This window comes from Acinetobacter sp. V89_7 (assembly GCF_029967895.1).
Classification (GTDB): Bacteria; Pseudomonadota; Gammaproteobacteria; order Pseudomonadales; family Moraxellaceae; genus Acinetobacter; species Acinetobacter soli.
On record NZ_JASCAJ010000032.1, the window covers coordinates 173,014 to 215,337 of the forward strand.

Sequence of the window (42,324 nt, forward strand, 5' to 3'; positions counted from 1 at the left end):
AAAGCCCTAAAGCCCAATGCAGCACCATTATTTGATATCAAAAATTTATCACATGATTCTCCAGTTAAACTTTTTCTCATGGGTTTTATTACCAACTTGCTCAACCCTAAAATTGCAATAATGTATCTCTCATTATTACCTCAATTTATTCATCCACAACATGGCAGTATCCTATTTCAATCTATTCAATTGGGTCTCATTCAGATTGTCGTGAGTGTTTCAGTCAATGCTGTTATTGTTTTTTCGGCAGGAACGATTGCACTTTTTTTACAGCAAAAACCCATTTGGGCACAGTTACAAAGATGGTTGATAGGAACAGTGTTAGCTGCACTGGCTGTACGCATTCTTTTTGAGCAACGCAAATAAATATCGCTATGTAAAAGGACAATGTAATTTATTTGAACTTAATGCATTTAGTTAAATGAGCAATAAATTATTAACTCATGCTTAATGAAAAAATAATAAAAAAACCAATTAGGATAAATTCTTAATAAAAACTTAAAAACACTAACAATAAAAATAAATTATTGTAAATATGGCATATTTATTGCTGATTTGTTGCCATAAATATATTTTATGGTAATCGGTATAATGATTAGACTCTCACTTCTTTCTGCATCACTTTTTTTGACGGTAATCAGTAGTAGTACAGTATATGCAGAGCAATCTTCAAGTAAGTATTGCAATACCGCATCAGCCTGCCTCAATCCCATGCTAAACAATGCGGCAGTTACTACCCCAAACTATTTAGCAACACAAGCAGCTGTCGAGACTTTACAAAAAGGCGGTAATGCCGTCGATGCTGCGATTTCTGCTGCTGCAACTTTAGCAGTCGTTTATCCACAGATGAATACAATTGGTGGGGATAACTTCTGGCTCATTTATAACGCCAAAACAAAGCAGGTACGTGCCTTAAATGCCAGCGGTCGTGCTGGAGAAAATGTCACTATCGATTTTTATAAATCCAAAGGTTATGACAAAATTCCAAGCCGTGGTTATTTAGCTGCTAACACCGTGCCTGGAATCGTCTCAGGATGGGATCAAGCCTATCAATATGCATCTAGCTCCATGACCAACAAAGGTTTGGCTTGGAAAGATTTATTTAATAAACCCATCATGTATGCATCTCAAGGCTTTGCAGTTACGCCCTCTTTAGCACGTTGGGAAGCCATCAATACAGATACGAAAGACACTGTTGCTCGTAATTTACAACGCTTCGATGAGTTTAAACGAGTTTATCTTAAACCTGATGGTTCACCTTATCAGGTAGGTGACGTATTTAAACAACCCGATTTAGCCAAAACACTGAATATTATTGCGACTAAAGGTGCAAAAGAGTTTTACCAAGGTTCAATTGCTAAAGCGATTGTGCAAGATTTACAGGCAAATGGTGGAGTCTTAACCTTAAATGACTTCAAGCAACATACTGCCGATTGGGTCGATCCATTATCAGTTAAATATCGTCAATATACCGCTTATAATTTACCACCCAATACACAAGGAATGGCCTCTTTAGAAATTTTGAATATTCTTAATAATTTTAATGTCAGTGCCATTCCTGAAGGTTCAGCAGATTATTATCATCTATTGGTTGAAGCCACCAAAGAAGCCTTTATTGATCGGGATAAATATTTAACCGATCCAAAATTTTCTCCAATTCCACTCAAATTTTTACTTTCAGAACAACATGGTAAAGATCAAGCTCAACGCATTGATATGAGCAAAGCCGCAGGCAAAAATCCACCGCTTGAACCCAAAGGTGATACAGTTTGGCTGGGTGTAATTGATAAAGATGGTAATGCTGTTTCTTTAATTCAGAGTATTTATCACGATTTTGGCTCTGCCGTTGTAGCGAAGGGTACAGGCGTACTCTTACAAAATCGGGGCAGCTTTTTCTCGCTTGATGCAAAGCATGTCAATCATTTAGAGCCCAAAAAGCGTACTTTTCATACCTTAAATGCAGCAATGATGCTCGATCAAAATAACCAGCCTGTTTTAATTTATGGCACAATGGGCGGTGAAGGACAGCCTCAAACTCAAGCTGCTATTGCCACGCGAGTCATTGATTATGGAATGAGTGTACAAGAGGCTGTAGCAGCACCACGCTGGTTATATGGACGAACTTGGGGTGCCGAATCTAATACCTTAAAACTTGAAGGACGTATTGCAAGCGATGTCGCTAAAACACTTAAAGATCGTGGGCAACCCGTTGAAATACTAGATGACTACACAGATACAATGGGACATGCAGGTGCAATTGCAATTAACCGAAAAACAGGTGTGATTAGTGCCGCAACAGATCCGCGTAGTGATGGACTTGCAGCAGGTTATTAAAATTATATAGATAACAAGACGGCCTATTTTGCAAAATAGGTCGTCTTTAGAATAAAGATGTGTTTAAAACAGTTTTCCCTACAAAAATTATCATTTTTAAAATTTAAGCTTCACGTCTTAAGGACAATTTTGAATACATCCAACTCTCAACTGTCAGTTAAAAATCACTTCATGTTACACTTCTCGTTCTTTTAAGCGACGACTTACTGTACACGTATGAGCCAATCATCCTCCTATACTCCCGGTCAATTTCAATGGTCTTTCTTATTGCCAAAGTATTGGGGTGTCTGGATCGGGATCGTATTTTTGATGCTGCTGGCAATTTTACCGTGGGCAGTTCAGTGGCGTCTGGCGCATGCACTGGGCAATCTTGCATTTAAATATCTCAAATCACGCCGTAAAACCACTGTTCGCAACCTTGAAGTCTGTTTTCCCGAGTGGTCTGAGGCCGAAGTACAACAGCAAGCACGACAGGTTTTTATCGATATGATGCTGGGGGTATTTGAAACCCTGAATGCATGGTACTGCCCCGGCTGGTTTATACAGCGCTGTAGCATTGAAGGACTCGAACACATTACCGACGCCCAAGCGAGAGGACAAGGCGTGTTGTTGATGGGAACACATAGTACGCTACTCGATGCGGGTGGATATCTGTGCGCACAGTATTTTGAACCTGATGTGGTCTATCGTCCGCAAAACAACCCCTTACTCGATATGCTGATTTATCGCTGCCGCGCAACCATTTATAAACATCAGATTGATCACGATGATATGCGTGGCCTCATTCGTAAACTTAAAGATGGCGATGCCATTTGGTATAGTCCAGATCAGGACTTTGGTCTGAAACAAGGCGTAATGGCACCTTTTTTTGGCGTGCCTGCTGCGACTGTTACGGCACATCGTCGTTTATTAAAAATAGCCAAAGCGGCGGCTGTGCCTTTGTATTTTTATCGTCACGGTGATATTCGAAATCCGAAATATCATGTTTTAATTGAACCTGCCATTGATCATCTTCCAAGTGAAGATGAAGTGGACGATGCAACGCGCGTAAACAAAATTATTGAAAATCAGCTACGTATTGCACCGACACAATATATGTGGTTCCATCGTCGCTTTAAAACACGTCCAGATGGATATGACAAAATCTACTAATTCCAATCGGCCAATGAGACCTTTTCATGAAAGTGATGCAACTTCTTCCAGAGCTCAATAGTGGTGGTGTAGAACGCGGCACACTTGAAATTGCCCGCGCACTGGTTAAGGAAGGGCATCAGTCCGTGGTGGTCTCTAATGGAGGACGGCTGGTGGCGCAGCTTGAAGCTGAAGGCTCAACGCATCTTACCCTGCCTATTCATAAAAAATCATTGTCCAGTCTTTGGCAAATTCATCCTTTACGTCGACTCATACAAACCGAGCAACCCGATATTGTACACGTCCGCTCACGGGTTCCGGCATGGCTGACCCATTTTGCACTTCGCGGCATACCAGCACATAGCCGCCCTCATCTGATGAGTACCGTGCATGGCTTCTATTCGATCAATCGCTACAGCGCCATCATGACGCAAGCCGAAAAAGTGATTGCAGTCTCCGACAGTGTGGTGGATTACATCACCACGCATTATCCGCAGTGTCCACCAGAGCGGATTGTGCGGATTTATCGTGGCATTGATCCAAAGGCATTTCCGCACGGCTATCAGCCATCGGCACAGTGGATAAATCAGATATACACCTTGTTTCCACAACTTGAAAACAAGTTTCTGATTTGTTTGCCGGGACGGATCACTCGGTTAAAAGGCCATGAAACCCTGATTGAATTGATGGAAAACCTACAAGCCGAGTATCCCGATGTACATGCCATTGTGGTCGGTGGTGCAGATCCAAAGAAAAAAGCCTATCTGGATGAACTCGAAGCCACCATTCGTGATCGAGGATTACGTGACAAGATCACCTTTGTCGGACATACCTCAGAAATTCGTGAGTGGCTTGCAATCAGCGATCTAGTGCTGTCTTTGTCTAATCAGGCCGAAACCTTTGGACGAACGGCTCTTGAAGCATTGTCTTTGGGTACGCCCGTTGTGGGATGGAAGCGAGGTGGTGTTGCTGAAATTTTATCGAGCCTATATCCGCAAGGCTTGATTGAAGTAGATGATCGGACTGCCCTGACAGACGCCATCAAACGACATCTGGATCAACCCCAAGTGATTGCACCTGTCGATCGTTTTCGTCTAGATGAAATGTGTGGTCAGACACTCGCGTTATATCGTGAATTGACACAAACCCAATAAAAAACAGGAAGCATCTGCTTCCTGTTTTTTTAAATGGAGGTCGATTAAGCCTTCGGCTGGTTCAACGTCGCTTCGTATTCTTTTGCTTTTTCAAAATCGTAGGCATTTTCCCACTTACTGATCACCAGTACAGCCAAGGCGTTACCCACGACATTAAGTGCCGTACGTGCCATGTCCATAATACGGTCAACACCTGCGATAAATGCCAAGCCTTCTAATGGAATACCGACACTACCCAGTGTTGCCAGTAACACCACAAACGATACGCCCGGAACACCTGCAATTCCTTTAGAGGTAATCATTAAGGTGATCACCAAAATAATTTGCTGCATCAACGACAACTCAATGCCATAAAGCTGCGCAATAAAGATCGCGGCAATACTTTGGTAAAGCGTAGAACCATCAAGGTTAAACGAATAGCCTGTTGGAATCACAAAACTACTGATCGCTTTTGGCGCGCCGTAAGCTTCCATTTTTTGCATGATACGCGGTAAAACGGTTTCAGAGCTGGCAGTAGAGTACGCCAAGATCAATTCATCTTTTAAGATACGCATCACGGTCAAGATATTGATTTTGAAGATACGTGCAGTAATGCCGAGCACCACAAAAGCAAAGAACAAGATTGCGGCATAAACCAAAACCACCAACTTACCGAGCGGGATCAGCGATGCAAAACCAAAGTTGGCAACGGTCACTGCAATCAAGCCAAACACACCAATTGGCGCATATTTCATGATGATGTGAGTCACGCGGAACATGGTTTCAGATACGGCATGAAACACATGCAATAACGGCTCTTTGGTGGTGGTTGGTAATGAAGATAAACCGATACCAAACAACACTGCAAAGAAAATCACCGGCAGCATTTCACCATGTGCCATAGAGTTGATGATATTGGTTGGAATCATCGACAAAATGGTCTGGATCAGGCCATGTGACTGAGATTGTACTTCTTGCGTGGTGTGCTGATATTGAGTGATATCCGCTTTCACCAAATGAGACATATCTACGCCAGCACCAGGCTGAAAAATATTGGCTGCAATCAATCCAACAACAATCGCGATTGTAGTAATGATTTCAAAATAAAGAATGGTTTTAAAACCCAGACGACCCAGACTTTTGGTCGATCCAACGCCTGCAATACCCAAAATCAGAGTAGAGAACACAATTGGAATTACAATCATCTTGATCAGGCTAATAAAGATCTGACCCAACGGTTTCAGAACGTTATTTACCATGAAATCTTTATATTCAGGCTGATTATGTAAAATAGCCCCAACAACAATCCCTAGGATCAACGCAATTAAAATTTGCCATGCGAGGCTAATTTTAAAATTTTTCATAAGATAATCCTTATGCGTGACAAGCACAAAATTAGAACGGGAGAAAACCATTTGCTCTACAAATAGTTCGTTCGTAAAACTCCTTTTTATGAGATCTTAGAAAAACTCAGCGATCATCATCATGGCATTTAGGCATATAAAGTCGTTTCTACGGACTGTGAGCGATAAAATGATCGCAACATTCTATTGAGATTTAATTATTAAACAAGGCTTAACTGATGAAAACAGGGTTTAAAATAATAAAAAAAGCAATTTATTTAATATTTTCAAAAACTTAAAAAGAAAACATATGATCATTTATCAATCAAAACCGGGCTAAAAATGCACCATATTGGGGATTTATGCAATTTTTTTATTCAAATTAAGTAGTTTTTTTAACCAAAATCAGTGTGTAAATTCGTCATCCATGTATCTAATTGCGCAAATTAAACACAAACCTATAAATTTTGGGATCATGAAAAAACAGCATGAACATTTGATAAATGTATTGCTTTTGTAACAAAAGGTAAAATTTAAGAATGTTTTTTTGATTAAAATATAGGATTGAAAAAGGATAATACAGATAAACACAACCCGAGTTATACATCCTGTAAAACTCGGGTTAATGAGGTTGTGCTTTCGAGACATTTCTTGTTTTGTGTTGCGTCCATCGCAGCATCAAGTCCGTGATGCATTCCAATCAGCGTCGTCTTCCTTAGTGGGATGATCCGTTCCCGTGTTCCGTGTGCCGATGAAGTTATAGTATCCCGATGTACGACAGCTGCCTATTGGCTACATTCGCCAATGAATGTAAGCATTTTCCTACAACAGGATCCAATTTACTAAGGTTTCAAGAGCTGATTGGCTTCTTGTGCACTGAGCTGTTCTCCTTCACGTGCCTTTTGAATCCCTTCCTGAATCGCCTCTTGCGCGTCTTGATGATCCTCTGAAGTTTCTTCAAGTTCATCTTGAAGCTGTTCAAAATGCCGATCAGTTTGTAAAACCACATACACAGGAAAATGATCCGAACCCACATGCGCTAAGCGCTGCATATTGACCAGTGCAAAATCATTGCTATGAAAAACATGATCGAGTGACCATCGTAACAGCGGATAGTCGGCATGAAAAGTATTGACAAAATGCCGCCCTACCCGTGGATCCAGTAATCCACTGATTCGCTGAAACAACCGAGTGGTTCGCGACCATGCCACATCATTTAAATCCCCCATGACAATACAGCTCTGATCTAGATCTTTAACCTGATCGCCCACAATCAACAGTTCGGCATCTCGCAAGGTCGAATCTTTGGCTTCGGTTGGACTTGGCGGTTTAGGGTGCAGACAGTACAGATCAATCGGAAGCCCTGAAGGCAGGCGCACCGTGGTATGAATCGATGGAATTTCTTTACTCAGAATAAATTTGACTTCGGTATGCTCTAACTTAAAACGGCTATACAAATGCATGCCATATAAATTATCGAGTGGAACAGCAACCCGGTACGGATAATCAGGTTCAATTACCGACAGTTCATTTTGCCAAGTCTGATCGGTTTCCAGCGTAAGCACCACATCTGGCCTAAGCTTACGAATCTGATCAATCAATAAATGATACTGACGGTTTGGAGTCAAAACATTACTAATTAATAGCGCAATCTGATGGCTCGGATTATGTAGCTCTGACGGTACCTGTAATACCTGCTTTTTCCATAAAAAAGTATACGGCAGTACCATTTTCAACTGATAGGCAATTGCAGCAATCAGAAGAATTAAAATGAGTTCACGTGGCAGCGTCCAGGGTGCATCCCAGAGCGCATAAGCCAATAAAACCACAGCACCTAGTGCCAAAATTTGCAGACGTGGAAAGTCGGCGCCTCGAATCCACCACTCATCTCGTGGGATCAATGACCAAAACGTTAGCCAGATCACCAGCACCGCACAAACTTCCAAAAAAAGCATCACGTTTTGTTCCACCTTGTCATTTTGAATTTATTTTTATCTCGCGTCTCTCTATGTAGCACATTCATAAATTTATTCACAATAAAGGGTATGTTTTAATTGGATAATACTTGCAGTTGTGGTCGCTTTTGATACACTCAAGCCCCTCTTTTACATTTTTTAACGCACCGAGGCAAAGTGACATGAAAGTAGGTCTGGTCGGTTGGCGCGGGATGGTTGGTTCCGTCCTTATGCAACGTATGGTTGAAGAAAATGATTTTGCTCATTTTGAGCCATTTTACTTTTCTACCAGTAATGCAGGTGGTGAAGCTCCTTCATTTGGTGGTAAAACTGCCCCAGCACTTATGGATGCGACAGACATTATTAGTCTGAAGCAAATGGATGTCATTATTACCTGCCAAGGGGGCGATTACACCTCTGAGGTTTTTCCAAAGCTGAAGGCTGAAGGCTGGAACGGTTACTGGATCGATGCAGCATCTACCTTACGTATGGCAGATGACGCCATCATCGTACTTGATCCGGTGAATGCCAATGTGATCAAAGACGGCTTGAGTAAAGGCACCAAAACCTTTGTGGGTGGTAACTGTACCGTCTCTCTCATGTTGATGGGTCTGGGTTCATTGTTCCAGCACAATTTAGTGGAATGGATGAGCGCGATGACCTATCAGGCTGCATCTGGTGCGGGCGCACAGAATATGCGTGAACTGTTGACGGGTATGGGTTATCTGTACAACAGCACCAAAGATTTACTGGACGACCCACGCTCTGCGATTTTAGACATCGACAGCCGTGTTGCACAGTTACAGCGTGGTGATGACTTCCCGAAAGCCAACTTTGGGGTGCCACTGGCAGGCTCTTTGATTCCGTATATCGACAAACAGCTCGATAACGGTCAGTCTAAAGAAGAGTGGAAAGGCCAAGCTGAAACCAACAAAATTTTAGGAAATGCACAAATCGTTCCGATTGACGGTCACTGTGTTCGTATTGGTGCCATGCGTTGCCACTCGCAAGCATTGACCATCAAGCTCAGAAAAGATGTGCCGCTTGATGAAATCGAAGATATGATTCGTCAATCTAACCCATGGGCAAAAGTAGTGCCAAACACACGTGAAGCGTCAATGACTGACCTGACACCAGTGGCAGTGACAGGTACGCTGACTGTTCCAGTGGGTCGTTTACGTAAACTTAATATGGGCAAAGAGTATCTCGGTGCTTTCACTGTGGGCGATCAGTTGCTTTGGGGTGCTGCCGAGCCGCTACGCCGCATGTTGCGTATTTTAATTGAATACAAAGCTGCTTGATTGCAGCATTGATCAAAAGGCCGGTCATTTGACCGGCTTTTTTATTTGGTCGAACCCAAATACAGCGCAGGCTCTACCTAAATTACCTGCTGCACAGAAAAGGGTATGACATTCCTCACAAAAAACGCTAAATTAGCTCTCAACTAAACATTAAAAAATTTATGCTGGATCAAGGTCGAATATCCTCAGCCAGTATCACGCGTGCTTCAGGGGAAAACTGTGTTATACGTGATTGCATTTATCATTTTGCTGGTCGTCGCGATCATCTTAAAAAAACGACAAGATCAAAAAAAAGCGTCGCATTCATCAAAGCTGCAAGCCCCTATTGCTCAAGGTCATGAACACGTTCATTACGCGCCGTTTGCAGTGGCTGAGAGTCTTGTTCCCGCCACGATTGACCCCAATATTCAGGATCGTATTGAGCAGTTGATTGAGATTGGCCATCTTTCGGCTGCCGAGGCACTGATCAATCAGACGCTCAATCGTGACCCTTCACGTCATCATTTCTATTTTTACTTACTGGATTTGCATCTGCGTCAGCAGGATGAGCTTGGGGTGAAGCAGCTCCTTCAAAATCTTGAGCAGCGTCAGTTACACGAGGTACTTGCAGAAGTTCAAGCGCGCTATCAAGCTGCACAAAAGAACCCTGCTCCAACGAAAATCCCATCTACTGACATAGTCACTCCGTCAAATCAGACACCTATTCCAGATGTAGTCGTTGAGCATAAAGTCGATACGACGATTTCACCTACACAACAACACACCCCTGAGCCTCAGCCAATTCTGGAGGCCAATCAGGCGCTAGAATTCAAACTGAATACGCCTGTGCCACCAACGCTAGTTCAGGTCAATGTAGAACCTGCATCAGTGCCAAAAATATCAACGCCTGAAGCTGAGCAGCCTGCAAAACAAACACAACAGCAGACAGCGCCTGCTGCTGTAGAACTCACGAATACCGCCTCGACACTGACACTGGCTCCAATGGATGACGCAGCCGCAACTGCTCAAGCATCATCGTCATCTTCTACCTCTCCCGCCTCTTCTACCCCTCAAGTGATTTTTGCTGAGCTTGATGGAGCCGAAGCTGAAAACGAAGCACTATCTCCTGCGACCACAATAGTGACGCCAGTCACCATAAAGCCTCAAGATCCTTTGGTTAAGGCTTTTCCGGAACTGGCAGATATCGATGAAGTTCAACTCGATCTAGATCTGGCTCAGCAATATATCGAGCTGGGTGCTTTTGAATCGGCCTGCATTTTACTCGAGAAAAATGATGCACGATTTAATCAAGAGCAGCGTGATCTTTCAAAAAAACTGTTAAATCGAATAGCATCTTCAAGTTGATCGCTCTAACATAAGCAGTCTGTCGGGACTGCTGGTTTGAACATGAATAAAATTGCCTTAATTTATATGGGTGGAACGTTTGGTTGTATTGGTGAACCGCTTGCACCAATGCCCTATGATGCCTTTCAACCCCAATTAGAACGCATTCTTCCACCGCAATACGCAGTCGATTGTTTTAAAGCCCCTTCAATTAAAGATAGTAGCGCCTGTACCGCCGCAGACTGGCTGTTACTGGTACAACAGATTCAGGGGTTGCAGCTTGAGGGCTATACACACTTTGTGGTGATTCACGGTACCGATACCATGAGTTACGCGTCTGCAACTTTGGCACGCTTTTTGGGACAAACCTGTCACGTGGTGATCACGGGTAGTCAGTATCCGCTGCTTAACACTGCGGGCGACGATACACGTGAATTTACCGATGCGATCGAGAATTTATATTTAGCATTAGAGAGCGTTCAACGTTTAGCAAGCGGTACCTATCAGGCTTTTCATCATCAAATTTTTCACGGTCAAACCGTTCTTAAAACCCATACAACTGAGCTGGATGCATTTTCCGGTGTCTCGGCCGATGCACCTTGTGATACGGTCACAAATGCGATGGCTGTAGATGCTGCCATGATTGCACGTGCCGATGAACTGGCCATTGTGAATCTGATGCATCAACCTGTGCGTCCAGCGCACTTGGCACAACAACTTGAAAATATTGCACAGCGACCACCGCACTTTTTAATTTTACAAGGATTCGGAACCGGTAATATTGCGGTCAATGACGCCATTCTGGCGCAGTTTCAACAATTACGTTCGCAAGGCTGTCTGGTGGTGTTAACCACACAAGTCACCTTCGGCAAAATTGATCAGCGCTATGCCATTAGTGACTGGGTACATTGTGCAGGCATTGCCACCAATACCACGCATGGTCATGCCGATCTGTATGCCAAGCTGCTACAACTTTACTTACAGTATGATGATGCTGAAGATTGGTATCGACACTGGGATACCACCACAAAGGCTGAGGATTAATCATGCAACGTTTTGCTATCGGCATTGAATTTTGTGGAATGCATTATCGTGGCTGGCAAACCCAACAAGCTGGTGTATCCAGTCTTCAAGAAACGCTTGAAACGGTACTGAGTAAAATTGCCAACGAGCCAATTCTATTGCATGGCGCAGGGCGAACCGATGCCGGCGTACATGCCACCAATATGGTGGCTCATTTTGATACGAATGCCATTCGACCTGAACAAGGTTGGTTGAGGGGAGCCAACAGCCAGTTGCCCAAAGACATCTCGATCCAGTGGATCAAGGAGGTCGGTACAGACTTTCATGCACGCTTTAAAGCGCAGGCACGCCGCTACCGTTATGTGGTTTACAATACACCGAACCGTCCTGCGCTGTTACACAAACAAGTTACGCATGTGCATCAGCAGCTAGATGTCGAAAAAATGATGGTGGCGGCGCGTAAGTTTGAAGGCACGCATAACTTTGAGAGCTTCCGTGCAGCCGCTTGCCAGTCCAAGCAACCCGTTCGCCATTTGAGTCATTGCCGCTTGATCCGCCATGGCCGTTATTTGGTGTTAGATATTCAAGCCGATGGATTTTTACATCATATGGTGCGCAACATCATGGGCTGTTTACTGGAAATTGGTCAAGGCTGCTACGAGATCGACCATATCGATACCATGTTTGCCGCACAAGACCGTAAGGCAGCAGGTGTAACCGCACCAGCCGATGGACTGTACTTCATTCAGGCTTATTACCCTGAACAATTTGATTTACCAAATCCTCCATTAGGCCCCCACTGGCTCAACTTACCCGATGAAATGGCCGATCTTTAATCAAGCATCTTCTTGAGCTTAAAAAAATGCATCCTTGGATGCATTTTTTTATGGGTCGCTTAACGTTGTTTACGCTTGCGGTACTCTACTGGTGTTTCGTTGGTCCAGCGTTTAAATGCACGATAAAAAGTACTTGGCTCAGAAAAGCCAGTCAGGTAGACAATACGCTCAACGCTTTCGCCTGTATTGGCCAATAGCCGTTTGGCAAGTCTACAGCGGTAATCCGACAGAATTTGCTGAAAGCTGGTATTGGCTTCGCTGAGCTGGGTTCTTAACCGCCGTGGTGTGATATTGAGTTGCGCAGCCACTGTTTCTAGTGTGGTTTCACCGCTTTCTAAGGTTGAACCAATGGCACGGCGCACCTCGCCAACCAGATCATAACGTGCCAGTTCTTGTAGCTTCTCAATGGCAAGCTGCTCATGAAGCTGCAACAGTTCTGGTTCGGCTTGCCATAATGGATAGTTTAAAATATCGGCATCGAAGTAAAGTCGGGTTTCTTTCTGCCCCAAACTGACCGGGCAGCCGTAAACTCGGAAGTACTCGTCTTCTGGCGCGCCTTCACTAAAATTAAAATCGATAAAAATCGGGTGAAAGGCACCTTCGGTAATAAATTTAAAAAATCGTAAAACGCCCGAAATTGCACATTCAGAAAAATGACGGTTGACGATTGAGTCGGCAAATTTTTGCTCGCCGTTGGTCAGATAGCAGCGCCCATCTTCAACCACCAGCTTGGCATGAAATACATCACTAATCAGACGCTGATAGGCTAAAGCGCGTTTGAGCCCTTCACCAAAGGTTTCACTACTAATAAACAAGTGCTCAATGACTTGCCCACGGTACAGCGGCAAATGCTCGCCTAAGTGCAAACCGATATCTGGATCTTTACTGACTTCTTCTGCCGCAACCCAAAATGCGTACTGGGCACTGACTGGCGTTCTCGAATTGGCATCGACCTGATTCAGTGCCACACCCGCTTTTGTTAAAATTTCTTCGGTTGGCAATCCAGCACGACGAATCGCTTGATAGCCAAACCGTAATACAACCGATGCATCTGTTAGCTGACCCACGCGGCGCCCTTCCTTGTATGTTCTTCATTTATACTTAAAACTCTCAATTTAGATTAGCGTCGATTGACCAAAGTGACAACTCAATTCAGGTCATTTTTGTAGATTTTTTTTGTTTCAAATGACCTGTATTCCCAATTGGAACGCCGATTAGATCACCGCCTATGGCTTGTTTTTTCGAAAAAAATTGCCTATAATTTGCGCCTTTCCAATTTGATCATCAGGTAGGCTATGGCCAATAAAGAGGAACTCATTGAGTTCGAAGGCGTTGTCACCGAAACGCTTCCTAATACGATGTTCCGTGTACGTTTAGAAAACGGTCACGAAGTAATTGCGCACATTTCTGGTAAAATGCGTAAGCACTATATCCGTATCTTGACGGGTGATAACGTTAAAGTTGAAATGACACCTTATGATTTAAGTAAAGGTCGTATCACGTACCGCGCACGTTAAACACGTTTAGCGAATGCACTAAAGCCACTCTCTACCGTCAGTGGCTTTTTTTATAACAGTTTTGCTTTTAATCACTTAAAGCAGATGTTTTACAACCAATCGTTTTACATTCACGCAAGCGTTCACGAATCCAAGAGTTACGTTCTTGCGTTTTAGACAGCTGGCAGTTGGTATAAATGACGGTCCCGACGTCTGAATCACCAGAGCAACTTTGATCTCGTTCTTTAATCCAAGCCAATTGAGAACGTTTTAAAATCGTTTTCTGCTGGGTATTTAATTTGCTACGCAGTAGTTGATAATTTTGATTTAATTCCCGATCTGCATTTACGTACACCTTATTGGCACAGTGAACTGCATCATAGCTATTGCGTGTATTGTCACAGTTGTCTGCGTACGATGTAGCTGATACCGCTAAAAATACGGCAGCAGATAAAAGTTTTAAATTGAATTTCATAGTCAAAGCCTCATTCCTTTTTGTCATTTATTCTACGAGTACTGTACTTATAAAAAGTGATCTCAGCATCTTATCGACTTTTTTAAGACGCATTTTTTATTTAAGTTAGCACACTATTTTATTTTCATTGTACTCAAAAATAAAAAAAGTAGATGCCTTGATCAAGACATCTACCTTCAGATTTTATTTGAGCCTAATTATTTTAAGCTAAAGCAGCAACCACGGCCTGCCCCATCTCAACTGTACCCACTTTCTGCATACCTTCAGACATAATGTCAGCCGTACGTAAGCCTTGATCAAGCACTTGTCCTACAGCATCTTCAATGGCTTTTGCAGCAGCTTCTTCACGGAAAGTATAACGGAGCATCATAGCTACGGATAAAATCGTGGCCAATGGGTTCGCCACATTTTGCCCTGCGATATCCGGTGCAGAACCATGACATGGCTCATACATGCCTTTGCCCTGCTCATCTAAAGATGCAGATGGCAACATGCCGATTGAACCGGTCAACATGGCCGCCTCATCCGACAAAATATCACCAAACAAGTTACCGGTTACAATCACATCAAACTGCTTTGGTGCGCGTACCAGTTGCATTGCTGCATTGTCGACATACATATGGGACAACTGAATGTTTGGATACTGCGCTTGCTGAAGGTCGCTTACGGTTTGTTTCCAAAGCTCCGTTACCTCAAGTACATTGGCTTTGTCGACCGAGCACACTTTGCTACCACGCAGTGCAGCAAGCTCAAAAGCCACTTTTGCAATGCGCTTAATTTCAGATTCGCTGTAGACATCGGTGTTAAAGCCTTGCTTTTCGCCGTTTTCAAGTTCGCGAATACCGCGCGGCTGACCAAAGTAGATCCCGCCAGTTAATTCACGCACAATCAGAATGTCTAACCCAGATACGATTTCAGGCTTTAAACTAGAGGCATCTGCAAGCTGCGGATACAAAATGGCAGGACGCAAATTAGCAAATAAATTCAGTTCACTACGGATTTTTAACAGACCACGTTCTGGACGGATAGAGCGTTCAATGCTATCCCACTTCGGTCCGCCTACCGCACCAAGTAAAATGGCATCTGCTTGTTTTGCTTGCTCGCTGGTCACGGCAGGATACGGTTCGCCATGCGCATCAATGGCGGCACCGCCAAGTAGACCATGCTCCCAGTTTAAACCAAGATTGAATTTTTGATTGACTGCGCTCAGCACTTGCTCGGCAGCCCCTACAATTTCAGGGCCAATACCGTCACCGGCTAAAATTAAAATTTGCTTCGACATGAACGTTTCCATTTCTAAATATCAGCCGATTGACTGATTGAACATTAAATTCGTTGTTCTATAAACTCACCCAACCCCGTGATGGCATCAAAAGGACGACAAAAACGGCGGATTGGACGATTTTCTTGCTCAAGTTCAACACATAATGGCTCAGGCGCAGAAACATTGAGTAAACTGCCGCCTGAGTGCTTGGAACGATCACGGTACATTTTAAAGGTATAGCGCTGATTGGCTTTAAACTGATGAATGACATGAAATGTTTCTGCCCGATCTCGAGAGATGGGATAAAAACGAATCACCAGCTCATACTGCTGCGGTGGCACAGACAAATACATCGAATTGACTGGACTAAATACTGAACCCTCAAGTCTGACAATACCTTGATGCAAGGCTTGTTCACTGACACGATGTTTTTGCGCATCGACAATGGGGGTCGTATTTAAACGCTCAAATTCACACAGTTGTGCGCCCGAACAATAAATCGTTGCGTTACTGTTCAGACCTGATTCGGCCTGTTTAATACGCAATGTATCAACCACATGATTGGTACTTTGACAACCTGCGATTAACGCCAAGGATACTGTCAGTACCACACTACGGCCAAATGTCCTGATCATTGTTGGAGCCCAACCCTATTTCGAGCAAAGTTTTCAGCAATTTATGCTCATGCATGTTAACAAGAGTTGGGCATCTACGCTATTGCTATCTTTAAAATCTCCCGTATAGATCAAGCTTTTAGGTCTTGAAATACCCAAGGACGTGCAACTTTGGCTTGGCGTTCAAACTCATGAATCGCGTCTGCATTTTGTAGCGTTAAACCAATATCATCTAAGCCATTTAACAAACAGTGTTTGCGAAATGGATCGATGTCAAAAGCAAAAGCTTGTCCAGATGGTGTTTTCACTTCTTGTGCAGCCAAATCTACCGTTAAGGTATAGCCTTCGTTTTCTGCGCACTCTTGAAATAATTGCTCTACAATTTCTTCAGACAAGATTACAGGTAACATACCGTTTTTAAAACAGTTATTAAAGAAAATATCGGCAAAACTTGGCGCAATCACGGTACGAAAACCATATTCGTTCAATGCCCATGGCGCATGCTCACGGCTTGATCCACATCCGAAATTCTTACGCGCAATCAAGATATTGGCAGATTGATAACGTGGCTGATTCAAGACAAAATCGGGATTAAGCGGACGTTTAGAATTATCTTGCCCCGGATAACCTTCATCTAAATAGCGCAATTCATCAAATAAGTTGTCACCAAACCCTGTGCGTTTGATCGACTTCAAAAACTGTTTCGGGATAATTAAATCGGTATCCACATTGGCACGATCTAATGGTGCCACAATGCCTTGTTCTACGGTGTATGCTTTCATAATCAAAACCTTTTATGCTTAAACCTGACCACACTCTAAACGAGGCACAATCAACGTGTCTTGTTCAGCATCTTTAATCCATTCTAAAAAAGCAGAGTCATTATAAAATGTTTCCATGTAGGCTCGCATCGACGGTGTTAGGTTAACAGCGTATGCATTTAAGCGAATCACGACTGGAGCAAACATGGCATCTGCGATAGTAAACTTTCCAAACAACCAAGGTCCTTGTAACTGATATTGTTGACGTAGATCTTTCCATATTTGGTCGATACGAACTAGATCATGTTGAGCCGCATCGCTAAGTACTAATGCTCTTTGCTTTGCTCTAACGTTCATGGGCATTTCGTTGCGTAAAGCAACAAAACCACTGTGCATTTCTGCACTAATCGATCGAGCAATTGCTCTTGAATATTGATCTGAAGGCCATAGATGAGGAGCAATTTCTGCTAAGTACTCACAAATGGCCAATGAATCCCAAATTTTTACATCTACATCAACTAAAACAGGCACTTTACCTGAAGGACTGATGGCATAAATGCGAGACGTTGTATCGGGTTGATCAAAATCGATAATAACTTCTTTAAAACGGATTCCAGCATGTTTAGCTGCGAGCCAAGGCCTTAGCGACCAAGAAGAATAATTTTTTGTTCCCAAATACAAAGTCAAAGACATCAGAAATTTCTCACATCAACAAAGTGTCCCGCAATTGCAGCGGCAGCAGCCATGGCTGGACTGACCAAATGGGTTCGTCCACCATTGCCCTGACGCCCTTCAAAATTACGGTTTGAGGTCGAGGCACAATGTTCGCCCGGTTGCAATTTATCGGCATTCATCGCCAAGCACATTGAGCATCCCGGTTCACGCCACTCAAAACCAGCCTCAAGAAAAATCTGATCCAATCCTTCTTGCTCTGCTTGTTGCTTAACTAAACCAGAACCCGGTACCACCATCGCTTGTTTGATGCTGTTCGCCACTTTACGGCCTTTAACCACTTCGGCTGCTGCACGGATATCTTCAATCCGTGAATTGGTGCATGATCCAATAAATACACGATCCAACTGAATATCAGCCAACGCCTGACCGGCATTTAAGCCCATATACTGGTAAGCACGTGTCCAGTCATTGCGTTGTACATCATCTTTGGCCTGTTCTAAGGTTGGAACCGCTTGAGACACTGGAATCACCATTTCGGGTGAGGTTCCCCAAGAAACTTGCGGCTCAATTTCTGCGCCGTTCAAAACCACTACTTCATCAAATACTGCATCGTCATCTGAATGTAAGGTATTCCAGTACGCAACAGCCTGATCCCACTGCTCACCTTTTGGTGCATAGTGGCGCGACTGGACATACTCGATGGTTTTATCATCGACAGCAACCATACCCACACGAGCACCTGCTTCAATGGCCATGTTACACACCGTCATTCGGCCTTCGATCGACATATCACGGAACACCTGCCCACCAAACTCAATGGCATAACCTGTTCCGCCTGCTGTACCAATTTGACCGATAATTGCCAAAACTACATCTTTTGGCGTTACACCTTTACCTAAAGTGCCATCCACGCGAACCAACATGTTCTTTGATTTTTTCTGAACTAAACACTGCGTCGCAAGCACGTGTTCCACTTCAGATGTACCAATTCCATGTGCCAAGCAACCAAATGCCCCATGCGTTGCCGTATGCGAATCGCCGCACACGACGGTCATACCCGGTAAAGTCAAACCTTGCTCTGGCCCCACCACATGCACAATGCCCTGACGGACATCATTGATCCCGAACTCAACGATATTAAAGGTTTTACAGTTATCGTCTAAGGTTTGAACCTGAATGCGTGATGTCTCATCTTCAATTCCGGCAATGCCTTGTTCACGTTCTTTTTTTGAAGTTGGTACGTTGTGGTCTGGTGTTGCAACGTTTGCATTGAGACGCCACGGCTGACGACCTGCAAGTTGAAGACCTTCAAATGCCTGCGGACTGGTGACTTCATGCAATAAATGACGATCGATGTAAATCAAGCATGATCCGTCGTCTCGCTGTGAAACCAAGTGGTCATTCCACAATTTGTCATATAATGTCTTGCCTGCCATGTCGTCGTGCTCCATTGGACTGGGTATATGGTCTCTATTAAATGATTATAGCGCTGCTTTTACATAAATCTAATTTATCATTTTTATAAATTAACAAACTTTTTAGAATATATAAAATGTGCAATTCAGGTCTAATCATCTCACAGTTTACAGCATCGGATTTAATAATAATTCTCATTTATACATTCCATTTCACAATCCGATGTACGCTTTTTATACTGAATACTTCTTCAAGATATTTAGTGCAAGGTAATGGTTATGACGACTCTAACTCGTTTTGTACATCACAATCAGCGTATGCTCAAAAAGACTTTAAGCTATTACATTATGCATATTACGGTGGCTATGCTGGTGGCTTACGTGGTGACCGGAAACCTCTGGGTCGCCTTAACTTTAAGTATGCTTGAGCCGACTGTACAGGCGTTTGCCTTTTTTATTCACGAAAAAGTATGGGCAGTAAAAGAACAGCCTGCTCAGCAAGATTCTGGCGCAGGCTATTAATGATTGCGCATTTGGGAATTTGACCACTACAATAGCCTGACGCTGTGATTTTTTTAACACGGCATGATTATGGGAAATTTAAGGTCATTGTATGAATCTTGCTGCATTTGAAGCCTTTGTGAAAGTGATGGAAACCGGCTCTATTTCGCTCGCAGCGGATCAACTCTTTATCACCCAGCCCGCAGTGACCAAGCGCATTCATAGTCTTGAAGATTATTTTGGCGTGAAACTATTTGAATCTGCCGGACGCGGCATTCAAGCCACACATGCAGCACATTCGTTGTTGCCCAAAGTCAAAAACTGGCTCAATGAGCTAGGCGAAATTCATCATACCTTAAGCCATGAACACGACCAGGTACAGGGACGGCTCAAAATCGGTACCAGTCATCATATCGGGCTGCATCATCTTCCCGATCCACTGCGTCATTATGTGCAACGCTTTCCGGATGTCACCTTAGATGTGCATTTTGTCGATTCAGAACAGGCACATGAAAAAGTGCTTGCAGGTGATCTCGAGTTGGCTTTTCTTACCCTGCCTCCAGAAGGCGATGAGCGTCTTACTTATTTGACGGTCTGGAACGATCCACTGGTTTTTGTAGTGGCACCGTTTCATCCATTGGCTCAGCGTAAGCAGATTCAGCTACAAGATTTACTCGAATACCCAAGTCTACTGCCTGCAGCACAGACTTATACCACTCAGATTACCTTGCACGCATTCGAAAAATATGGTCTTAGACCTAAAATCACCATGAGCAATAATCCGCTTGAGTCGATTCGTATGTTGGTTTCGATTGGCTTGGGCTGGTCGGTTCTACCGCAAACGTTGCTGAATCGGGATCTTTGTCAACTCGCAGTGAATGTGGAGCTAAAACGTCAACTTGGAATTGTCTGGCATCCTGCCCGTACTCAGTCCAAAGCAGCACAGGCTTTAATTAAACTGACGCAGCAGTCCACTACAGCTTAAGCCATTCTCTTTAGCGTTTTTCATCAAATCGTTACCTAAATATAATATAACTCGTTCAAGATTGGAGTAAGTTGATCATTAAGCATCCGTGACGTGGCTGTATAACGATAACACCTCAACCCTTCACGGTATTTCACACAATAAATACCTTAAATATGGAGTTGAAGCATGCTAAATGATGTTTTCAGAGTACCAAATTCCGAACACGTATCTTCTGCTTCAAATGCTCATACGCCATCGCCTTCTGGATTCCTTCAAGCTTCAAAACAGATCTTGCGCACTCCACGCCTCAATCAAGACAATGCCGATACGCTACGCCAGCAAATCCGTGACTATTTTTTGAATACTTTTGAAACCTATGAATCTTTGTTTGAATGTTTAGATGGTGATGAAGCATTTTATAAAAAACCGATTTCGCTTCGGCACCCTCTGATTTTTTATTTTGGTCATACTGCAACCTTTTTTATTAATAAATTACTGTTGGTTCACTTAATTGAAGAACGGCTCAACCCGCGCTTTGAAGCACTTTTCGCAGTCGGTGTCGATGAAATGAGTTGGGATGATCTCAACGATCAGCATTATGACTGGCCAACACCTCACGAGGTCAAAAGCTACCGTGATCAGGTCAAACAAACAGTACTTCATATCATCGATACAGCCCCGCTTAACCCGCCCATCAACTGGAATCATCCGTGGTGGGCCATTTTAATGGGTATTGAACATGAGCGTATTCATTTGGAAACGTCGTCGGTGTTAATCCGACAGCATGATCTTGAATATGTTCGTGCACATCCGGCTTGGAAAGCTTCTGATTTTTCCACCACAGCACCTGAAAACACATGGATTGATGTCGCATCTGGACAGGTTAAACTTGGTATTAATCAAGCGCATCCATTTTATGGCTGGGACAACGAGTTTGGTCAGCATGAAGCGCAGGTCGAGGCGTTTCAAGCGTCGAAATATTTGGTTAGCAACCAAGAATTTTTGGCTTTTGTTGATGCCGATGGCTATTCAAGCCTTGATTACTGGGAACAAGAAGGCCAAGGTTGGCTGTCCTTTTCTGAAGCCAAATATCCGACATTTTGGATTAAACAACACCAGACTTGGTATTTAAGACTCATGACCGAGATTGTACCAATGCGTTGGGATTGGCCTGTCGAGGTCAATTATCATGAAGCCAAAGCATTTTGTAACTGGAAAAAACAGCAGACTGGCCAGAATATTCGCTTGCCCACCGAGGACGAATGGTACCGTATATACGATATCAGCGGATTAAACGAGATTGATCATCAGCGTGCCGATGGCAATATCCATTTGGATTATGGTGCGTCGTCGTGTCCGGTTCATGTGTTTCAGCAAGGCGATTTCTTCGATGTTCGAGGCAATGTCTGGCAATGGACCGAAACGCCAACCTATCCGTTTAATGGCTTTGATGTACACCCCATTTATGATGACTTTACCACGCCTACATTTGACGGGCGCCATAATTTGATTAAGGGCGGTTCGTGGATTTCTTGTGGCAATGAAAGTCTTTATTCATCGCGGTATGCCTTTAGACGGCATTTTTTTCAACATGCAGGGTTTCGTTACGTTGCATCTGACCATGAGGTAAGCAGTGTGAGTTCTCAATACGAGACCGATCAATTACTTTCGCAGTATGCCGAGTTCCATTTTGGACCGGATTATTTTGGGGTTCCTAATTTTTCTAAGGCTTTGGTCGAGCTGGCGCTTCAGACACTGGGCGAGCGTCCCAAAGTTAAGGCTTTAGATATCGGTTGCGCCGTCGGACGCGCCAGTTTTGAATTGGCACGTGTGTTTGAGCATGTCACCGGAATTGATTTTTCAGCGCGGTTTATTCAGCACAGCGTACAGTTGACCAAAGGTGAAACCTTGCGTTATACGCTCGCCACCGAAGGTGAATTGGTACAATACAAGGCCTGTTCATTGCATCAATTAGGCCTTGAAGAAACCAAAGACAAAGTTGAATTTTATCAAGGTGATGCTTGCAATTTAAAAGCCAATTTCACTGGTTACGATTTTATTTTTGCTGCCAATTTGATTGACCGACTGTATCGTCCACGTCAGTTTCTTAGTCAGATTCATGAGCGTCTGAACATGGGTGGTGTATTGATGATTGCCTCCCCTTATACGTGGCTTGAAGAGCACACACCGCGTGAAGAATGGATTGGTGGCTTTAAAAAAGATGGTGAAAGTTTTGGAACTTTAGATGGTTTACATGCCATTTTGGATCAGCACTTTCAACTGATTGCAGCACCGCAAGAGGTGCCGTTTGTGATTCGTGAAACTCAGCACAAGTTTCAGCACAGTTTATCGGAAGTGACGTTTTGGCAACGCGTAAAATAAACAATACTCCACAAAAACTGAATCAAATAAAAACAGGCAGTCGATGACTGCCTGTTTTTATTGAGAACATTGAAATATCGATTAAATCGACCAGTCTTGAATCTGCCAATTTTGCGCTTTGGCCAATTTTTCCAGGCGATCATCTGGATTGACTGCAATCGCATGCGTGGCATATTCCAGTAAGAAGCGATCGTTAATCGAATCTGAATAGGCCCAAGATTCTTCTACATTTCGTCCAGCCAGCCACTGCTCTAGGCGTACCAGCTTGCCTTGCTGGTAACATGGTGTGCCTGTAACTTTACCGGTATATTTCCCCTGCTGCACTTCCGCCGTGGTGGCAATAATTTCGGTAATGCCAAAGGCACGAAAAATCGGTGCGGTAATAAAATCGCTGGTTGCGGTAATGCCTACAATTTCATGGCCTAAATCTTGATGCTTTTGAATCGCATCAAAACCTTTTGGGCGCATTTGCGGACGAATCACCTTTTGCATAAACAGCGCATGTAGCTCTGTTAATACCTCAGGCGTATTTTGGGTTAAAAACTCAAATACAAATTCGTTGTAGGCAATTGGGTCGAGCTGGCCTGCTTTGTAATCTTCATAAAATTTGTCGTTCATTTGGCGATGATGTACTGGATCGACCAAGCCTTCATTGACGAGAAATTCACCCCAGGAATGGTCTGAATCTGTATTAAGTAAGGTGTGATCAAGATCAAACAAAGCCAATTTCATGAAAATACTCGTTAAAACTGAAATTTAAGAAAAAAAATGTAAATCTATCTCCGCTAGTCGATAGAAATTCGTTAAGATCATAGCAATTTTAATGCATTTTACTTTGATCTTACGCGCTGGGCATATAAGAGTGACGGCCCCCGATTTCAAAGTCAACGATATTGATAAATTTTAGGTAGCCAAATGATCGACTCAGAAGGTTTCCGACCCAACGTCGGGATCATTTTGGCAAATGATAACGGACAAGTTTTATGGGCAAAACGCATTGGTCACAATGCTTGGCAATTTCCACAAGGAGGGATCCATTTTGGAGAAACCCCCGAGCAGGCACTTTATCGTGAACTGAGAGAAGAAGTCGGCTTATTGCCCGAACACGTCCAGATTATTGCGCAGACCAAAGGATGGCTGCGTTATCGTTTGCCACACCGGTACATCCGACCAGATTCTGATCCGGTATGTATTGGACAGAAACAAAAATGGTTTTTATTAAAACTCACCGCGTCTACGCGAAACATTCAGCTAGACCTCTCTGACCCACCCGAATTTGATGAGTGGCAATGGGTAAGTTACTGGTACCCTCTAGGTCAGGTGGTCAATTTTAAGCGCGATGTGTACCGAAAAGCGATGATGGAACTCTGCATGTTAATGCCAGAACAACAATCGCCCGAAAAATCATCACATTAGCAAATGATTTTTTTGGCGAGTGCTGTTATAACATCACTATGAAGAATTAAAAATTTTGGAGTAAGCATCCATGTCAAACATGCAACTTGACACCTTAAGACGCATTGTTCAGGAGATCAATTCGTCTGTAAGTTTGCATGATTCGCTCGACATTATGGTCAACCATGTGGCGGAAGCGATGAAAGTGGATGTTTGCTCAATTTATTTGCTTGACGAACGCAACCAGCGTTATTTGCTGATGGCCTCTAAAGGGCTTAATCCCGAAGCTGTGGGGCATGTTTCCTTGCAACTCAGTGAAGGTCTGGTTGGCCTTGTGGGTCAGCGCGAAGAAATCGTCAATTTGGAAAATGCCTCCAAACACGAGCGCTTTGCCTACCTACCCGAGACAGGCGAAGAAATTTACAACTCGTTTCTGGGTGTACCCGTCATGTATCGCCGTAAGGTGATGGGCGTACTGGTGGTACAAAATAAGCAACCACAAGATTTTAGTGAAGCAGCCGAATCCTTTTTGGTGACGCTGTGCGCTCAGCTCTCAGGTGTCATCGCACATGCACATGCGGTGGGCAACATCGATGTATTTCGTAAGCCAAGTAATGGGCCAGCCTACAAAACCTTTCAGGGCGTATCAGGTGCTGGCGGAATTGCGCTGGGCCGTGCTTACGTTTTATACCCGCCTGCCGATCTGGCATCGGTTCCAGATCGCGAAGCCGATGATATCAGTGATGAATTACATTTGCTCGATCAAGCGGTGAGTTCGGTACGTACCGAAATTCAGCAGCTTGACGAAAAAATGCAAGACTCCTTAATGTCGGAAGAACGCGCGCTATTTAGTGTGTTTTTACGCATGCTGGATGAGAATGCGCTTCCTGCCGAAATTAAAGAATTGATTCGCGCCGGTAACTGGGCACAAGGTGCCGTGCGTCGTGTCATCGACAAGCACATCACCCTATTTGCACAAATGGAAGACGATTACCTGCGTGAGCGCGTGTCAGATTTAAAAGATCTAGGACGGCGTATTCTGGCCTCACTGCAAGAAGCAGATTCCAGCCATAAAGATTTAAGCCCCGACAGTATTTTAATTGGAGAAGAAATCAGTACTGCTGCACTGGTTGAACTGTCGGTCGATAATATTGCCGCGATTGTCACCACAGAAGGTGCTGCCAATTCGCATATGGTGATTGTGGCACGCGCGCTGGGTATTCCAACTGTTGTTGGCGTGACCGAGCTCCCCATCAACACCCTTGATGATGCAGAAATGATTGTCGATGCCTATCAAGGGCGGATCTTTATCAACCCACCTAGACGTCTGCGTCAGCGCTATAAAGAAATTCAAAAAGAAGAAGAGCAAATTGCCAAAGACCTCAAGCAATACGAAACACGTGATGCCGTTACCCCCGACGGTGTTGCAGTCAAGCTGTATGTCAATACTGGCCTGATGATTGACGTGGTACGCGGCGTTCAGCGTGGGGCCAAGGGTGTGGGACTCTATCGCAGCGAAATTCCGTTTATGTTGCGTGAACGCTTTCCGGGCGAAGAAGAACAACGGGCCATTTATCGTCAGCAATTGAGTCATTTTGCCAACAAGCCCGTCATCATGCGTACGCTGGATATTGGTGCTGACAAAGACTTGCCTTATTTTAGTATTGAAGAAGAAAATTCGGCGCTGGGATGGCGTGGTCTACGCTTTACGCTGGATCATCCAGAAATTTTTTCCACTCAAGTGCGCGCGATGCTCAAGGCCAGCATTGGTTTAAACAATTTGCATATCTTGCTGCCCATGGTGACCAGCGTCAGCGAAGTCGAGGAAGTGTTGTATCTGTTAGAACGTGACTGGGTCGCGGTACAAGAAGAAGAACAGGTCAAAATTACCAAACCAAAACTCGGCATCATGGTCGAAGTTCCGAGTGTGTTACTGCAAATTGATGAGTTTGCCGAATTGGTCGACTTCTTTTCCGTAGGGTCAAACGATTTAATCCAGTACTTACTGGCAGTCGATCGCAACAATCCAAGGGTGTCGAGTGTATATTCACACTTTCATCCGTCCATTCTTCGCGCGCTGCAAAAACTGGTTAAGGAATGCCATCATCATGAGAAGCCCATCAGTATTTGTGGCGAAATGGCGGGCGATCCTTTATCGGCAATTTTATTGATGGCGATGGGATTCAATACCCTCTCCATGAGTTCGAGTAATATTTTGCGGGTGCGCAAAGCCATCTGTCACGTTTCAATGACCGATGCCGAGCAATTGCTCAATGAGGTCGTCAAAATGAATAACCCGCTCATGGTGAAAAGCTGGATGGAATACTACTTTAGAAATCATGGCCTTGGAGACATGGTCAAATCTAATCGATTGGTTTCCGTTTAAATGATGACCCTAGAGGGGCTAGCTAGCCCCTCTAGGGCAATAACGCCAAAGCGCACTACAAATCGGTGATACATCAACATATCGAATTAAATTAAACGGTCTTTTATAATCTAAAAAACAAATCAATTTAATGAATTTTATCTTTTTTACAAATCATTTAAATCATTTAAACTAATTTTAACAGCGAACACGCGTAATATATTTTGAGATCAGGAGCACAGCCATGCAGATTGATTCGAACACTCAAGCAGCATCAGAATTACTTAAGATTTTTTTAACCTGTCTTGGTGAACTGCCCCTTAATCATTAAAACGACATCATCAATTTCAATTTACTTTACCGAAAGCCACGACAAAGCAATAGCCAAAATCCAAGGAGTAAATCGCAATGAATACTGCAGCAACAGGAAAATGCCCTTTTACACATGGCGGTAATACTGGACAAAGCCAAAGTCCAACCGCATGGTGGCCAAACGCGCTTAATCTTGATGTTTTGCATCAACATGACCAAAAAACAGATCCGATGGATCCCGATTTCGATTATGCCAAAGCTTTTAAAGAACTGAATCTTGAAGAACTCAAACAAGATATTCGAAGCCTAATTTCGACCAGTCAAGACTGGTGGCCAGCCGACTGGGGTAGCTATATCGGTATGTTTGTACGTACCGCTTGGCACCTTGCAGGCTCATACCGTAAACAAGACGGACGTGGCGGCGCCAATACAGGCAACCAGCGCTTTGCGCCATTAAACAGCTGGCCAGATAACGTCAATACCGATAAAGGCCGCCGTTTGCTTTGGCCAATCAAACGTAAATATGGCAATAAAATTTCGTGGGGTGATCTGATCATTCTTGCGGGTACACTGGCCTATGAAGAAGCAGGCCTTAAAACCTTCGGTTTCGCTGGAGGTCGTAAAGAAATCTGGCACCCAGAAAAAGATGTGTACTGGGGCAGCGAGAAAAAATGGTTAGACGCAACCCGTAATCGCTATTCAGATGATCAAGACCGTGAATCGCTTGAAAATCCACTTGCAGCGGTACAGATGGGTTTGATTTATGTCAACCCGGAAGGTGTGGATGGCAATCCAGATCCGTTACGTACTGCACATGACATGCGTGTGACTTTTGACCGCATGGGCATGGACGACGAAGAAACCGTTGCGCTGACCGCTGGTGGTCATACCGTGGGGAAATGTCATGGTAACGGACGTGCCGAAAAACTTGGTGCAGAAGTGGAAGGTGCAGATGTTGAATTCCAAGGTTTAGGCTGGTTTAACCCAGAAGGCTCTGGAAATGCAGGCAACACCATGGCCAGTGGTATCGAAGGCGCGTGGACGACGCACCCCACCAAATGGGATAACGAATACTTCTACTTGCTTTTAACCTACGACTGGGAACTTCGTAAAAGCCCAGCAGGTGCATGGCAATGGGAACCGGTTACGATCAAAGAAGAAGACATGCCGATTGATGCGCATGATCCAAGCGTTCGACGTAACCCGATTATGACTGATGCCGATATGGCACTCAAAATTGATCCAGAGTACCGTAAAATTTCGGAACGTTTCTATCAAGATCCGGCCTACTTCTCTGATGTGTTTGCTCGTGCATGGTTTAAGCTTACACACCGTGATATGGGACCAAAGAGCCGTTACCTTGGCCCAGATGTACCGCAAGAGGATTTAATCTGGCAAGATCCAATTCCGAGCGTAGATTACACCTTAACTGATGCCGAGATTGAATCGCTTAAACGCCAAATACTCGATAGCGGCTTGACTCGTGTGGAATTGATTACCACGGCGTGGGACAGTGCCCGTACTTATCGTGGTTCAGATTATCGTGGGGGTGCCAACGGTGCGCGTATTCGTCTTGAACCACAAAAAGACTGGGTGGGCAATGAGCCTGAACGCTTGCAAAAAGTGTTGGGTGTACTTGAGTCGATTCAGGCTTCGTTTGAAAAACCTGTGAGTATTGCCGATCTGATTGTTCTCGGTGGAACAGCCGCTGTGGAGCAAGCTGCTCGCGCCGCAGGTGTGAATATTACCGTGCCATTTGCACCGGGACGCGGTGATGCAACACAGGAACAAACCGATGTGTATTCTTTTGAATCGCTTGAGCCTGTGCATGATGGTTTTAGAAACTGGCAAAAACAGCACTTCGAGACGACTCCTGAAGAACTATTGGTAGATCGCGCACAACTCCTCGGTCTAACCGCACACGAAATGACGGTGCTGGTGGGTGGATTACGTGTCTTGGGTGCAAACTACGGCAACAATCCGCAGGGCGTCTTGACAGATCGCGTGGGTGTATTGAGTAACGATTTCTTCGTCAACTTAACCGATATGGCCTACACATGGAAACCAACGGGTCGCAACTCTTACGATATTGTAGATCGTACAACAGGAGCAACCAAATGGACTGCGAGCCGTGTAGATTTAGTGTTTGGTTCAAACTCGATCTTACGCTCATATGCAGAGGTTTATGCGCAAGATGATAACCGTGACAAATTTGTCCATGATTTCGTCAAAGCTTGGGTGAAAGTCATGAACGCCGATCGTTACGATCTGGTATAAGCCTCCAAAAGAAAAAGAGCCGATATCGGCTCTTTTTTTATAATTCGGGTTTTACACAGTGAGTTTATGCCCTTCACGCAAACAGTAAAACGGATTCACCAATTTAGATGACGTCTTGAGCAAATGCGTGAGTTCCCGCTCTGGCTCATCTCGGCCTTCATCGGTTAGCTGAAAGGTTCGATGATGAATCGCAACCGAGCGCTGTGCGTGTAAATCCAAATGCGCATGCAATGCATCTTGCGGGTTCATGTGTACATATTGCATGAGCTCACGGGGCTCGTACGCACCTATCGGCAAGAGTGCAATTCGGGGTGCACCAAAACGCTCATAGATTTCTTTAAAATGCGGTGAGTAGCCTGTATCCCCTGCAAAAAAAGCATGATCATCTGCACCGAGAATTGAAAAACCTCCCCACAAGGCTTTGCCCTGATCACGTAGACCACGGCCTGATCCATGCTGTGCAGGCGTATAGGCAATGGTAAGATCATGAAAAGGAATCATCTGCCACCAATCCATCTCAATCACATGATACTGCTTGGGCAAGTAATACTGATTGCCCAGTCCAGTATAAATCGGCATGGCAAACTTTTTATGTAACCATTCTAAAGTGGCCAAATCCATATGATCGTAATGATTATGACTGAGCAAAACAGCATGAATCGTGGGCAAATGCTCAAGGGCGATACCAGCAGGACACACGCGTCGTGGACCTCGCCCTTGTTGCGGACTGGCGTATTCACACCACACAGGGTCGGTGATGAGATTATATGGCCCGATTTGCAACAATACAGTCGCGTGCCCGACAAACCAGATCTGCCAGTCATCTAGTTCGGCATGCGGTCGATTTTGTGGCATCGCCGCCGGCATATTGAGCCGTGCATCAAATTCACGCTGAATATCGACATCCCATGTATACGATTCACGCGTCATTAACCAGCGCAGTAATTCGGTTGAACCACGTGCTGAGGAATGCTTCACTTGATTATAAAAACGTGAATGTCCGGCCTGTACAGAATCTAAATAATGAAAAGAAGGCTTACTCCATGTATGCGTTAAACAAGATTTAGTCGGCAATTGATAGGTTAATGTCGGCTTCTCTTTCATAGGGTAATTTTAGTCATCATCTTGTGGTCAAATAAACGTATGCATCAGACATGTTCTTCATTTAACGTAAGCCACGACTCGTCTCCATTTTTTGTAAAACTGTTCATGCTATCTTGGTTGCTTACAGCGTGTATGACAACCTTTCTTAGAGTGCCAGATTTTCTCAAGAAGTTTGTTGCGTTTATGCGTCAATCGTCTTTGCTTTTCAAAGTTTTATGGCTGTGCAATTCAAGAGCAATCTCGACCAGACCCTATGCAATAGGACGGCTTAAGCAAAACTCAAAAACCTACCACCGATAAGCAGAGTAAACTGCTTGGAGGTCTTGAGCAACAGATAATGTATCATTCCACTATTCTTGCGTCCTAGCTTTAAATACCCTACCGTTTTCAGCAGAAGATTTGAAACAAAGCAAGAAATAAACCAGTTTTACACTGCAATATGATTAAGCACGATATTGGTGCAATATATTCATTTTTGTGGTGAGATTGATTCATTTTTTTTATACAATTGATTCATATATTTTATAAATAAATCAAAATACTATTTTTATATTGAATTAATAATGAGCTTAAAAATACTATTTATTTTATAAATGGCTAAAGCATTTTTTACACGTGTCCTATTCATTTAATATCCTTTAGACTTATGTTTATAAGACTTTTTTTGGATTAGTTTTTTGTGGAATTGCGACATCTTCGATATTTTGTCACTGTGGCTGAAGAATTAAATTTTAGTAAAGCTGCATTGAAACTCTATACTGCTCAACCCTCTTTAAGTCAGCAAATCAAAGATTTGGAAGTTGATGTAGGGGTTCAACTGCTGTATCGAACCAAACGTAAAGTCGAACTCACCGAAGAAGGTGCTGTTTTTCTGGAACAGGCACGCCTGACTTTGGCTCAAGCTGAAAAAGCCGTCATGATGGCCCGTCAAGTCTCGTATGCCAAACAGCAAGCGCTGAGAGTCGGCTTTGTTCCTGTTGCTGAAGTCAAAATCTTTCCGCATATTTTGCCTAACTTTCGCTTTCATCATCCTGATATTCGTATTGATCTGTCGAGTTTAGGCAATGATGAACAAATTAAAGCGCTTAAAAAGGGCGAGTTGGATGTCTGTTTTATTCGTGATCGTCTGCAAAATGATAATGACTTTACGACCGAGCATGTGCTACGAGAGTCATTGATTTTTATTTTGCCAGCCCATCATCCATTGGCCAAACTCGAACGTATTCCCCTGTCTGCACTTCATCAACTCGACTTGGTGATTGCCGAGTCGAGTCAATCCAGAGTCTTACATGAGCTAATTTTGAAGTTTGCAAAACAGCATGGCATTCAATTTAATCTGGTTGAACATGCAGACAGTTTGCTGGCCAACATCAATGGTGTTGCGCAAGGTCGCGGGTGTAGTTTAGTCCCCGATTACGTGGCCAGTTTGTTACCTGAAACATGTGTGACGCGTCCACTGGAAATCGATCTTCCTCATTTAGATTTATACCTATGTTATAACAGCTCAAGCAAGTCGACATTGGTTCAATCGTTTCGTGATATGCTCGCCAAATGGGAACGTACTGTGCATGATGAATGTATCACTGAGCATTAAAATCAACCATTTGAGCCAGCATACATAATACCTGTCGGCTCAATTCAATCGTTTCTCTATAAAAATAAAAGCCTTGGAAAAGGAAACGAAAACATATGAACAGATTCTTTTTTCGTCTTGGGCACAGTATTTCATCCCGTCCACATTTTTTTATCTCTTTGGGCATCGGTGTAGTGATTGGTACGCTATTGTCATGGCAAACTGATTCACACTGGTCCACTGTCGTGCTGATTAGCTGGAATATTGCTGTAACGATTTATCTGGCGCATGTGATGGGTCTGATTGGTCAAATGGATACTAAAACCATGCAACAGCAGGCTAAGCGTCAGGATGAAAGTAAATGGGTCATCATGCTCTTGGTGCTGCTGGCACTGTTGATGTGTATGATTGCAATCGTCGTACAACTCTCGATGATGTCCAAAAACAGTCCATACGAAATTGAGCATGTTATTTTGGCGCTGTTTACGATTATTTCGGCATGGCTGCTGATGCATACCGTGTTTGCGCTGCACTATGCCCACGATTTTTATATTGCACGCAGCAAAGGCAGTGCGGGAGGATTGGAATTTCCACAGACTCCCCACCCCACCTATGCCGATTTTTTATATTTTAGCTATATTATTGGCACATCCGCACAAACTGCAGATGTATCAATTACCTCGCGCAACATGCGTCTGCTCAATATCTTTCATGCATTTTTGGCATTTATTTTTAATACCAGCATCTTGGCAATTTGTATTAATGTGGCCGCAAGTTTTTTGTCGAATTAAATCGAAAAAGGAAAGTTATGATACTTTCCTTAATCGTGTAGATTAGTTTTAACTGGCAAAAATTGCATTGCTACGCTGTAAGCTTTCTCTTTGTCGGATCGTCATGAGATATTGTTCAATCGCAGGATCAGCTCTTAATTGTCCCATCTTTTGCTGCCACAGCAGCATCGCTCCAACACATATATCCGCGACGGTAAACTGTTTTCCACATAAATAAGGATTTGCTTCAGTTAATCCCTGAATAAGTGCCTGATAGGCATCTGTCTCATCACCGTAACTCATAAACATTTTTTGCTCAGGCTGAACTTGAATGTTTCGCATTTGATCTGTTGCCAAGGCTTCCCATGGCCCCGAAATAAAAAATAGCCAACGATAATAAAGACCGCGTTTAGGATCACCAAGAGCAGGCGCCAGATTCTTTTCAGGAAACTTATCTGCCAGATAAGCACAAATAGCAGCTAGCTCATAGATTACGACATGCTCATCAATCAGTACCGGCACCTTACCGAAGGGATTAAGTTTAAGATATTCAGGGGATTTCATACTGGTGTGATATTCCACCTCAACCCGCTCACACTCAATTCCAAGTTCGATCAGTAACCACTCGACCACCACACCACGTGATTCTTTATTGGTATAAAGTTGAAGACCCATCTCAATCACTCCTTTTTGATATTGTGGGTCCAGTGTAGAGCAGCGGATTGTCAGTTTTTGTCAGGAGTGACACATACTTCTTCAACCCACCATTGATGAAATAATTTCTGCTTAAACTGAGGATAGTGATCTTGACTCAACTGAAGCTGCCGAATTCGATCAATTCTAAAGTTTCGAAATGCTTGTCGTAACTCACACCAAGCCGCCAGCATAATTTTGTCGTTAAAATATCCCATCGCAAAAGGCCAGACTGTTCGCATACTTTCATTTTTGCGCTCGTCGGCATAGGCAAAGGTCACCTTCACCTGTAGACGAATTGCCATTCGAATCTGCTCAAGTATTTTTGTATCGACAGGTAGCCAAACATTAAAGGCTCTGAGTGGGGTCTGTTCTAAAAAATGCTGGCGATAAACAGGTAAGACTGAATTCAGTTTGCTAAGCACTGAAGATGATGCACTTTGCAACGCGTCGTCAGGGATGCTTTTAAGCCAGTGTAACGCCAAAAAAACGGCTTCTATTTCAGTTTCATCCAATGTAATCGGAGGGAGAAAGAAATCTTCCTTCAACTGAAATCCGATGCCTGCACATGCATCAATTCGTACACCCTGCTGTCTTAATGTTTCGATATCTCGATAGACACTACGCTGACTAATGCCAAGTTGTGTTGCCAACGCATGCGAGGTCACTGGATATTTGGCTTCTCTTAGGTGCTGTAGCAAATTTAATAATCGAATTGAACGGCTCATCTGAACCTCTAGATTTTTATTAGAGAGAAACCTCAACAGGTTTCTCAGTTATTTTTATTTTAAAGGATGATCTAAGCAGGCATCTTCTGTTGCAGTATTTGCTTTAAAAAGTGATGCAATTCCGGCACGCTCTTCACAATGGTCAAAGGCGCATAACGCGCTAAAACCTGAGGATCATGCACACCGTAACTCACACCAATACGCGGCATATCGATGTTCATGGCCATCTCAAGATCATAGCTGCTATCGCCAACCATAATGGCATTTTTTGCCTCGACTTCTGTAACCTGCAAAATCTCTTCCAGCATGCGTGGATGAGGTTTAGACATGGTTTCACTTGCCGCACGAGTGATATCAAAAATATGATGACTTTGCGTTTTGGTCAGCACGCGATCTAAGCCACGGCGGTTTTTACCTGTTGCCACCGCAAGCTTCATCCCCATGGCTTTTAAGTCATGCAGCAACTCGGCAACGCCATCAAACCATGCATCATGCGTGGAATGTTGCACATAATGTTCGCCATAAGCCATCACAATTTGCTCATGCAAATGTGGAACCTGCGGAAAAAGCGTCTGCATCACTTCGGGTAAGCCTAAACCAATCACTCCTTGTGCCGCCTCATGCGTAAGGGGTTGCTCAAAGCGTTGCGCTGCAAATTGTAAACTTGCAACAATTTGGCCAACTGAATTAAATAAAGTGCCGTCCCAGTCAAAAATAATCAGTTCTGGACGATTCATTTACGTGCTCTCAACTGTGCCACAACGCTTTGAATATCCTCTGGCAGTGCCGCTTCAATCACAGGATAGCCCGGAATTTCAAGACGCATCGCATGCAGGCACAGACGGCGTGCTTCAGGCCCTGTATAAGGTGTTTGATGGCCGTATTTATCGTCACCCACTAAAGGATGACCGATACTCAAGCCATGTACGCGAATTTGATGGGTGCGCCCTGAAAGTGGTGATGCATAAACCAGTGTTGCATCTTTAAAACGCTCAGCGACCACCCAGTTGGTTTTACTTGGCTTACCTTCTTTCGACACTCTCACACGGCGTTCACCATTTGCCAGTTCATAACGCAACAGCGGCGCATCAATCAACTGTCGATCAAGACTGACATTCCCTTTCACGAGTGCTGCGTAGGTTTTTGCAATTTTGTGTTCGCGTAATAAATCCTGCAACAGCTTAAGCGTGCTGCGCTTTTTACTGATCATAACCAAACCCGAAGTGTCACGGTCAATTCGGTGAATCAATTCTAGATATTTTTTTCCAGTAGCCGCTCGCATGGCCTCAATCAGACCGTATGCCACACCGCTTCCGCCATGTACGGCGATCCCCGATGGTTTATTCACCACCAATAAACCATCATCTTCATACACCACGCGGCTGAGCAGGCTTTTGGCAACCTGATCGCTGACTGGCGCATCGCTTTCATCTTTTTGTTCGTAGCGAATCGGGGCAACTCGAATCTGATCGCCAATACTCAGTTTACTTTCCGCTTTAATTCGTTTTTTATTGACTCGCACCTGCCCTTCACGAATCAGACGATAGATACGACTTTTGGGTACACCTTTTAAACGGGAAAATAAAAAGTTATCGATGCGCTGACCGGCCTGATGTTCGTCTACCTCAAACCAGGTGACGCTTTGCCATTGTTGCGTAGAATTCATACAGTAATTAAAACCCGAAAAAGATGAAATTTGAATAAAAAATGACCGTTTAGCTACTTGATTTCACAAGAAACTTTCAATTAGCCCATAGGCAGATCGTGCAAGGTTTGATATAGTCAGCGCACGGATACCACCGTAAGTGAACAAAAAACGAAATAATTTCAACTCTGTTTGAAATGAATATTCGCTCAAGGCTTCACCAAAAGCTCGGACAGGTCCCAAAAGAATATGCCCACGCCGAAGGCTTATTATATCGGCAAAAAACAAACTGTCGCGTTTAATTGTGCATTTGCACAACAGTTTGTTTAAAGAAATATGTCGCCAACCCACACGTTGGTTATTAAACGTAAACTGATGCACATCAGATACATTGCGCCATGAGGGTTTTTTCAGGCTAAAGTGTTGATGTATTGGAACTGCCAAATAGCACTGATACGATGAACATTCCGTATCAAGACTTCATAAGAAGGATCTTCAAGCTCAGTGACAGTGAAAGTTATCATCCAATACACCGCTTACCCGCCAGTGAAGAAATTCAAGCACGTTGATTGCACCACAATCAATGCAGTATCGCCAACATCAAAACCGTTATTGAGCCGAAGCATTATGCACTAATCGGACGTCACGATCTGGACCACACTTGCTGAGTTCCAGTCCTGATACAAAGGATTGATGTTTGTGCAGCTGATCATCGCAGTGATCTGAGTGAGTCACTATTAGGTGTCACACCCATGAAACGTATGTTGATTAATGCAACTCACGCTGAAGAAGTCCGCGTTGCACTTATCACTGGTAATCGTCTTTACGATTTTGACTTAGAAAATCGTACCCGCGAACAAAAAAAATCAAACATCTATAAAGGTCATGTTACTCGCGTTGAGCCGTCTCTAGAGGCTGTTTTTGTCGAGTATGGCGCTCAGCGTCAGGGCTTTTTGTCGATGCGCGAAATTGCAAATTCGTATTTACACGCCGACCCGCGCCAAACTTCAAATATCCGTGAACTGATCACCGAAGGTACTGAACTTTTAGTTCAAGTCGAAAAAGAAGAGCGTGGTAATAAAGGCGCTGCACTCTCTACCTTTATTTCACTTGCTGGGCGTTATTTGGTGCTCATGCCAAACAATCCAAAAGGTGGCGGTATCAGCCGTCAAATTTCGGGTTCAGTACGTGAAGAACTCAAAGAAATGCTGGCATCACTGAATATGCCACGTGGTATGAGTGTGATTGTCCGTACAGCAGGGATTGGCCGTTCACAGGAAGAATTGCAACTGGATCTCCAACATCTTCTAGATTTGTGGAGCCAAATTCAAAGCACTTCAAGTTCTGGCCCATCACCAATGCTGGTTCACCAAGAAGCAGGTGTCGTCACACGTGCCATTCGTGATTACTTGCGTGATGATGTAGCTGAAATTTTGATTGATAGCGAGCAAGCCTATAACGAAGCCTACAACTTTGTAAAAGCAGTGATGCCGCGTCAGCTCGACAAACTCAAAACCTATACGCTCAATGAACCATTGTTTGCGCACTTTGCAATTGAAAGCCAGATTCAAACAGCTTACGAGCGTGAGGTGAAATTGCCTTCTGGTGGTTCGATCGTAATTGATCAAACCGAAGCGCTTGTATCAATCGATATCAACTCGGCCAAATCTACACGTGGTCATGATGTTGAAGAAACGGCGCTGAATACCAACCTAGAAGCTGCTGAAGAAATTGCGCGTCAATTGCGTTTACGCGACATTGGCGGTTTGGTCGTGATCGACTTTATTGACATGACCAAAGACCGTAACCAGCGTATGGTTGAAGCTAAATTACGTGAAGCTACGCAAAGTGATCGTGCGCGTATCCAATTTGGTCAGCTCTCACGCTTTGGTTTGATGGAAATGAGCCGTCAGCGCTTACGTCCGTCGCTTGAAGAAGCAACCGGTTATGTCTGCCCGCGTTGTCATGGCACCGGTATGGTACGTGATCTGCGTTCACTGTCACTTTCAATTATGCGTAAAGTCGAAGAGATTGCTTTGCGTGAACGTCATGGTGAAGTGCAGGTTGAAGTTCCAGTTGAAATCGCAGCATTTTTGCTAAACGAAAAACGTCATAGCTTGGTTTATCTTGAGCAGACGTCAGGTGTACGCGTGACGGTTCTACCTCACCCGCATCTTGAAACACCACATTATGAAATCCAGTACAACCCTGAAGGTTTTGCACCATCAAGCTACGAACGCACAGAAGCAACACGTTCTAGCGAAAAAGAGCTGGGTTATGAATCTTCAGGTTGGCATTTAGAAGAAGCTGAACACACTCATGCTGCTGCACCAGCGGTAGAGGCAGCAAAAACCAAGCAATCGCCGAAACAAGCCGCTCAAGTGGCTGCTGCACCACAAAAGTCAGCCAGCGCATGTGCTTGGCTTGAAAACTTGTTTGTTCAGAAACAAGCTCAAACCACAGACCAATCTCGTTCGGCACAAAATGCAGCCGCTGCGATTGAACAAATGGTCAACAACGGCGCAGTCAGCCGTGGTCAGTTTGGTCAGGTAAATCCAGCAGCCGTGCCAGCACAGACCGCTGCACCTGCGGCAGCACCAACGGCAAACAACGTCTATATGTCGCAGCCGCAAGCCAAACATGAGCCACGCGATTCCAACGAAAAAGACGAAAAACCACAGCAGCAGCGTCAAAACAACAAAAAGCGTAAGCACAAAGAGCATCGTGAACACCATGCCCCAGTGCAAGAAGCTTCACAACAAGTGCATGAAGAAACTGTGCAGTTGTCGCGTCAGGAACAACGTGACCTTAAACGCAATCAAAAGCGTCACCAACCTGAACAGCAACAGCATAACGAAACGTCACATGAAGAAACCCAACATGTGCCGCGTCGTGACCGCAATCAGCAACGTCCAAACCGCCCGAATCGTTATCGCGATCAAAGCGTATTAAATGAGGACAATGCACAGCCAAAAGCTGCACCTGCTGTTGCAGATGAGCGTCAGGTTCGTGTAGAACAGGTCGATGCACCGCGTGACGAGGTACTCGCAACCGCGCTAGTGATCAATGTCGACACTGCAAAAAGTGAAATTGTGGCCTTAAATGGTCAGCCTCAGCAGCCAAAACGTGATGCAGCAGCACCAGCAAAAGCACATCAGGCGAAAGCTGAGCACAAAGCACCGACTCAACCTGCAAAAGCGGAAGTGGCGCCCAAAGCGGATGTTCCAGCCACTGAAACCACAGACGTGGCTGAACCAGTCGCTGCATCTTCAGAAGTGAAACGCGCCAGCAATGATCCGCGTATGCGTCGTCGTCAACAACGTGGACAGCATCAGGCGAAAGTACAAGCACCGAAGATCACGCCATCTCAAGTGCCAACACTCGGTCAGTACACCATTAGCAGCCTGATCCGTCATGTGTATGGTGAAGACTGTACGGTTCTAATCGAACAGTTTGGTCTGGTACCCACCTTTAACCGTGCCTTAGTGAAATTCACTGAGCAATATGCCGCTACATTGGTGGTAGGCGAGTCTGAAGGTAAAGCTGAAGATAAAAAGCCAGTGACCCGTGATGCAGAGCTTCCAAACAATAAGCCTGTTGAAGAAGCTGAACCTGCAGCGGTTTTACCGCTCACACCACCGAAGGCTGATCTGAGCCGCGTTGCCAACGATCCGCGTGAGCGTCGTCGTTTGGCCAAGCAAGCTGCTGAGCAAGCGCATGTTCAAGCCAAGCAAGCGCAAGCTGCTGAGCAGGCACAAGCAGATGCACCGCAAACGGCAGAAGTCGTCGCACAATCTGCTACGACAGATGCGTCTGTAGCAGATGCTGCTCAAGAAACGCCAGCAACTGTCTCGGTAGAGGCGGTACCAGCAACAGAGCAAGCGACAGATGCGGCAGCAGACCCAGCACCTGTGGCCTCAGAGAATCAAGCAGCAGATGCTGTGCAAGCCTCGCTTCCTGAAATCGAGCAAGCAACACCAGTAAAAAAGGAACCGACCAAAGCCAAAGCAAACAAAGCACCGGCTAAGGCGTCTGAAAATACTGCCAATGCAGATCAGGACAAACCGGCCCGCCCTCGTCGTCCACGTGGTCGCCCACCGAAGAAAACCACCTCTAGTACCGAATGATTTGCATAATTGCAGATCATTAAAAGAAACCTAGTCATTTCGGTGACTAGGTTTTTTTTGATACTTTTGTGAGATTAGGTTGATTGCACTAGAACAAAGGCCGTAAAAGAACAGTTCTAGATGAAATTTTTTTCTGCAGATGCGTCACCATAATTGGATTGATCGAAAAATAAATAGGATGTATATGAGCCAGACCACACAGACTGATATTATTACGCTTGGGGCTGTTGCCGCGAAAATTCCACAATTGATTCCAAAGGTGCCACACCTTCTTCATGGACTCAAACAAGCCTATTTACGCACTTCTGCTTCGCCTGCGGGCCTCGGTATTGCTTTTGAAAAAGCCGTGAAGCGTAATCCGGATGGGGCTGCTTTACTATTTGAAGATGAGCGCTATACCTATCAAGAACTCAATGAGTGGGCCAATCAGATTGCGCATTACTATCTGTCATTGGGCGCGCGTAAAGGCGATGTGATCGCGGTCATGCTTGAAAACCGCTCTGAATTATTGGCCACCGTGATTGCACTGGCAAAGATTGGCGTGACAATTGCGTTGGTCAATACCTCACAAACAGGCAAGGTGCTCAGTCATAGTATTAATCTGGTCAAACCGATTGCATTAATTTTTGGTGATGAAGTACATCACTGTATTGATGAAATTCGTGCTGACTTAAATATCAATGAAGACCGTTTTCATTGGTTTGCCGATCAGGCCACACGTCAAGACGTGGGCACCGCACCGCACGGATATATCAATCTGGCTGAGCAAATTGACCATTTCCCAAAATTTAACCCACCCACGACCCATACCGTTCAAGGCAAAGATGGTCTGTTTTATATCTATACCTCAGGTACCACAGGATTACCCAAAGCAGTGATCTTTACCCATAGTCGCTGGACACTGGCCTATGGTACGTATGGGCATGTGCTTGATCTGAATCCCGACGATGTGATGTATGTAACGCTACCGCTCTACCATGCTACGGGCATTGTGGTGTGCTGGTGTGGCGTGATTGCAGGCAGTGCAACTTTGGCCTTACGTCGCAAATATTCGACCAGTGCATTCTGGAAAGATGTAAAAAAGTTTAATGCCTCTGCCATTGGTTACGTGGGAGAATTGTGTCGTTATCTCATGGATGCCCCTGCCACCGAGTTAGATCGGAGCCATCGCGTAACCAAAATGATTGGTAATGGTATGCGTCCGAATATTTGGGATAAATTCAAGCAACGCTTCGGTGTCGATGAAATTTTAGAGCTGTACGCATCAAGTGAAGGCAATGTCGGTTTTAGCAATATTTTTAATTTTGATAATACTGTCGGTTTTTCTCCAACGCCGTATGCCGTGATTGCATTTGATAAAGAGAAAAATGAGCCAATTCGCGACAAAGATGGATTTTGCCAGAAAGTAAAAACTGGTGAAGTGGGCTTGTTGGTCGGTAAAATTACCCGTCGTTCTCCTTTCGATGGATATACCGATCCAGAGAAAAACAAAGCCGTGATTTTAAAAAATGTGCTGAAAAAAGGCGATGCCTATTTCAATACGGGTGATTTGGTACGTGACATTGGCTTTCGTCATGCACAATTTGTTGATCGCTTGGGAGATACCTTCCGCTGGAAAGGTGAAAACGTCTCGACCACTGAAGTTGAAAATATGCTCTGCGAACATGATAAAATTGTCGAGGCCGTAGTATATGGTGTTGAAATTCCGCACACCAATGGCCGCGCGGGCATGGCGGCCATCACATTGGCGGACCATGCAGAACTGAATGATCAAGATTTGAGCCACATGGCAAGTACATTTAAAAAATGTCTGCCCGCCTATGCTGTTCCGGTTTTTTTACGTGTACAAGAAACCGTCGAAACAACGGGAACGTTCAAATATCAAAAGAACAAGCTCAAAGAACAGGCCTTTGATCCCAACAAAACCGAGGAAAGATTGCTGGTTTTATTACCTGGCGAATCGGCTTATTGTGATGTGACTAAAGACATTTTTGATAACATTCAGGCATATAAGTACCGTTTTTAGTTCATTTTTTAGCTAAACAAGAGGAAATCGTGCTTTTTATAAACAGTTATGCAATTGTTTTGAATTTTCCTCTTGTGTTAGCTGAATAACTTGCTACAATACGCTCCATCAAACGATACAGGGTCGTTAGCTCAGTTGGTAGAGCAGCGGACTTTTAATCCGTTGGTCCCGCGTTCGAGTCGCGGACGACCCACCACTTATTGTTTGATCTGATGAAAGAAGCCTAAATTACCAACTTCTTTCTTGTAAGATCAAGAAAACATCTGATCTTGCAATGTTTTTAAAGCCTTGCTTTAAAATACTCAGGGTCGTTAGCTCAGTTGGTAGAGCAGCGGACTTTTAATCCGTTGGTCCCGCGTTCGAGTCGCGGACGACCCACC

At 44.2% G+C, this 42,324-nt stretch carries 34 protein-coding genes and 2 tRNA genes (1 of these 36 only partly in view); 21 read left to right on the forward strand and 15 right to left on the reverse strand.

Features of this window, described 5'->3' with window-relative positions; all coding sequences use genetic code 11:
• From QLG00_RS13550 to QLG00_RS13565, 4 genes are all read left to right on the forward strand, one after another.
• A protein-coding gene (locus QLG00_RS13550; RefSeq protein ID WP_282471206.1) for a LysE family translocator crosses the window boundary here: on the forward strand, window positions 1-366 show its 3' portion. It extends 267 nt beyond the left edge of the window; only the last 366 of its 633 coding nucleotides appear in the window; its start codon lies off the left edge, out of view; the stop codon is at window positions 364-366.
• A 225-nt stretch (window positions 367-591) separates the two neighbouring features.
• Window positions 592-2,334 carry a gamma-glutamyltransferase gene (gene ggt, locus QLG00_RS13555; RefSeq protein WP_282471207.1) on the forward strand — a complete coding sequence of 581 codons (1,743 nt, stop codon included), beginning with the start codon at window positions 592-594 and terminating at the stop codon, window positions 2,332-2,334.
• Window positions 2,335-2,550: 216 nt separating this feature from the next.
• Entirely contained in the window at window positions 2,551-3,486 is a 936-nt protein-coding gene (gene lpxL, locus QLG00_RS13560) for an LpxL/LpxP family Kdo(2)-lipid IV(A) lauroyl/palmitoleoyl acyltransferase (RefSeq protein WP_282471208.1), read from the forward strand.
• 26 nt (window positions 3,487-3,512) lie between these two features.
• Window positions 3,513-4,619, forward strand: coding sequence for a glycosyltransferase family 4 protein (locus QLG00_RS13565; RefSeq protein ID WP_282471209.1), 1,107 nt, complete (start codon window positions 3,513-3,515; stop codon window positions 4,617-4,619).
• 44 nt (window positions 4,620-4,663) lie between these two features.
• Here QLG00_RS13565 and gltP read toward each other — a convergent pair whose 3' ends face one another.
• Both gltP and QLG00_RS13575 read right to left on the reverse strand, forming a co-directional pair.
• The gene (gene gltP / locus QLG00_RS13570; RefSeq protein WP_004932722.1) at window positions 4,664-5,962 is read right to left on the reverse strand and encodes a glutamate/aspartate:proton symporter GltP; all 1,299 of its coding nucleotides are present in this window, start codon (window positions 5,960-5,962) and stop codon (window positions 4,664-4,666) included.
• An 821-nt stretch (window positions 5,963-6,783) separates the two neighbouring features.
• Window positions 6,784-7,896 carry an endonuclease/exonuclease/phosphatase family protein gene (locus tag QLG00_RS13575; protein ID WP_282471220.1) on the reverse strand — a complete coding sequence of 371 codons (1,113 nt, stop codon included), beginning with the start codon at window positions 7,894-7,896 and terminating at the stop codon, window positions 6,784-6,786.
• A gap of 182 nt (window positions 7,897-8,078) precedes the next feature.
• On the opposite strand from QLG00_RS13575, the gene asd reads away from it, so the two are divergent.
• The 4 genes from asd (at window position 8,079) to truA (ending at window position 12,379) form a co-directional block, all read left to right on the forward strand.
• The gene (gene asd / locus QLG00_RS13580; protein ID WP_278804375.1) at window positions 8,079-9,197 is read left to right on the forward strand and encodes an aspartate-semialdehyde dehydrogenase; all 1,119 of its coding nucleotides are present in this window, start codon (window positions 8,079-8,081) and stop codon (window positions 9,195-9,197) included.
• 219 nt (window positions 9,198-9,416) lie between these two features.
• Window positions 9,417-10,541 carry a hypothetical protein gene (locus QLG00_RS13585; protein WP_282471210.1) on the forward strand — a complete coding sequence of 375 codons (1,125 nt, stop codon included), beginning with the start codon at window positions 9,417-9,419 and terminating at the stop codon, window positions 10,539-10,541.
• Window positions 10,542-10,583: 42 nt separating this feature from the next.
• The gene (locus QLG00_RS13590; RefSeq protein ID WP_208476867.1) at window positions 10,584-11,564 is read left to right on the forward strand and encodes an asparaginase; all 981 of its coding nucleotides are present in this window, start codon (window positions 10,584-10,586) and stop codon (window positions 11,562-11,564) included.
• Between the two features lie 2 nt (window positions 11,565-11,566).
• The gene (gene truA / locus QLG00_RS13595) at window positions 11,567-12,379 is read left to right on the forward strand and encodes a tRNA pseudouridine(38-40) synthase TruA (protein WP_004943804.1); all 813 of its coding nucleotides are present in this window, start codon (window positions 11,567-11,569) and stop codon (window positions 12,377-12,379) included.
• Between the two features lie 59 nt (window positions 12,380-12,438).
• On the opposite strand, the gene QLG00_RS13600 is transcribed toward truA, so the two are convergent.
• Window positions 12,439-13,446: an AraC family transcriptional regulator gene (locus QLG00_RS13600; RefSeq protein WP_025095351.1), complete on the reverse strand. Its 1,008-nt coding sequence runs from the start codon at window positions 13,444-13,446 to the stop codon at window positions 12,439-12,441.
• Between the two features lie 228 nt (window positions 13,447-13,674).
• Here QLG00_RS13600 and infA point away from each other — a divergent pair, with 228 nt between their 5' ends.
• Window positions 13,675-13,896 (forward strand): translation initiation factor IF-1, encoded by a 222-nt coding sequence (gene infA, locus QLG00_RS13605; protein ID WP_004920223.1) that lies wholly within the window; start codon window positions 13,675-13,677, stop codon window positions 13,894-13,896.
• Window positions 13,897-13,963: 67 nt separating this feature from the next.
• Here infA and QLG00_RS13610 read toward each other — a convergent pair whose 3' ends face one another.
• The 6 genes from QLG00_RS13610 to leuC all read right to left on the reverse strand — a co-directional run bounded on the left by QLG00_RS13610 (window position 13,964) and on the right by leuC (window position 19,100).
• On the reverse strand, window positions 13,964-14,350 hold the full coding sequence (locus tag QLG00_RS13610; protein ID WP_004943807.1) for a lysozyme inhibitor LprI family protein: 387 nt from the start codon (window positions 14,348-14,350) through the stop codon (window positions 13,964-13,966).
• Between the two features lie 202 nt (window positions 14,351-14,552).
• The gene (leuB, locus tag QLG00_RS13615; RefSeq protein ID WP_004932704.1) at window positions 14,553-15,632 is read right to left on the reverse strand and encodes a 3-isopropylmalate dehydrogenase; all 1,080 of its coding nucleotides are present in this window, start codon (window positions 15,630-15,632) and stop codon (window positions 14,553-14,555) included.
• 44 nt (window positions 15,633-15,676) lie between these two features.
• Window positions 15,677-16,249, reverse strand: coding sequence for a hypothetical protein (locus QLG00_RS13620; RefSeq protein ID WP_004932701.1), 573 nt, complete (start codon window positions 16,247-16,249; stop codon window positions 15,677-15,679).
• A gap of 110 nt (window positions 16,250-16,359) precedes the next feature.
• Window positions 16,360-17,010, reverse strand: coding sequence for a 3-isopropylmalate dehydratase small subunit (leuD, locus tag QLG00_RS13625; protein WP_004932698.1), 651 nt, complete (start codon window positions 17,008-17,010; stop codon window positions 16,360-16,362).
• Between the two features lie 18 nt (window positions 17,011-17,028).
• Window positions 17,029-17,682 carry a glutathione S-transferase family protein gene (locus QLG00_RS13630; protein WP_282471211.1) on the reverse strand — a complete coding sequence of 218 codons (654 nt, stop codon included), beginning with the start codon at window positions 17,680-17,682 and terminating at the stop codon, window positions 17,029-17,031.
• Window positions 17,682-19,100, reverse strand: a complete 1,419-nt coding sequence (gene leuC, locus QLG00_RS13635; RefSeq protein ID WP_004943820.1) for a 3-isopropylmalate dehydratase large subunit — start codon at window positions 19,098-19,100, stop codon at window positions 17,682-17,684. Before leuC ends, QLG00_RS13630 begins: the two co-directional genes overlap by 1 nt.
• Window positions 19,101-19,352: 252 nt before the next feature.
• On the opposite strand from leuC, the gene QLG00_RS13640 reads away from it, so the two are divergent.
• From QLG00_RS13640 to ovoA, 3 genes are all read left to right on the forward strand, one after another.
• A complete protein-coding gene (locus QLG00_RS13640; RefSeq protein WP_076033448.1) occupies window positions 19,353-19,601 on the forward strand; it encodes a DUF2061 domain-containing protein in 249 nt (82 codons plus the stop codon).
• 91 nt (window positions 19,602-19,692) lie between these two features.
• The gene (locus QLG00_RS13645; RefSeq protein WP_004932688.1) at window positions 19,693-20,565 is read left to right on the forward strand and encodes a LysR family transcriptional regulator; all 873 of its coding nucleotides are present in this window, start codon (window positions 19,693-19,695) and stop codon (window positions 20,563-20,565) included.
• A 168-nt stretch (window positions 20,566-20,733) separates the two neighbouring features.
• The gene (gene ovoA, locus QLG00_RS13650; protein WP_282471212.1) at window positions 20,734-22,929 is read left to right on the forward strand and encodes a 5-histidylcysteine sulfoxide synthase; all 2,196 of its coding nucleotides are present in this window, start codon (window positions 20,734-20,736) and stop codon (window positions 22,927-22,929) included.
• 81 nt (window positions 22,930-23,010) lie between these two features.
• Here ovoA and QLG00_RS13655 read toward each other — a convergent pair whose 3' ends face one another.
• Window positions 23,011-23,661 carry an HAD family hydrolase gene (locus QLG00_RS13655; protein WP_250364972.1) on the reverse strand — a complete coding sequence of 217 codons (651 nt, stop codon included), beginning with the start codon at window positions 23,659-23,661 and terminating at the stop codon, window positions 23,011-23,013.
• A 183-nt stretch (window positions 23,662-23,844) separates the two neighbouring features.
• Between QLG00_RS13655 and QLG00_RS13660 the strand changes: the two genes are divergently transcribed.
• From QLG00_RS13660 to katG, 3 genes are all read left to right on the forward strand, one after another.
• Window positions 23,845-24,345 carry an RNA pyrophosphohydrolase gene (locus QLG00_RS13660; RefSeq protein WP_004932680.1) on the forward strand — a complete coding sequence of 167 codons (501 nt, stop codon included), beginning with the start codon at window positions 23,845-23,847 and terminating at the stop codon, window positions 24,343-24,345.
• A gap of 70 nt (window positions 24,346-24,415) precedes the next feature.
• Entirely contained in the window at window positions 24,416-26,710 is a 2,295-nt protein-coding gene (ptsP, locus tag QLG00_RS13665; protein WP_004943835.1) for a phosphoenolpyruvate--protein phosphotransferase, read from the forward strand.
• Window positions 26,711-27,097: 387 nt separating this feature from the next.
• Complete coding sequence (gene katG, locus QLG00_RS13670) at window positions 27,098-29,278, forward strand: catalase/peroxidase HPI (RefSeq protein WP_004932675.1); 2,181 nt, start codon at window positions 27,098-27,100, stop codon at window positions 29,276-29,278.
• A gap of 51 nt (window positions 29,279-29,329) precedes the next feature.
• On the opposite strand, the gene QLG00_RS13675 is transcribed toward katG, so the two are convergent.
• A complete protein-coding gene (locus tag QLG00_RS13675) occupies window positions 29,330-30,382 on the reverse strand; it encodes an MBL fold metallo-hydrolase (protein ID WP_282471213.1) in 1,053 nt (350 codons plus the stop codon).
• A 679-nt stretch (window positions 30,383-31,061) separates the two neighbouring features.
• Here QLG00_RS13675 and hcaR point away from each other — a divergent pair.
• Window positions 31,062-31,976, forward strand: a complete 915-nt coding sequence (hcaR, locus tag QLG00_RS13680; RefSeq protein WP_025095342.1) for a DNA-binding transcriptional regulator HcaR — start codon at window positions 31,062-31,064, stop codon at window positions 31,974-31,976.
• A gap of 95 nt (window positions 31,977-32,071) precedes the next feature.
• Window positions 32,072-32,746, forward strand: a complete 675-nt coding sequence (locus QLG00_RS13685) for a DUF1345 domain-containing protein (RefSeq protein WP_004932667.1) — start codon at window positions 32,072-32,074, stop codon at window positions 32,744-32,746.
• Between the two features lie 48 nt (window positions 32,747-32,794).
• On the opposite strand, the gene QLG00_RS13690 is transcribed toward QLG00_RS13685, so the two are convergent.
• The 4 genes from QLG00_RS13690 to QLG00_RS13705 all read right to left on the reverse strand — a co-directional run bounded on the left by QLG00_RS13690 (window position 32,795) and on the right by QLG00_RS13705 (window position 35,812).
• A complete protein-coding gene (locus tag QLG00_RS13690) occupies window positions 32,795-33,400 on the reverse strand; it encodes a glutathione S-transferase family protein (protein WP_055414466.1) in 606 nt (201 codons plus the stop codon).
• A 50-nt stretch (window positions 33,401-33,450) separates the two neighbouring features.
• Entirely contained in the window at window positions 33,451-34,146 is a 696-nt protein-coding gene (locus QLG00_RS13695) for a YafY family protein (protein WP_282471214.1), read from the reverse strand.
• Between the two features lie 71 nt (window positions 34,147-34,217).
• Window positions 34,218-34,883, reverse strand: a complete 666-nt coding sequence (locus QLG00_RS13700) for an HAD-IA family hydrolase (protein WP_025095340.1) — start codon at window positions 34,881-34,883, stop codon at window positions 34,218-34,220.
• On the reverse strand, window positions 34,880-35,812 hold the full coding sequence (locus QLG00_RS13705; protein WP_088458957.1) for an RluA family pseudouridine synthase: 933 nt from the start codon (window positions 35,810-35,812) through the stop codon (window positions 34,880-34,882). The genes QLG00_RS13700 and QLG00_RS13705 overlap by 4 nt, the downstream gene beginning before the upstream one ends.
• Window positions 35,813-36,543: 731 nt before the next feature.
• Between QLG00_RS13705 and QLG00_RS13710 the strand changes: the two genes are divergently transcribed.
• The 4 genes from QLG00_RS13710 (at window position 36,544) to QLG00_RS13725 (ending at window position 42,322) form a co-directional block, all read left to right on the forward strand.
• Complete coding sequence (locus QLG00_RS13710; protein ID WP_282471215.1) at window positions 36,544-39,918, forward strand: Rne/Rng family ribonuclease; 3,375 nt, start codon at window positions 36,544-36,546, stop codon at window positions 39,916-39,918.
• 184 nt (window positions 39,919-40,102) lie between these two features.
• On the forward strand, window positions 40,103-41,944 hold the full coding sequence (locus QLG00_RS13715) for a long-chain-acyl-CoA synthetase (protein ID WP_149929767.1): 1,842 nt from the start codon (window positions 40,103-40,105) through the stop codon (window positions 41,942-41,944).
• A gap of 120 nt (window positions 41,945-42,064) precedes the next feature.
• Window positions 42,065-42,140, forward strand: a tRNA-Lys gene (locus QLG00_RS13720).
• 109 nt (window positions 42,141-42,249) lie between these two features.
• Window positions 42,250-42,322: transfer RNA gene (locus QLG00_RS13725), tRNA-Lys, on the forward strand.
• Window positions 42,323-42,324: the final 2 nt, after the last annotated feature.

Bases quoted from the DNA above. Each gene is read 5' to 3' on its own strand.
- lpxL (WP_282471208.1), top strand. From the start codon at position 2,551: ATGAGCCAATCATCCTCCTATACTCCCGGTCAATTTCAATGGTCTTTC.
- QLG00_RS13645 (WP_004932688.1), top strand. From the start codon at position 19,693: ATGAATCTTGCTGCATTTGAAGCCTTTGTGAAAGTGATGGAAACCGGC.
- QLG00_RS13700 (WP_025095340.1), bottom strand. From the start codon at position 34,883: ATGAATCGTCCAGAACTGATTATTTTTGACTGGGACGGCACTTTATTT.
- QLG00_RS13620 (WP_004932701.1), bottom strand. From the start codon at position 16,249: ATGATCAGGACATTTGGCCGTAGTGTGGTACTGACAGTATCCTTGGCG.
- katG (WP_004932675.1), top strand. From the start codon at position 27,098: ATGAATACTGCAGCAACAGGAAAATGCCCTTTTACACATGGCGGTAAT.
- QLG00_RS13695 (WP_282471214.1), bottom strand. From the start codon at position 34,146: ATGAGCCGTTCAATTCGATTATTAAATTTGCTACAGCACCTAAGAGAA.
- QLG00_RS13565 (WP_282471209.1), top strand. From the start codon at position 3,513: ATGAAAGTGATGCAACTTCTTCCAGAGCTCAATAGTGGTGGTGTAGAA.
- leuD (WP_004932698.1), bottom strand. From the start codon at position 17,010: ATGAAAGCATACACCGTAGAACAAGGCATTGTGGCACCATTAGATCGT.
- QLG00_RS13575 (WP_282471220.1), bottom strand. From the start codon at position 7,896: ATGCTTTTTTTGGAAGTTTGTGCGGTGCTGGTGATCTGGCTAACGTTT.
- ggt (WP_282471207.1), top strand. From the start codon at position 592: ATGATTAGACTCTCACTTCTTTCTGCATCACTTTTTTTGACGGTAATC.
- ptsP (WP_004943835.1), top strand. From the start codon at position 24,416: ATGTCAAACATGCAACTTGACACCTTAAGACGCATTGTTCAGGAGATC.
- asd (WP_278804375.1), top strand. From the start codon at position 8,079: ATGAAAGTAGGTCTGGTCGGTTGGCGCGGGATGGTTGGTTCCGTCCTT.
- QLG00_RS13705 (WP_088458957.1), bottom strand. From the start codon at position 35,812: ATGAATTCTACGCAACAATGGCAAAGCGTCACCTGGTTTGAGGTAGAC.
- infA (WP_004920223.1), top strand. From the start codon at position 13,675: ATGGCCAATAAAGAGGAACTCATTGAGTTCGAAGGCGTTGTCACCGAA.
- QLG00_RS13655 (WP_250364972.1), bottom strand. From the start codon at position 23,661: ATGAAATTGGCTTTGTTTGATCTTGATCACACCTTACTTAATACAGAT.
- QLG00_RS13610 (WP_004943807.1), bottom strand. From the start codon at position 14,350: ATGAAATTCAATTTAAAACTTTTATCTGCTGCCGTATTTTTAGCGGTA.
- QLG00_RS13685 (WP_004932667.1), top strand. From the start codon at position 32,072: ATGAACAGATTCTTTTTTCGTCTTGGGCACAGTATTTCATCCCGTCCA.
- QLG00_RS13690 (WP_055414466.1), bottom strand. From the start codon at position 33,400: ATGGGTCTTCAACTTTATACCAATAAAGAATCACGTGGTGTGGTGGTC.
- gltP (WP_004932722.1), bottom strand. From the start codon at position 5,962: ATGAAAAATTTTAAAATTAGCCTCGCATGGCAAATTTTAATTGCGTTG.
- leuB (WP_004932704.1), bottom strand. From the start codon at position 15,632: ATGTCGAAGCAAATTTTAATTTTAGCCGGTGACGGTATTGGCCCTGAA.
- QLG00_RS13710 (WP_282471215.1), top strand. From the start codon at position 36,544: ATGAAACGTATGTTGATTAATGCAACTCACGCTGAAGAAGTCCGCGTT.
- QLG00_RS13640 (WP_076033448.1), top strand. From the start codon at position 19,353: ATGGTTATGACGACTCTAACTCGTTTTGTACATCACAATCAGCGTATG.
- leuC (WP_004943820.1), bottom strand. From the start codon at position 19,100: ATGGCAGGCAAGACATTATATGACAAATTGTGGAATGACCACTTGGTT.
- QLG00_RS13715 (WP_149929767.1), top strand. From the start codon at position 40,103: ATGAGCCAGACCACACAGACTGATATTATTACGCTTGGGGCTGTTGCC.
- QLG00_RS13590 (WP_208476867.1), top strand. From the start codon at position 10,584: ATGAATAAAATTGCCTTAATTTATATGGGTGGAACGTTTGGTTGTATT.
- QLG00_RS13675 (WP_282471213.1), bottom strand. From the start codon at position 30,382: ATGAAAGAGAAGCCGACATTAACCTATCAATTGCCGACTAAATCTTGT.
- truA (WP_004943804.1), top strand. From the start codon at position 11,567: ATGCAACGTTTTGCTATCGGCATTGAATTTTGTGGAATGCATTATCGT.
- QLG00_RS13630 (WP_282471211.1), bottom strand. From the start codon at position 17,682: ATGTCTTTGACTTTGTATTTGGGAACAAAAAATTATTCTTCTTGGTCG.
- QLG00_RS13660 (WP_004932680.1), top strand. From the start codon at position 23,845: ATGATCGACTCAGAAGGTTTCCGACCCAACGTCGGGATCATTTTGGCA.
- ovoA (WP_282471212.1), top strand. From the start codon at position 20,734: ATGCTAAATGATGTTTTCAGAGTACCAAATTCCGAACACGTATCTTCT.